General features: G+C 63.3%; 55 protein-coding genes, 3 tRNA genes and 2 pseudogenes (1 of these 60 only partly in view). 24 read left to right on the top strand and 36 right to left on the bottom strand.

Features of this window, described 5'->3' with window-relative positions:
- From AC0L3B_RS27565 to AC0L3B_RS27550, 4 genes are all read right to left on the bottom strand, one after another.
- On the bottom strand, nt 1-1,406 hold the 5' portion of the coding sequence (locus AC0L3B_RS27565; RefSeq protein WP_204511559.1) for an aspartate:alanine exchanger family transporter. It extends 295 nt beyond the left edge of the window; only the first 1,406 of its 1,701 coding nucleotides appear in the window; the start codon lies at nt 1,404-1,406; the stop codon falls past the left edge of the window.
- Between the two features lie 14 nt (nt 1,407-1,420).
- On the bottom strand, nt 1,421-4,174 hold the full coding sequence (locus AC0L3B_RS27560) for a decarboxylase (RefSeq protein ID WP_473381421.1): 2,754 nt from the start codon (nt 4,172-4,174) through the stop codon (nt 1,421-1,423).
- Between the two features lie 168 nt (nt 4,175-4,342).
- Nucleotides 4,343-6,076: a SulP family inorganic anion transporter gene (locus AC0L3B_RS27555; protein ID WP_204511561.1), complete on the bottom strand. Its 1,734-nt coding sequence runs from the start codon at nt 6,074-6,076 to the stop codon at nt 4,343-4,345.
- Nucleotides 6,076-6,750 carry a YoaK family protein gene (locus tag AC0L3B_RS27550; protein WP_473381420.1) on the bottom strand — a complete coding sequence of 225 codons (675 nt, stop codon included), beginning with the start codon at nt 6,748-6,750 and terminating at the stop codon, nt 6,076-6,078. Before AC0L3B_RS27550 ends, AC0L3B_RS27555 begins: the two co-directional genes overlap by 1 nt.
- Nucleotides 6,751-6,880: 130 nt before the next feature.
- Here AC0L3B_RS27550 and AC0L3B_RS27545 point away from each other — a divergent pair, with 130 nt between their 5' ends.
- The 3 genes from AC0L3B_RS27545 to AC0L3B_RS27535 are packed head-to-tail and all read left to right on the top strand — an operon-like array spanning nt 6,881 to nt 9,472.
- Nucleotides 6,881-8,569 (top strand): aspartate-alanine antiporter-like transporter, encoded by a 1,689-nt coding sequence (locus AC0L3B_RS27545; RefSeq protein ID WP_473381419.1) that lies wholly within the window; start codon nt 6,881-6,883, stop codon nt 8,567-8,569.
- Nucleotides 8,570-8,580: 11 nt separating this feature from the next.
- Nucleotides 8,581-8,832, top strand: coding sequence for a hypothetical protein (locus AC0L3B_RS27540; protein WP_473381418.1), 252 nt, complete (start codon nt 8,581-8,583; stop codon nt 8,830-8,832).
- Nucleotides 8,833-8,860: 28 nt separating this feature from the next.
- A complete protein-coding gene (locus AC0L3B_RS27535; RefSeq protein ID WP_473357334.1) occupies nt 8,861-9,472 on the top strand; it encodes an invasion associated locus B family protein in 612 nt (203 codons plus the stop codon).
- A 15-nt stretch (nt 9,473-9,487) separates the two neighbouring features.
- On the opposite strand, the gene AC0L3B_RS27530 is transcribed toward AC0L3B_RS27535, so the two are convergent.
- A complete protein-coding gene (locus tag AC0L3B_RS27530; protein ID WP_473381433.1) occupies nt 9,488-9,835 on the bottom strand; it encodes a response regulator transcription factor in 348 nt (115 codons plus the stop codon).
- Between the two features lie 214 nt (nt 9,836-10,049).
- Complete coding sequence (locus AC0L3B_RS27525) at nt 10,050-10,673, bottom strand: response regulator transcription factor (protein WP_166517723.1); 624 nt, start codon at nt 10,671-10,673, stop codon at nt 10,050-10,052.
- Nucleotides 10,674-11,047: 374 nt separating this feature from the next.
- Between AC0L3B_RS27525 and AC0L3B_RS27520 the strand changes: the two genes are divergently transcribed.
- Nucleotides 11,048-11,734 (top strand): helix-turn-helix domain-containing protein, encoded by a 687-nt coding sequence (locus tag AC0L3B_RS27520; RefSeq protein WP_247335777.1) that lies wholly within the window; start codon nt 11,048-11,050, stop codon nt 11,732-11,734.
- On the opposite strand, the gene AC0L3B_RS27515 is transcribed toward AC0L3B_RS27520, so the two are convergent.
- The 7 genes and pseudogenes from AC0L3B_RS27515 to AC0L3B_RS27485 form a co-directional block, all read right to left on the bottom strand.
- Complete coding sequence (locus tag AC0L3B_RS27515; protein WP_051113036.1) at nt 11,682-12,170, bottom strand: potassium channel family protein; 489 nt, start codon at nt 12,168-12,170, stop codon at nt 11,682-11,684. The two genes, AC0L3B_RS27520 and AC0L3B_RS27515, sit on opposite strands and share 53 nt — an antisense overlap.
- Nucleotides 12,171-12,317: 147 nt before the next feature.
- On the bottom strand, nt 12,318-13,430 hold the full coding sequence (locus tag AC0L3B_RS27510) for an acetate/propionate family kinase (protein WP_018458131.1): 1,113 nt from the start codon (nt 13,428-13,430) through the stop codon (nt 12,318-12,320).
- Nucleotides 13,431-13,575: 145 nt separating this feature from the next.
- The gene (locus AC0L3B_RS27505) at nt 13,576-14,691 is read right to left on the bottom strand and encodes an AI-2E family transporter (protein ID WP_085351222.1); all 1,116 of its coding nucleotides are present in this window, start codon (nt 14,689-14,691) and stop codon (nt 13,576-13,578) included.
- A gap of 83 nt (nt 14,692-14,774) precedes the next feature.
- Nucleotides 14,775-15,287: pseudogene (locus AC0L3B_RS27500) on the bottom strand (metal-dependent phosphohydrolase); the annotation flags it as partial.
- Between the two features lie 358 nt (nt 15,288-15,645).
- Nucleotides 15,646-16,401: an outer membrane protein gene (locus AC0L3B_RS27495; protein WP_473332641.1), complete on the bottom strand. Its 756-nt coding sequence runs from the start codon at nt 16,399-16,401 to the stop codon at nt 15,646-15,648.
- 175 nt (nt 16,402-16,576) lie between these two features.
- Nucleotides 16,577-16,852 carry a hypothetical protein gene (locus tag AC0L3B_RS27490; RefSeq protein WP_473332639.1) on the bottom strand — a complete coding sequence of 92 codons (276 nt, stop codon included), beginning with the start codon at nt 16,850-16,852 and terminating at the stop codon, nt 16,577-16,579.
- A 433-nt stretch (nt 16,853-17,285) separates the two neighbouring features.
- The gene (locus tag AC0L3B_RS27485) at nt 17,286-17,804 is read right to left on the bottom strand and encodes a hypothetical protein (RefSeq protein WP_473381417.1); all 519 of its coding nucleotides are present in this window, start codon (nt 17,802-17,804) and stop codon (nt 17,286-17,288) included.
- 872 nt (nt 17,805-18,676) lie between these two features.
- Here AC0L3B_RS27485 and AC0L3B_RS27480 point away from each other — a divergent pair.
- From AC0L3B_RS27480 to AC0L3B_RS27465, 4 genes are all read left to right on the top strand, one after another.
- Nucleotides 18,677-18,973, top strand: a complete 297-nt coding sequence (locus AC0L3B_RS27480; RefSeq protein WP_473381416.1) for a hypothetical protein — start codon at nt 18,677-18,679, stop codon at nt 18,971-18,973.
- Nucleotides 18,974-19,101: 128 nt separating this feature from the next.
- Complete coding sequence (locus AC0L3B_RS27475) at nt 19,102-19,275, top strand: hypothetical protein (RefSeq protein ID WP_162847287.1); 174 nt, start codon at nt 19,102-19,104, stop codon at nt 19,273-19,275.
- Nucleotides 19,276-19,443: 168 nt separating this feature from the next.
- Nucleotides 19,444-19,719, top strand: coding sequence for a hypothetical protein (locus AC0L3B_RS27470; protein ID WP_085351254.1), 276 nt, complete (start codon nt 19,444-19,446; stop codon nt 19,717-19,719).
- 251 nt (nt 19,720-19,970) lie between these two features.
- Nucleotides 19,971-20,633 carry a hypothetical protein gene (locus AC0L3B_RS27465; protein ID WP_473381415.1) on the top strand — a complete coding sequence of 221 codons (663 nt, stop codon included), beginning with the start codon at nt 19,971-19,973 and terminating at the stop codon, nt 20,631-20,633.
- Between the two features lie 425 nt (nt 20,634-21,058).
- Here the strand turns inward: AC0L3B_RS27465 and AC0L3B_RS27460 are convergent.
- Nucleotides 21,059-21,132: transfer RNA gene (locus tag AC0L3B_RS27460), tRNA-Gly, on the bottom strand.
- Between the two features lie 352 nt (nt 21,133-21,484).
- Nucleotides 21,485-23,896, bottom strand: a complete 2,412-nt coding sequence (locus AC0L3B_RS27455) for an ATP-binding protein (protein ID WP_473381414.1) — start codon at nt 23,894-23,896, stop codon at nt 21,485-21,487.
- 361 nt (nt 23,897-24,257) lie between these two features.
- On the opposite strand from AC0L3B_RS27455, the gene AC0L3B_RS27450 reads away from it, so the two are divergent.
- Complete coding sequence (locus AC0L3B_RS27450; RefSeq protein WP_473381413.1) at nt 24,258-24,971, top strand: substrate-binding periplasmic protein; 714 nt, start codon at nt 24,258-24,260, stop codon at nt 24,969-24,971.
- A 7-nt stretch (nt 24,972-24,978) separates the two neighbouring features.
- Here AC0L3B_RS27450 and AC0L3B_RS27445 read toward each other — a convergent pair.
- Nucleotides 24,979-25,181 (bottom strand): annotated as a pseudogene (locus AC0L3B_RS27445) (hypothetical protein).
- A gap of 29 nt (nt 25,182-25,210) precedes the next feature.
- A complete protein-coding gene (locus tag AC0L3B_RS27440) occupies nt 25,211-25,390 on the bottom strand; it encodes a hypothetical protein (RefSeq protein WP_446480727.1) in 180 nt (59 codons plus the stop codon).
- A 197-nt stretch (nt 25,391-25,587) separates the two neighbouring features.
- Here AC0L3B_RS27440 and AC0L3B_RS27435 point away from each other — a divergent pair, with 197 nt between their 5' ends.
- Complete coding sequence (locus tag AC0L3B_RS27435) at nt 25,588-25,974, top strand: YciI family protein (RefSeq protein WP_018458115.1); 387 nt, start codon at nt 25,588-25,590, stop codon at nt 25,972-25,974.
- 9 nt (nt 25,975-25,983) lie between these two features.
- Here AC0L3B_RS27435 and AC0L3B_RS27430 read toward each other — a convergent pair whose 3' ends face one another.
- Nucleotides 25,984-26,574 (bottom strand): TMEM175 family protein, encoded by a 591-nt coding sequence (locus AC0L3B_RS27430; RefSeq protein WP_473381412.1) that lies wholly within the window; start codon nt 26,572-26,574, stop codon nt 25,984-25,986.
- A 129-nt stretch (nt 26,575-26,703) separates the two neighbouring features.
- Here AC0L3B_RS27430 and AC0L3B_RS27425 point away from each other — a divergent pair, with 129 nt between their 5' ends.
- Both AC0L3B_RS27425 and AC0L3B_RS27420 read left to right on the top strand, forming a co-directional pair.
- On the top strand, nt 26,704-28,761 hold the full coding sequence (locus AC0L3B_RS27425; protein WP_247371718.1) for an ATP-dependent helicase: 2,058 nt from the start codon (nt 26,704-26,706) through the stop codon (nt 28,759-28,761).
- Nucleotides 28,762-28,817: 56 nt separating this feature from the next.
- Nucleotides 28,818-29,798: an NADPH:quinone oxidoreductase family protein gene (locus AC0L3B_RS27420; protein WP_473381411.1), complete on the top strand. Its 981-nt coding sequence runs from the start codon at nt 28,818-28,820 to the stop codon at nt 29,796-29,798.
- A gap of 2 nt (nt 29,799-29,800) precedes the next feature.
- On the opposite strand, the gene AC0L3B_RS27415 is transcribed toward AC0L3B_RS27420, so the two are convergent.
- From AC0L3B_RS27415 to AC0L3B_RS27405, 3 genes are read right to left on the bottom strand one after another with little or no spacing between them, the layout of a single operon-like run.
- Complete coding sequence (locus AC0L3B_RS27415; protein WP_473381410.1) at nt 29,801-31,054, bottom strand: metal-dependent hydrolase family protein; 1,254 nt, start codon at nt 31,052-31,054, stop codon at nt 29,801-29,803.
- A 17-nt stretch (nt 31,055-31,071) separates the two neighbouring features.
- Nucleotides 31,072-31,569, bottom strand: a complete 498-nt coding sequence (locus AC0L3B_RS27410) for a GAF domain-containing protein (protein WP_247335739.1) — start codon at nt 31,567-31,569, stop codon at nt 31,072-31,074.
- On the bottom strand, nt 31,566-32,924 hold the full coding sequence (locus tag AC0L3B_RS27405) for an MFS transporter (protein ID WP_085361851.1): 1,359 nt from the start codon (nt 32,922-32,924) through the stop codon (nt 31,566-31,568). The genes AC0L3B_RS27410 and AC0L3B_RS27405 overlap by 4 nt, the downstream gene beginning before the upstream one ends.
- A gap of 110 nt (nt 32,925-33,034) precedes the next feature.
- Between AC0L3B_RS27405 and AC0L3B_RS27400 the strand changes: the two genes are divergently transcribed.
- A complete protein-coding gene (locus AC0L3B_RS27400) occupies nt 33,035-33,961 on the top strand; it encodes a LysR family transcriptional regulator (RefSeq protein ID WP_018458109.1) in 927 nt (308 codons plus the stop codon).
- 156 nt (nt 33,962-34,117) lie between these two features.
- Complete coding sequence (locus AC0L3B_RS27395; protein WP_473381409.1) at nt 34,118-35,149, top strand: LLM class flavin-dependent oxidoreductase; 1,032 nt, start codon at nt 34,118-34,120, stop codon at nt 35,147-35,149.
- Between the two features lie 121 nt (nt 35,150-35,270).
- Here the strand turns inward: AC0L3B_RS27395 and AC0L3B_RS27390 are convergent.
- A tRNA-Tyr gene (locus AC0L3B_RS27390) sits at nt 35,271-35,356 on the bottom strand.
- Nucleotides 35,357-35,562: 206 nt separating this feature from the next.
- Between AC0L3B_RS27390 and rlmB the strand changes: the two genes are divergently transcribed.
- The gene (rlmB, locus tag AC0L3B_RS27385; RefSeq protein ID WP_018458107.1) at nt 35,563-36,393 is read left to right on the top strand and encodes a 23S rRNA (guanosine(2251)-2'-O)-methyltransferase RlmB; all 831 of its coding nucleotides are present in this window, start codon (nt 35,563-35,565) and stop codon (nt 36,391-36,393) included.
- A gap of 61 nt (nt 36,394-36,454) precedes the next feature.
- Here the strand turns inward: rlmB and AC0L3B_RS27380 are convergent, their stop codons facing one another.
- Nucleotides 36,455-36,982: a hypothetical protein gene (locus tag AC0L3B_RS27380; RefSeq protein WP_018458106.1), complete on the bottom strand. Its 528-nt coding sequence runs from the start codon at nt 36,980-36,982 to the stop codon at nt 36,455-36,457.
- A 41-nt stretch (nt 36,983-37,023) separates the two neighbouring features.
- Nucleotides 37,024-37,509: a hypothetical protein gene (locus AC0L3B_RS27375; RefSeq protein ID WP_018458105.1), complete on the bottom strand. Its 486-nt coding sequence runs from the start codon at nt 37,507-37,509 to the stop codon at nt 37,024-37,026.
- Between the two features lie 283 nt (nt 37,510-37,792).
- Here AC0L3B_RS27375 and AC0L3B_RS27370 point away from each other — a divergent pair, with 283 nt between their 5' ends.
- Complete coding sequence (locus AC0L3B_RS27370; RefSeq protein ID WP_085351207.1) at nt 37,793-38,293, top strand: hypothetical protein; 501 nt, start codon at nt 37,793-37,795, stop codon at nt 38,291-38,293.
- Nucleotides 38,294-38,460: 167 nt separating this feature from the next.
- A tRNA-Thr gene (locus tag AC0L3B_RS27365) sits at nt 38,461-38,535 on the top strand.
- 79 nt (nt 38,536-38,614) lie between these two features.
- Here the strand turns inward: AC0L3B_RS27365 and AC0L3B_RS27360 are convergent.
- The 7 genes from AC0L3B_RS27360 to AC0L3B_RS27330 form a co-directional block, all read right to left on the bottom strand.
- Nucleotides 38,615-38,842, bottom strand: a complete 228-nt coding sequence (locus AC0L3B_RS27360) for a DUF6894 family protein (protein WP_018455400.1) — start codon at nt 38,840-38,842, stop codon at nt 38,615-38,617.
- A gap of 3 nt (nt 38,843-38,845) precedes the next feature.
- Nucleotides 38,846-39,577: a Crp/Fnr family transcriptional regulator gene (locus AC0L3B_RS27355; RefSeq protein WP_018455399.1), complete on the bottom strand. Its 732-nt coding sequence runs from the start codon at nt 39,575-39,577 to the stop codon at nt 38,846-38,848.
- A gap of 175 nt (nt 39,578-39,752) precedes the next feature.
- A complete protein-coding gene (locus tag AC0L3B_RS27350; RefSeq protein WP_204511579.1) occupies nt 39,753-40,166 on the bottom strand; it encodes a GFA family protein in 414 nt (137 codons plus the stop codon).
- A gap of 74 nt (nt 40,167-40,240) precedes the next feature.
- A complete protein-coding gene (locus tag AC0L3B_RS27345) occupies nt 40,241-42,079 on the bottom strand; it encodes an outer membrane protein assembly factor BamB family protein (RefSeq protein WP_162496537.1) in 1,839 nt (612 codons plus the stop codon).
- A gap of 102 nt (nt 42,080-42,181) precedes the next feature.
- Complete coding sequence (locus AC0L3B_RS27340) at nt 42,182-42,895, bottom strand: class I SAM-dependent methyltransferase (RefSeq protein ID WP_204511581.1); 714 nt, start codon at nt 42,893-42,895, stop codon at nt 42,182-42,184.
- A 67-nt stretch (nt 42,896-42,962) separates the two neighbouring features.
- Nucleotides 42,963-43,682: a class I SAM-dependent methyltransferase gene (locus AC0L3B_RS27335; RefSeq protein ID WP_204511582.1), complete on the bottom strand. Its 720-nt coding sequence runs from the start codon at nt 43,680-43,682 to the stop codon at nt 42,963-42,965.
- Between the two features lie 825 nt (nt 43,683-44,507).
- Nucleotides 44,508-44,672: a hypothetical protein gene (locus AC0L3B_RS27330; protein ID WP_007602663.1), complete on the bottom strand. Its 165-nt coding sequence runs from the start codon at nt 44,670-44,672 to the stop codon at nt 44,508-44,510.
- Between the two features lie 102 nt (nt 44,673-44,774).
- Between AC0L3B_RS27330 and AC0L3B_RS27325 the strand changes: the two genes are divergently transcribed.
- Both AC0L3B_RS27325 and AC0L3B_RS27320 read left to right on the top strand, forming a co-directional pair.
- Nucleotides 44,775-45,149: a hypothetical protein gene (locus AC0L3B_RS27325; protein WP_018455392.1), complete on the top strand. Its 375-nt coding sequence runs from the start codon at nt 44,775-44,777 to the stop codon at nt 45,147-45,149.
- Nucleotides 45,150-45,453: 304 nt separating this feature from the next.
- On the top strand, nt 45,454-45,708 hold the full coding sequence (locus AC0L3B_RS27320) for a hypothetical protein (RefSeq protein ID WP_018455390.1): 255 nt from the start codon (nt 45,454-45,456) through the stop codon (nt 45,706-45,708).
- 39 nt (nt 45,709-45,747) lie between these two features.
- On the opposite strand, the gene AC0L3B_RS27315 is transcribed toward AC0L3B_RS27320, so the two are convergent.
- The 4 genes from AC0L3B_RS27315 to AC0L3B_RS27300 form a co-directional block, all read right to left on the bottom strand.
- Nucleotides 45,748-45,990 (bottom strand): hypothetical protein, encoded by a 243-nt coding sequence (locus tag AC0L3B_RS27315; protein WP_018455389.1) that lies wholly within the window; start codon nt 45,988-45,990, stop codon nt 45,748-45,750.
- 253 nt (nt 45,991-46,243) lie between these two features.
- Complete coding sequence (locus AC0L3B_RS27310; protein ID WP_085384994.1) at nt 46,244-46,951, bottom strand: outer membrane protein; 708 nt, start codon at nt 46,949-46,951, stop codon at nt 46,244-46,246.
- A gap of 286 nt (nt 46,952-47,237) precedes the next feature.
- On the bottom strand, nt 47,238-47,633 hold the full coding sequence (locus AC0L3B_RS27305) for a hypothetical protein (protein ID WP_085351156.1): 396 nt from the start codon (nt 47,631-47,633) through the stop codon (nt 47,238-47,240).
- A 389-nt stretch (nt 47,634-48,022) separates the two neighbouring features.
- Nucleotides 48,023-48,397 (bottom strand): His-rich protein BRANT, encoded by a 375-nt coding sequence (locus AC0L3B_RS27300; protein ID WP_473381408.1) that lies wholly within the window; start codon nt 48,395-48,397, stop codon nt 48,023-48,025.
- A 242-nt stretch (nt 48,398-48,639) separates the two neighbouring features.
- Here AC0L3B_RS27300 and AC0L3B_RS27295 point away from each other — a divergent pair, with 242 nt between their 5' ends.
- Nucleotides 48,640-49,182 carry a tetratricopeptide repeat protein gene (locus tag AC0L3B_RS27295; RefSeq protein WP_368507696.1) on the top strand — a complete coding sequence of 181 codons (543 nt, stop codon included), beginning with the start codon at nt 48,640-48,642 and terminating at the stop codon, nt 49,180-49,182.
- A 110-nt stretch (nt 49,183-49,292) separates the two neighbouring features.
- Entirely contained in the window at nt 49,293-50,681 is a 1,389-nt protein-coding gene (locus AC0L3B_RS27290) for a serine hydrolase domain-containing protein (RefSeq protein WP_473381407.1), read from the top strand.
- Here the strand turns inward: AC0L3B_RS27290 and AC0L3B_RS27285 are convergent.
- Nucleotides 50,668-52,233 (bottom strand): S10 family peptidase, encoded by a 1,566-nt coding sequence (locus AC0L3B_RS27285; protein WP_473381406.1) that lies wholly within the window; start codon nt 52,231-52,233, stop codon nt 50,668-50,670. The two genes, AC0L3B_RS27290 and AC0L3B_RS27285, sit on opposite strands and share 14 nt — an antisense overlap.
- A gap of 255 nt (nt 52,234-52,488) precedes the next feature.
- On the opposite strand from AC0L3B_RS27285, the gene AC0L3B_RS27280 reads away from it, so the two are divergent.
- The 3 genes from AC0L3B_RS27280 (at nt 52,489) to AC0L3B_RS27270 (ending at nt 54,511) form a co-directional block, all read left to right on the top strand.
- Nucleotides 52,489-53,268, top strand: a complete 780-nt coding sequence (locus tag AC0L3B_RS27280; RefSeq protein WP_085351151.1) for an NAD kinase — start codon at nt 52,489-52,491, stop codon at nt 53,266-53,268.
- Between the two features lie 87 nt (nt 53,269-53,355).
- A complete protein-coding gene (locus AC0L3B_RS27275) occupies nt 53,356-53,901 on the top strand; it encodes a response regulator (protein ID WP_007611745.1) in 546 nt (181 codons plus the stop codon).
- A gap of 31 nt (nt 53,902-53,932) precedes the next feature.
- Nucleotides 53,933-54,511, top strand: a complete 579-nt coding sequence (locus tag AC0L3B_RS27270; protein ID WP_018455380.1) for an Hpt domain-containing protein — start codon at nt 53,933-53,935, stop codon at nt 54,509-54,511.
- Nucleotides 54,512-54,609: the final 98 nt, after the last annotated feature.

Here is a 54,609-nt window from a genome sequence, read left to right as displayed (position 1 = left end):
GCGCCGGCATTGATGCCGACGATGGCGACGAAGACCACGAGACCGAGATCCTCCAGCACATTGCGCGCCGCGTTCGGTGTGTTGCCGAAGAAGCGCAGCCGGGAGACCAGCGAGGAGACGATCACGCCGGACAGCAACAATCCGCCAGCATTGCCGAGGCCGATCTTGGCACCGAAGGCCGGGAATTCGATCATCCCGATCAGGAAGCCGATGATCATGCCGGCGGCGAGCGTCAGCAGATCGGTCGAAGTGTTGGTCCGCGCAATGCGTCCCCACATCTCGCCGAGCTCGTTGACGGCCGACTTGATACCGACCACCGAGACGATGTCCATCCGCTGCAACTCCGTCTTGAGACCGGCCGGAATCTGCACGCCGCCACGTTCGACCTTGGTGACCTGCAACTGACCGGCAATGGCCGTCTCGCGGAAGGATTCAAAGGTCCGTCCGGCCATCTCCTTGTTGGTGACGAGGATGTCCGCCTGATCCATGGGAATGCCGAGCGCCTTGGCGTCGGCAACCTCGGGACCGATCAGGCCCATCTTGTCGGTGAGATGCTCGGTCGAGCCGCCGAGCGCGACGACGTCGCCCTTTTGCAGGACGAATTCGGGATCGGCGCCCTGCGGTTCTCCTCGGCGCGCCACATTGACGATGCGATATTCGGGATTCATCGTGCGGAATTTGGCAATGCTCATGCCGACCTGGGCCGGATTGTCTAGCCGGTAGGCACGGAGGCCGAACTGCCGGTAACCGGTCAGGCCACCACCCTCGAGGTCCTTGACGCCAAACTCCTGCTCGTACTGCTTGGCTGCGACCTTGGCGTCGACGCCCCACCAGCGCGGCAGATATTTGCAGATCAGGATGATGCCGACGGTGCCCCAGATATAAGTGATGCCGTAAGACAGCGCGATCATGCCCGACGCATCTTCGGGCTTCATGCCTTCAGGCAGCTTGACAACGCCGGAGGTGATGGCCTGCTCGGCCGAACCGATCGCGGCCGACATGGTCTGCGACCCCGCCAGCATGCCACCGGCAGCTCCGATCGGCAGTGCGAAAAGCTTTGCGCAGATGACGACGAGCGCCAGACCGAGCACGCTCGACACGAGGGCCAGGAGGCAGAATTTGAGCCCATCCCCCTTCAGGCTGTTGATAAAGGACGGGCCGACACGCAGGCCGACGCCATACATAAACAGGTAGTAGAACAGGCTCTTGGCAAAGTTGTTCAATTCGAGCTTCACGCCATAGATCGACGCCCACACGGATAGGCCAGCGCCCACCACGATGGCGCCGGCGACCATGCCGAGGCCGTAACCCTTGATGCTGGCCCGGCCGATCCAGACGGCGAGCCCGACGACGAAGAACAGCAACAGAAACGGGTTCTGCTGCAAGAACGTGAAAAACCCTTGCATGTCCGTCCCCTTTATTACGATGCCGCCTTCAGCTTCGGCGCGGCGCCGGGCTTGGGCCGGCCGATCTTCGCCAGGGCTTCGGCACGTACGAGCTTCAGCCCCTCCTTGGCGTCGTAGCCGTGGATTTCCTTCACATCGAGCTTGCGCATGAAGTCGATGGTTTCCTGGGTGATGACCTGCCCCGGCACCATGATCGGGAAGCCCGGCGGATACGGGATCACGAAACTGGCAGAGACGAGGTCGGGACCGGCCTTGAGGCGACGGTCGATCTCGGAATCGCCGAGCCGGATATATTCGCATCCCGCTGCGTCATAGGCCGAGTAGAAGCCGCTGCGGATGTCGCCCTCATTGGTCCTGGTGCCGGCATCGCCACGGAAACTGTCGTGAAACTGCGAGAAGTTCGGCAGGTCGGGCACATCGGTCATCAGACTCTTGACCCGCGCCTCGAAGGTCTTCGTCGCATTGGCGCCGCCCTGAACCAGCCCGCGGTCGACCTCGCCCGCAATCTCGGCCAGCACCCTCACCAGATGCGCAACATCGCTGCGGGTGTTGTTGATGTTGGACTGGAACAGCACCGAATTGCGCGAGGTCTTGTTGATCTGGATGTTGTACTCGTTTGCCAGGATTCCCTTGAACTGCGTACCGTCGTATCCGGCGGTGCCGCACACCAACGTCATGCGGGTCGGATCGAGGCAGAACTCGTCGTCGTCGAGGCTCTTCAGGACACTCGCCCAGTTTGTGCCGGTGGCCAGATAGTCGGTAAAGCCGCTCTGGCGGTAGTGCGCCGGCACCATCGCGTCCGCACCGAGAATCCGGAAGTATTTGGAGATCAGCGGATTGTTGTTGACCGCCCGACGGATCGCGAACGCGATTTCGATCGCGTTCGCCACCAGACCGTAGCCCTCGAGCTCCATCTGACGCCGCGAGACATCGAGGCTCGCGATGAGTTGCTGGTTCGGGCTGGTCGACGCGTGCGTGAATACCGCCTCCTTGAACTGCTGCTCGACGGTGTGGAATTCGACGTCCTTGACCGACAGCATCGAACCCTGCCGGATCGCCGACATCGACTTGTGGGTCGAGTTGGTCTGGTAGACGCGCAAGCGGATCTGGCGCGGGTCCGGGATCAGGCGAGTCTTCAGAAGCACCTCATCCGAGGGGGTCTTGCCGAGGTCGGCCTGCTGCTTCTCGTAAGCCGCGACCGATTTCGGGTCGTGCATCCAGGCCTCGATCTCGTTGGCGGCGCCCATCGCGGTCCGCCGCCGCAGGAACGGGGAGAAACGTGCAAAGCCGAACCAGGCTTCGTCCCACAGGAAGATCAGATCGGGCTTGATCGCGAGGCATTCCTCCATCACCCGCCGGGTGTTGTAGATGTGGCCGTCGAAGGTGCAGTTGGTCAGGTCGAGCATCTTGACGCGGTCCAGGCGGCCGTCGGCCCTCGCATTCAGTAGCGCCTGCTTGATGGTCTTCAGCGGCACCGCGCCGTACATCGAATACTCGGTCATCGGGAACGCTTCGACATAGATCGGCTGGGCGCCGGCCAGAACCATGCCGTAGTGGTGCGACTTGTGGCAGTTGCGATCCACGATCGCGATGTCGCCTGGCCCGAGCAGCGCCTGCACCGCCATCTTGTTGGAGGTCGAGGTGCCGTTGGTCACGAAGAACACGCGATCGGCGCCGAGCGCGCGTGCCGCCTTGTCCTGCGCTTTCTTGATGGTACCGGTCGGCTCCAGCAGGCTGTCGAGACCGCCGGTGGTCGCGCTGCTCTCCGCCAGGAACAGATTCAAGCCATAGAACTCGCCCATATCGCGGATCCAGTCCGACCTGAAGACAGATTTGCCGCGAGCGATCGGCAGCGCATGGAACGTTCCGATCGGGCGTTGTGCGTATTTCTTCAGGTTGTCGAAGAATGGCGTATCGAATCGATCCTGGATCCCTTCGAGGATGGAGAGATGGAGCTCGAGGAGTTCCTCGATGGAGTAGAATATCCGCCGAACCACATTGGCCTCGGGGTTCCCCGCCATTTCCTCGACGTCGCGATTCGACATCAGATAGATGTCGAGCTCGGGACGTAACCGCTTGATGACGTGGGCTAGCCGGAGCGCGGACGCGTCCGACTCGTGATTGATCCCCGCGGCGGCGGTCATGGTGCGCAATACCGGCGCGTCGTGACGCGAGCGCAGACCGAACCCCTCGTTGATGACGACGGCGGCGATATTGGGGTTGAGCATCGTCGCGCAGAAGGCGTCTTCCAGACTTCCGACGATCACCGGCTCATAGACGAACGAATCGACCGGACGGCGCAACTTGCGCCATTCGGCAGCGAGAGCTGGCCACTTCTCGGAGGAGACCCCGGTGACGACCAGCGTTTCGAAATAGGGTCGCCGAGCTGCATGCGATCCGAAAGTTGACGGCACAAGCTCGGGCGCATCACCGTCGCCGTCGTCCTTGGCATCCCAGTCGCCGGCAAGCTGGCGGAAGGATCTCGTCATCAATGCCTGCGTGATGCGCGTCGCGAGAGCAAGTGAACCCGCCGCATCCCCGGCCGAGGCGGCTTCCCGCAAAGCCGCCATCAACTGCAGCCCCGGATAGCCGTGAAACTCCTCTATCACGGAGAGATCGGCCAGGGCCGCGTCAAACATCGCACGGTCGCCGCCGCGCGCCCATACCTTGGCTGCTTCGACCATATCGCGCCAGTCGTCTGCCCGTCCGCCGGGCCCGGAAATGAACTGATCGATGCGCTTCTCTGCAGGCTTGGCGTCCTTGGACATGTCTCTCTCCGGATCTTTGCGAGGTCGCAGCCGGATCGTGATGCCCGCTCACCTCAGTTTATTGATCCAAGTCAACGGACGCGCATCTTGAAGAGACGCGAAGCACCTCGCGATGCAATATCGTCCGAGGTGGTTGCCCGATTCCGATTGCAGGCGAGAGAGATCGGATCAGAGCCGGGTGGCCAACACGCCGGCCGGATCCTCCGATCTGGGATCAGACGATTGCTTGCTTTCACCGAGCACGCTGTCGACCGAGCGAAGCCAGGTCGCACTGTCGGTCTTTTCCGCCAATCCCTCGGCCCGCAGCAGATCGCGCAATTGTGCATGTGCACCGACGATGCAGAAGGCGATATGGACCGAGGCGAGCTTGTCGTGAAGGTCGCGCAACATGCGCGCCCCAGCCAAATCAATGTAGGGCGAAGCGGAGAGATCGCAGACAACCAGCCTGATATCGGACGACTTCAGCAAGGCATCCGACACTGTCTCCAGGATTGTTTCGGCATTGATGTAAAGCAGCGAGGCTTCCGGTCGAAAGGCGATGATACCGACCAATGGCTCGACGCCTTCGTGCCTCGCACCATCGGAGTAGCGGCCGGTGCCCGGGAGCCGGCCGAGGAAGGCGACATTCGGACGTGAGGCTCGCGCCAGGAGCAGGACAATCGAGGCAATCGCCGCCAGCAGAACGCCTTGCAATATCCCCAGGAGCAGCACGGATACCAGCGCAATTGCCGCAGCGTAAAAGTCTATGCGGCTGACCTGCCACATCCGCAACAGCGCGCGGATGTCCACCAGCCTGTACACGGCAGCAAAGACAATCGCCGCCAGCACCGTCTTGGGTAGATTCGTCAGGGCTCCCGTGAAGAACAGCAGGCACAGCGCCAGTGTCGTCGAACAGATGACCAGCGCCAGCGGCGTGCGCGCTCCGGCATTATCGTTGACCGCAGATTGCGACAGCCCGCCGGCCACGGGATAGCCGTGGCCGAAGGCGGTGATGAGGTTGGCCGCGCCCAGCCCCAAAAACTCCTGGCGGACATCGAGGGCATAGCCATGCTTGGCAGCAAAGCTGCGCGCGGCGGAGACGCCTTCTATGTAGGCCAGCAGCACGCATCCCGCAGCCAGCGGGAAGAGCTCGTCGGGCTCCAACAATCCAAAACTCGGCAACCCGATAGCTGGCAATCCCTCTGGAATTTTCCCGGTGACTGGTACGCCAAGCGACGGAAGCCCAAGCAACGTCGCTACGACAATCGACAGCGCCACGATCGTGAGTCCGACCGGCCTTCCCGGCAGCCGCCGTTCTCCCACCAGCAGCAAGAAGAGCGCAATGGATCCAATCGCCAGAACCAGCCAATTGATGCCGCCGAGCTGACCCGCGAGCTTGATGGCGCGATCGAAAAAATTGTGACCGCCTCCGGCAACGCCGAACAGGCTCGGCAACTGGCTCATCATGATGGTAAGTCCCGCGCCGGCCTTGAAGCCGACCAGGATACTGTCGCTCACCAGGCGGACGAGAACGCTGAGCTTGAACAACCATGCGATCAGGCACAGCAACGCCACCGCGCAGGCGGCCAGGCTCGCGATCTGGGCGTATTTCGCCGCGTCTCCGCCGGCCAGCGCCCCGACGGTGGCCGCAATCATCAGAGAGATCGCAGAGGTCGGACCCACCGCAAGCTGGCGCGACGACCCGAGCAGCGCATAGCCGATGCCACCAAGCATGTAGCCGTAGATGCCGATCTGAGGCGGCAGGCCCGCCAGCGTCGCATAGGCAAGTGACACAGGGAGGGCGTACGCCGCGAGGGTGATTCCGGCGATCACGTCCGAACGGAGCCAAGCGCGGTGATAGTGCGCCAACCAGGTTGCAGGCGGAAACAAGAAGATCCAGCGCCATTTCCGCCCGGAAGACATCAGAGCCTGCCCTCGTCGCTAGAGACTTCGCAGAGCAAAAGCACGACCAGAAGCGCGATCACGGGGAGACCGAGCGCGAGATTCGGGATTTGCTTTGTCGCGAAGGCGCCCACAGCCGCTCCGAGACCGAAGGTTACACATAAGGTGGCGAAAATGCCGGGGGGACGGAGCGTCCCATCCCCGGAGGCCGCAGCGAACAGGCCTTCAATCGCCTGCCGCATGTTGCCCGTGATCATGACGGAGCTGTAGAGCACGCCCTCGACCTTCGTGAAGACGGCGCTCTGCACGGCGGCGACGAAGGAAATGCCAAGCGTTCCCGCAATATCCGGCAGGCGATTGTGCAGGATGGCGATAGTAACCAGCAGCAAGATTTCGATCAGCGTACCGATCGCGCTGGCGCGCGCTCCGGTTGCCCGTCGCAGCCATGCAGCGACCAGGATACCGGCGGCGAATGCAAGGATCGGCGGAACGAAGTGCAGCGCCTTCGTCCAATTTCCGATCGAGCCATAAACCCACAACAGCACAAGGTTTGCGGTCTGGGCATTGGCCATTACGCCGTGGATGATCCACGTAAAGGCGTCGATATAGCCCCCGGCGAAGGCAAGCAGCAGCGCAATCGGCACCGTTTCGTCGCAGCGTATCGACGAAGCAGCGGCAGTATCCATCGTGCTCATGTCCGAAGGTCGGCTTTGACTCTTGAGGCTCCACAAGGAGCGAGCTTGCCGCCGACCAGGATTGATCTGGATCAACTGTCGCCAGCTTTCGGCAACGAGATTGGCCCCTAACTACTGGAGGCAATGCGCCATGATTACCGTCAGGTGGATCATCTCTGCCGCGCCGGAAATCTTCCTGCTGCTGTCGGTCGCGCTCGGCACCATCCTTGGCCGCGTCCGTATTTTTGGATTTTCGATCGGCACCACCGCATGCACGCTCATCGTGGCGGTCCTGATCGGGCAGTTCGGCACCTTCACATTTCCAGCGCTACTGAGAGTCATCCTCTTCAGCCTGTTCGTATTCACGATCGGGTACCGGTCGGGGCCAGAGTTCTTTGCTTCTCTGAGCATCCGGACCTTGGCGCAGGTCGCCCTCGCGCTCGTGCTTGGCGGCACCGGGCTCGTCATCGTTCTCATATTTGCCAAGGCATTCGCACTCGGTCCCGGCACCGCTTCGGGGCTCGCTGCGGGAGCCCTGACGCAATCTTCGGTGATCGGCACCGCATCCGGCGCGCTGGCCCAACTCGGGCTCGCCAAGGACGTGCTGGAGCAGCAGGAGGCGAATATCGCCGCCGGATACGCGGTGACGTACGTCCTTGGTTACATCCTCACGCTTCTGTTCGTACCCTTCGTCGCGCCGAAATTGATGCGGATCGATTTGAAGGCGGAGGCTGCGAAGCTGGAAGCGGAGCTGTCGGGAGGAAACCCGCCGCAGACCGAAAATCTGCATTATCGAAAATTCCAGGCGCGCGCGTACCGGGTGTCGGCAGCGGCGGGACGCACGGTCGGCGCGCTCGAAGACGAGATCGGCAGCCGCAGCGTAATCGAGCGGATCGTGCGCGGGGGAGCTGACGTCGAGCCGCATCGCGACACGGTTCTTGAAGCGGCCGACGACATCGTCATCGCGGGTCGCACGGCGGCCATTGTCGCCGCAAAGCCGATTGTTGGCACCGAAATCGACGCCGACGAGATCCTGAAGGCTCTTCCAGGCAATGTGGTCGACGTCCTCGTCGACAATCGCAAGCTCCACGGCCGCTCCGTCAAGGACGTGGCCGACCGCGTCGGCGACGCCGCGCGCGGCGTGTTCCTGCGCACCTTGACGCGGATGGGACGCGAAGTCCCCTTGAGCGCGGACACTCGCGTCTATGTCGGTGACGTCATGACGCTTGTCGGCAGCACCCGCAACATCGAGCGCGCCGCCTCGCAGGTTGGACAGATCCTGAGCTCCGAAGATCGTACCGACATCGCATTCCTTGCCGCAGGCATTGCCATAGGTCTGCTTGCCGGTCTCGTGAGCGTCAAGATCGGGTCTGTGCCCCTGACGTTGGGAGGTGGCGGCGGCGCCCTGATTGCAGGGCTTTTCTGCGGCTGGCTGCGCTCTCGGCGGCCGACGATGGGTGCAATGCCCCCCGCAGCGCAGCAGACGCTGAGCGATCTCGGCCTTGGTGGCTTCATCGCTGCGATCGGGCTCGGGAACGGCCACGCGGCCTGGGTCGCAATCCAGTCGCATGGCATGTTGCTGGTCGGCATGGGCCTGGTCGTCACGCTGGTGCCGCTGATCGTGACCACCCTGTTTGCCCATCGCGTACTCCGCATGAACCCGGTCATCATTTGCGGAGCGCTGGCCGGCGCCATGACGGTCGACGCCGCCGTGACCGGCGCCTGCGAAGTAGCAGAAAGCCAAACCCCCGTGCTCGGGGTCGCCGTACCTTACGCTGTCGGCAATGTCGTCCTAACCGTGCTTGGACCGATCATCGTGGCCAGCACTTTCGCCGGTTGAAGGAGGCGCGCGTGAACCTGCGGCATGCTTCGACAGTGACCTACTTCGCCGCGGCATTGAGCATCCTGGCCTGCTTTCTAGCCCCGGGACGCGCCGACCACAATGTTCGTATCCAGGAAGAGGTCTGGGCCTTGCCACTGCCGCTACCTATGTTCGCCTATGTGGTTCGGCCCGTCAGCGACGGACATTTCGTCATCGGCTCGCCCGGCACGATTCCGATGTGGGCACCGCTCGTCGAACGATTCCTTGACGCGCAGAAATAGCCGCAGAGCTGGGGCCTGGAGGCAGAACATGATCGACGCAACTTCAGTGCTTTTGTCCGGGCGTGCGCTCGTCTGCGTGTCGATATTGTTCGCGGCGGCTGTTGCCCGACCAGCTTCAGCGCAGAATATAGCCGCACCAAAGCCGACCCCAGAGGTAAAGTCCGCCGAAATCGCACCTCGCGGGCAGCGCGAAGCCAACGACATCACCTATGGCGGCTGGACAAAGCTTTGCGTACGGCCTGCAGGAACGCCGATGCTGTGCCGAACCTCGATCACGGGGCGGTTTGCTACGGGTCAGATGGCAATCCGCGTGGACCTCATCGAGCGTGACGGCGACCCCATTGCGCGCCTACAAGTGTTCGTTCCCGTCGGCATGTATCTGCAGAAGCCGGTCAAGCTGACGATCGACGGGGCCAACGTCCAGTCATTGCCTTACACCTGGTGCCTGAGCAATACCTGCATTGCCGCCGACGCAGCCGATCCCAAGTTCATCAACGACATGGATGCCGGCACGGCTCTCGTCCTTGAGGTCACCGACTCCAACCTTCTGTCTCTGACGACGTCATTGCCGCTGGCACAGTTCGGCCCGGCTCACAAAGGCGCGCCTGCACAGATCCTGGAGCAGGACATCGAGGAGTGAGCAGGTGAGAACAACTCAAGCGCTCTTGGCGCAGGCGCGTTCAACCGTTGCGATCAGCTCGCTGGCCGCGAAGGGCTTGCTCAAATAGGCCGCACAGCCGGAATCGATCGCGGCCGCCTGATTTGCCGGGCTGTCGTTGCCCGTGATGTAGACGACAGGCACCTTAGCGCCGTCACTTGCCAGCTTGCGCCGCAGGGCGATACCCGACTCGCCGTTCAGATTGACGTCCAGCACGAGGCAGCACGCGTCTTCGAGGTGGCCATGACTAAGCAATGCACCGGCGGACTCGAAAACAACCGCGGTAAAGCCGTGGTTCCGCAGCAACCGCTCCATGCTTCGCCGCATCGATGAATCGTCATCCACAACGTATATTGACCTGCGTGCAAACAATGGGTGAGCTTTCTCATCGAACACTCTGCACCCGCCTCACAACGACGAGGCGCCGCAAATGTTCCTGCGCAAATCCAATGGCCAACTAGGCAGTCGTTGCCAGAATCTGTCAACAATATTTCGTATTGTCCTATCGTACAGGTCTGATCGCGAGATTGACGTCACCTACCGCAAACAGTCCGACGGTTCACGCCGGCTGCGAGCTCAGAAGTCCGAGCCGCTCGGCGACGGAGACCAGCTCGGCCAAGGACGGCACCTGCATCTTTGCCATCACCTGGTGCCGATGGGCCTTTACGGTGCGCTCGGTGGTTCCAAGCTCGTAAGCGATTTGCTTATTGATCTTCCCGCGCACGATGAGGTCGAAGACCTGTCGCTCGCGTCGCGTCAGAGACGTCAAACGAGCACGAAACGAATCCAGCTTGCCCTGTTGGCCGCGCACCACCTCTTGTCGAACCAGTGCGCGCTCGATCGCGCCGATCAACTGTTCCGAAGATACTGGTTTGGTCAGAAAGTCTTCCGCGCCGGCCTTGATCGCGCGAACAGTCGTTGCGGTATCAGCATGCCCTGTCAGGAATACGATCGGCAACGGCGAAGGTCGTTGGGCGAGGCACGCTTGCAACTCAGGGCCGCTCAGGCCCGGAATCTGCACGTCGAGCAGGATGCAGCCCGGATGTTCGGAGCCCGGGGGATCCTCGAGCAATTGTTGCGCCGACGCGTAGGTCACAACCTCATAGCCGGCAAGCTTGAGCCGACGCTGGATGGCGGTGCGAAACGATGGGTCGTCATCGACCACATAGACGAAGCCAGGCAATGTTTTCCTCCCGACCTGTTCTTGCAAGCAGAACACCCACCGCTCGCGCAAGCCTTAGAAGCAATTCAAGACGCCTCGCACCCCGAGGTCAACATCAATGAAAGCAGCCCGCCCGCAGTGGCACGACTTCAGGCGGAATGCGCGACGTAAGCCTAGGCCGCGCAATCCGACAGATGTTCTGACAGGTTTCTCATCCAGCGCACCATCGCCGTCCCTGTACTTTGGTACAATGCACCTACAGACAATGGTTGCAAAGCCGGCTTTTGGCTTAAACAACCTTTGCGGGAAGGGTGATTTATCGGCGGCTCCGTATTCCCGGTGATGGAAATAAGCTGCTCGCGGCTATCGCGTCAGCACCAGTTCGGGAGTTGGCCATGCTGGTTCGCAACGCTGCCGACGCTTCCTCGCGGCACCATTCACTCCGCGAGCTTGGCCTGAATACCAGTTCAAATCCGATCATCAGTTTAAACGAATTTACCTATAAAAAAGGCATCGAAATCTACGGCGAGAAAGAGCCGGCCGAATACGTCTATCAGGTCAAATCAGGCGCCGTGCGAAGCTACAAGCTCCTGTCAGACGGGCGTCGCCAGATCGGCGCCTTCCACCTGGTTGGCGACATCTTCGGGCTCGAAAACGGCAGCGAGCATAGATTCACAACGGAAGCGATCGTCGACACGACCGTACGCCTGGTTAAACGGCAGAGCCTCGAACTCGTCGCAGAAGGCGATGCCATGGTTGCCCGGAACCTGCTCAGCATGACTGCCAACAACCTTCAGCATGCGGAAGATCACATGCTGCTGCTCGGCCGCAAGACCTCGCTGGAGCGGGTGGCGGCCTTCCTGCTCGAGATGGATACGCGGCTAACGGCCGCAGGAATTCTGGCCCTGCCAATGTCCCGGCGCGACATCGCGGACTACCTCGGATTGACCCTGGAGACCGTGTCCCGCGCCCTGTCCCGCCTTCACGACCTCGGCATCCTCGGCTTCATCGGCAGCACCCAGCGGCAGATCATGCTCCTGGACCGGCATCAGCTCGCAGCTCTTGATGATCTCCAGAATTGAAGCCGGGCGCCGCGATTGCCGAGAGATGTTCAAGGGTCTTGCGTAACACCTCGAACAGGACTGCGGTCGACCAGCCGAACATCAGAATGCCGTTCATGGCAGTCATCGGCCCCGTCAGCCGCCATCCCTGCACTGGCGTGACATCGCCGTAGCCCAGCGTGGTGTAGTTCACGAAGGTGAAATACAGCAACTCGCTCCCCTCGGGCGCGGCACCAACCAGAGCGTAAGCCAGCGCCCAGACAAGAACCTCGACCGTGTGTGCAACCATCAAAATGACAGCTATCGTGACCATCACCGCCATCATGTGAGATCGGGGCCGCATTGTATGCTTCAATCCCGCGCTGCGGGCGATGTCGATCGCTGCGACGGTCACCAGCGCATGAATCATGATGTTGATCACGCTGATGAAAGTGCCGAGCAGAAATTGGACGACCATCGCGAGCTCCCCGACTGGTGCGGTTTGATTGGTCAGCACTGCCATCCGGCCCGCGGTACGATGCGGGCGTTTGATGCAGATCAACGTGCCGCGGGCGTGCACGCGCATTGCGCACACCCCGGCCACCAGGGAGCCCGATCATGACGCTCAGCTTGGCGCTCCCGGGCTACGGTTCATCAGCAGTGCCAGCGTGTGCCTGGCGATCATGATATCCTCGTCGGAGGGCACGACGTAGACCGGGATGCGGCTCGCTGGAGACGATATCAGCCGCGATTGCAGTGCGTTCTCTTTTGCATCGAGCTTGACACCGAGCCATGCGAGCTGCTCCGCCACGCGCGAACGGAGCAATGCGGAGTTGTCGCCGACCTCTGCCGTGAAGACGAACGCGTCAAGGCCCTGCAACGCAGCTGCGAGCATGCCCGCGTTGAGACCGATTCGATAAACGAAATGATCGATGGCGAACTTCGCGCTCGCGTCCTTACTTGCTTTGAGCTGACGCATATCACCGCGGACCGCGACTTTCGGATCGATTTGCCCCGCTCGCACCCCCATCGGCAATCCGTCGAGCGCGGTGAAGGCCATTGTGCTCTCTACGCTTAGTCCACCGCTGAGCGCGCACATCGATGCCTCGCTCCCGAGACGCGCGACTATCACCCGTCTCATCGCGATTTCCGGCGCAATCCTGGGCAAGGCCTTCGCAATATATTCGTAAGTGAGACCATGAGAGCCGTAGCGTCGTACGCCCTCGGCATAGAGCTGACGGGGAATGGCACAATCGTCGGCGACCGCGGCACGCGTTCGGTGAAATGCGGTGTCGAAGCAGGCGACCTGCGGGAGCGCCAGGAAATTTGCCAGGATCGAACGGATTGGCGCCAGATTATGCGGGAGGTCAAACGGCGCCAACGCGGTCAACCGCTCCAGGCACGCCAGGACTTCGTGATCGATGAGGACCGGCCGGTCATGCTCTGTACAACCGTGAATGACGCGGTGCCCGACTGCAATCGGATTTATATGAAGCTCGTCCCGCAACCAGGTGCTGGTGATGTCCATCGCAGCCGCAACATCCGGCACTGTTTCGACTGGATAAGCGCGATTGGCGAGCGGACCACCGCCAGCCTTGCTCGCCCGCAAGCGCGGACAGCGCCCGATGCCGTCCATTTGCCCCTTGAGCCGTTGCCGTAGCCTGCCGTCTCCTTCGACAGAGTAGATCTGGAATCGGAGATCAGAGGAGCCGGCATTGATGACAAGAATGGTGTCCATGGCACTCACACCGCAAATGTTGCAGCATGTCGACGCCCGGCATCGACGGTCAGAGCAACGTCAGCGGGTGAGCCAGGCATTTCCACCACCATCTCCGACCGGTCGTCGTATCTTCAGCCGAGAGCTTCCATCGAGCTCATGGAGGTCAACGCTCGATTGCCAGCTGTGCGGGCGCAGCCCGTTCGGCGCGGATCCAGGCGACTGTCAACTCCCAGACGACAGACAGAATGATCGGTCCGATGAAGAGGCCGATGATTCCATGGAAGAGAGTTCCGCCGATCACTCCGATCAGGATGACCAGCGCCGGCGTGGTCAGGCCGCGCCCCATGACGAGCGGTTTCAGGATATTGTCGAGCACCGACACGATCACGAGAAACACCGTCAGCAGGAGCGCGATCGGGAATTCCTTGTCGGTCCATATCCAGATGATGACCGGCAGGATGACGATGGTCCCGCCGATCTGCACGATCGACAGCAACAGCACCACGAAAGCAAGAAGGCCCGCGCTGGCGATGCCGGCGAGCTTGAAACCTATTCCCGCCAGCAAGGCTTGGATGATGGCAACGCCGATCACGCCTTGAGCCACCGCACGGATCGTGGCTCCTGCCAGGTCCAGAAAATGCTCGCTTTGGTCCGGCACGATGCGGGACAGAAAGCTGCGCCCTGCGGCCACGAGCTGAGGTCCATACGGAAACAGCACGCCGGCCACCGCCACCGACAGCAGAAACTTGACCGTTCCCACACCGGCATTGCCGGCAAACCCAAGCAAGGTGGTCGCGAATGGCTTCAAATAGGGCACGACCGCGCGCAAGAGCGACCGGAGGTTGGTCGTCGCCTGATCCCAGAGATCGAAGAGCTGAGGCCCGATGACTGGCCACTCCTTGAGCGACTGGGGCGGCGAAGGCACATGCAATTCACCGGCCGTCACCTGGGCGGCAAGATCGGTGATCCCGTCGACCGCGCCCATGCCCAGCCAGGTCGCCGGTCCGATCACCACAGCCAGGTTGACGAGCGTGAGGATCGTCGCCGCAAGCTTCGGCCGTCCGCCGAGAATGTCGCTGAGGCGCCGAAAAGCCGGGTTCAGCGCAGCAGCAAGCACGACACTCCAGGCCAAAATGGGGATGAATGGACGGACCAGCAGGAGCGCCCAGACGAGCAGCAGCCCCAGCAATCCGAGTCGGATCAGAAGCTGGATGATCTCGTCTCCGGAGAATATCTGACGGAGTGTTTTCACGGACGCGCCTTCAGCCATGCCGCGCATGCTGAGGCGAACTAGCCCCTGCTCTCACGCCGCACGCTTGATCCAGATCAAGCGTCGAGCCTCTTCTAGGGCTGTGGTCCGGTCTAGGGCTGTGGTCCGGACAGAGTCAGCTCGCGCTCGGCCCGAACTACGTTGCCGTAGAGACTCGCTATCCATTGCCGGCCTCGGGACGTCACGTTGAGATGACGTATCGCCGGCTGGATCTGGGGAGCTACGTTACTCCAAGAGAATGGCGGATATTTGTAAACGATATCCGCCGGCGTCGCGTAGCCCAGGGTCTTGTTGAGACCGATCTCCTCGAATTCGTAGAACAGCGCGTTGGACTTCTTCAGATAGTTGGGATTGCCGAGCTGACCGATGAGATCGGCGGCCCGTAACAGCAATCCCTCCTCTTCAATGAGGCTGTCATTCGAAGACATCGTGTAAGGAAACCGGGTGTATTCGATCGCCCGAGAGACCCGGTCAGCATCCACCTGCTCGACGGAATCCAGCCGCTCCAGCACGAACAGTTTTGAGCGATCGACATGGTATGGCGCGAGAGCCGCATCGGACGATCCTCGCGGCAGACGAACCGTTGTGCCGGTAACGTCCGCAACGCGCAGGCTTCCACTACGGCTCCAAAAACAGGAGGCCAAAAATGAAGCCATCCATCGCATTAGCAGTTGCATTGATGACGGTCGGGTTCGTCTTCACGAGTTCTGGGAGCGCCAACGCCGTCGCATACTGCCAATACGTTGGACTATCCCGCGCATTGCGTTCCAAGACCGGGCGTCGTCCTGGAGTGCGTCCCGTCGCGCGCGCTGCCGCACGAGAAGCAGTGCGGCCCGGCACTCCGACCAATCCCGGCGGTCCGGTCGATCGCGTGGTCGGGCGCTGAGGATAGGACGCGACAAAGCGCAAAAAAAGAGGGCCGGCGTTGCTGCCGGCCCCCTGAAGACATCCGATCGGGAGAGTTCAATACCTCGCGACGACCGGATTGCTGCCCCAGCCAAACCGGTAGTTGAAGCGCACGGTGAGCATATCCACGTCCTGGGTGATCCGATCGTTCACGAAAGCAGCAAGTCGCGGATCAGCGACCGTAAACGAATTATTCCGGTGCCCCATGAACAGATGGTCGTATTCGAGACCCACCGACCAGTTCGGCGTGAAGCCATACTCGAATCCGACACCGATAACACCACCCCAGCGGGTTGCGCTTTGCGCCGCGAGCTCGGCGCCGGTCGCAGTATCAAGTACGCTGAGGCGATTGTCTGTCACCGCAGCGCCGCCCTTCACGTAGAGCAGTGACGCATTCCAGGCGTAGCCAATCTGGCCGGTGAAGAGGCCGATAGCGCTCGTTTTGGCGCGCGTGGAGAGCGTTGGATCGAACAGGCTGACGCGCTGATTGCTCAAATCCGCCCAATCGCCCTGAGCTTCCAAACCAAACACCCACTGGCTGGCTTGCCAGCGATAACCAAGCTGGCCACCGATAACACCACCGGAACGATCGCGGCAGCCGGAAGCGACGGCGACGCCGGCCGCGTCAAGGAAATCGACACAGTTGTGGTTCTGCGCCCAGCCACCATTGCCGCCGATGTAGAGCCCCGTCCAATTGTAGATCGGAATAATCGGTGCCGGGGGCGGCGCCTTCACGGCCATATCGGCAGCCATGGCGGGTCCCATGGCCAGCGTCACCACGCCAATGGTTGTCAGCAGAAGTCTTTTCATCATGCTCTCTCCTTGCCGGCCGCTTTTTGGTTGCTCGAACGGCGACTTGTTGCACTGCGATCATCCCCCAACTTCCAGCTGAAACTCTACGGGCGAGGGCACAAACTCCACGTGCCATAATGGCAACACTCAAGACATTTCGAACGCGACATCGGCATGAAGCAACAAGACATGCTGCCTATTTCTCCGGGTCGCGCTTGTCATCGTGGCCGCCCACCTCGTCGCCTCGGTCTTGCTCTATCCAGGACGGAATGTCGCTCGAGGGGATCAGCCGTCGTGGCAAAAAGGGATTGAGCGTGCCTGCAAACACGATCAATCCCTCATTGAATTTCTCTCGCGCGAAAGCCCGCGCCTCGGCTTCGCTCTCGAATGTGCGTGTCTCCCGTGGACTTCGCCGCTTCGGCAAGGTCCCACGCTTGTGCACCTCGAATGTGACGTACCAGGTCTGCGGCATCCGCCAGCTTCCGGATCGCGATCAAGCAGACTTCTGCCGGCGAACGATGATCTGTGAGAGCATGTTGACGTCCTAGTTGCGCCGCTCTTCACGGCGCTCCGTGCGCCCTGTACGCCTTTCCTGGCGGCGTTCAGTCCGGCCCGTGCGCCGTTCCTGACGCCGTTCGTGGCGGGCTCCCCGCCTCTCCTGGCGTCGCTCCATGCCGATCGTCTGCGCCGACACTTCTGTTCCTAACAGCACCGTGCCGGATGCCGCCAATCCGAATACAGCGGCCCATCCGAGCAATGAAAGAGCCCCGCGACGATCGATGCCGTCAGACCTTGACGTTTCACTCATGCCAGTTACTCCCGATCTTAAAGGACGTTTGATTGGGCAATGCCTCGACGTGCACTCGTTGATAGTGTCGATGGCGGGCGCCCCCCTCCGAAGATGCTCACCAAACCTGGTTGCCAAACCAGCCGTACTGCGGCGGCCACGCGACGAGCCGGATATTTCTTTCGATGTGCCTCCTCGCACTTTTGTTTTGACGCTGCGGCTTCACATCAGCTTTTGTCGACGGACGCGCCGGCGGTCGTTCGGCATCGGCTGCTCCTAGCTGAGCGAAGGCCTCGCGAGCGCGCCTCTGTGAGAGGTCGGCGCCCGGCAGGGCACCAGGCTCGACCTTGGCGATGTCGGTTGCGACGATCGTCGGCAGGCTAGTGTCGAGAACGACCCGCTCGGGCAATTTCCAATCGGAATGGATGCGGATGGTCGCGGAGCGCGCAGCTCCACCGTGGATGGCAGGCCGATCCTGCACCAGGGCGTCCACAACGAAGAGCATCGCGAGCAACGCACCGCCGACATAGACCAGATATCGCGAGATGGGCATTGTCGGCGCCATTGCCGCCGCAGACCTTCGTCTGGCAAGCAACGGGCCACGGCGGCAGGATTGGCGAAGAAATGCGACCTGCATGGGCATGGCTGCCTAAATCGAGCCGCCGTTGCTTCCGCCGCGGCGCGCCCCTGGTGAAGCACTTGCTGATGCATCGGTGGCGCTTCACTGGTAAGCGCACGCACGCTGCAGCAGGCTAATGTTCACCGCGTTCGAATGCGGCGTCGCTTGAGCCAGATCAACAAACTGAATTTTCGCAACACCGCCTCGCGTAGTATCGCGCGGCTTGGTCAGTGGCTGTGACATGCCCCTTGGTACAATGACCGGAAGGTCAATTGCAGAGATGTGGCACGCAACGCAGAGTTCTCACCGCGTACATCGAGCTTCTGGCAGGGAGGGACGATGATGAGTCAATTCGAGCTGAGTTCGCGCGCAGCACTTTGTCGGCAGCTCGCAAGCGAGAATGCGGCAAACCGCACCGTCTGGATGGCTGAGGCAAGAAGCTGGTCGCTTATGGCGGCAGAGGCGCTTCGTGATGAGCGCGGATCGGACGAGGGTATCGTCGCCAGATTCTTCTTTGCGTTCAGCAAATTGGTCGCTGCGCGACAGGATCCTACGAACCGATCGGCAGAGATGATGAAGAGCAGATCCCGAACCGCGATGCCGTCTCCGAGCTCGTCCCCGACTGCCTGAAGCATTCTGGCGAAAAGCACTCGCACAATTGCATACTTGGCTCCAGTGCAGAGAGAGCCGGCGCTGCCACCGTGACAGCGAGCTTTCCGATGGCGGGCCGCACTTGTCGGGCTGGAGCGCTATCCTCCAGATCCGCATTATTTAATCCGAACTGATCCGGCGAATTCGAAGGAGAAGCAGATTCGATTTGTTTGATTCCCTTGATCTAACGCAAATCGCCGCCCTGTTGTGGCGTTGAAGTTCATTTTTTGAGAACGTCCATGAAGTCGATAAGCGCAAGGAAGATTGCCGTTGCCGTCGCCGCGCTCGTATGCGGCACGACGCTGTTCATTGGCTTGACCGACCGAGGCGGGATCTCGCTGCGACTCGACAACGCCCAAGCGGCCGCCCGATTGTACGTCACTCCTTATTATCGCGGTCACTACTACACGAATGACGGTTTGCCCTGGTACGCGGTGCGAGCCTATTACTTCGGCGGATCGTGGAGTTACGGCTATAGCGGCTGGCCGACTATGTGGCGCGCAATTGCACCGGATGCGTCCCAGGCTCGTTGGTGAAGGGCGGTGATGGCATCATGTATGTGTGCCAATAGAGCTTGATGATGGCGCGATGGGCGGCGCTCATTGAGCCGCCGCCTCTCGCGCCAATCTGCGCTCAGGAGATCGACGCCTAGGGGGAGGATACCATGACCTATGTTCTGGTCGTCATCAGCTGGCTTGGCGTCGCGAATGGCGCCGTCATATCGACACAAGAGTTTTCAAGCGCAGAGCGTTGCGAGGTAGCCCGGATGGCATTGATGGAATACGCGAAAGCGCGCAGCAGCGACGAGACGCTGAGACCGCTCTGCGTGCAGAAGTAAAGAGTCGGAGAAGCTGTCGCTCCCGCCCCCATTCTGCTGGAAGCGTCTTCGCGTGTCGCCCGCGCTTACCAGCTGCACCGTTTTCTTGCGATTCCTTGACCTTGATCAATGGTCCGAGCAGCGAACCATGGAGCGATCCAAATTCACTCTCACAGGACGGAGACCATCATGAAGCGTGGCATGCTCACAAGATTATCACTCGCAGGTGCCGTGATCGCCCTCGGAGTGTCCGGCTCAATCGACTGGTCGGCCGACGAAGGCCTGTCGCTCTCGCTAGGCCGGGCAGAAGCACGGGTCGGACGCCCCTTGACACCCGTGTCAGTGGCCGGCGTTGCACGGCGCACCACCAGGCGTGCGGTCGTAGGCGGCGCGGCAGTTGGTGCGGCTGCGGTGGGCACCGCCTGTGTCCGCGTTCTGGTTAACGGCAGCTACGTCTGCCGCTAACAGCTCTTGCTGGGCAGTACGTACACCGCATCCTGCAGGATGAGTTCTTGCAGGATGTGCTGTTCAGGTCGAGCTTCAGATAGCTGGCGCATGGGCGGCGAGGACGCAAAATCCGATTGGCATTGGCGTGGTCATCGGCACGGTAGATTGGATGTTTCATCTCTACCGTCAAACATGGTCCCCAGAAGACAGCTAAGCGACTTCAGCCTTTGAGCCCCGGTCAGTGCCGGGTTCATGAGACTGGCATCAAAATGATCGGTGAGTACATCTTGCAAGATGGCCGACGACTGGGGACGCGCCGGGTCGCAAGTATTGACACCGCTTTCGTCGATCAGCTCTTCGAAAGACTGCTCTTCAAAGAAGTGAAAGGCGAAAAGATCGAACGCCGTACGACGGTCAATCACGCGATGAAGACCGCACGTAGCGCATGGAACGCCATTTCCCGAGCACATCCGGGCTTGCTCCCGCCTCGGAATCCCTTCGAAAAGATGGGCCTGCAGTCCAGTTCGCGCGAAACGTCGCACGCGACCTTTGCGGAGCTTGCAGCTTTCCGGACGAAAGCGATCGAAATGGGTTATCCGTCGCTTGCCACCAGTGCACTGATCGGCTGGGAGTTGCTTCAGCGCGAGGCCCACATTTTCATTCGTTCCACGGCTGATCACTACCGCCCCCCGAGCCACGTCTACGTCATCAACTACAAGACCAGCACTGGATCTTGGGACCCCCTATTCAACGCCAAGGGGAAGGCACTTTACCCGCTGCTAATGGCAGAGCTCGACGCGATCAAGGAGCTGCGTCCGACAAGAGGTCTGATGTTGCGACGTGATGGGAGCAGTCTACCCTGGTTTGGCAAGGGCGAGACGCTGACTCAAGTCCAACGCATCACGAAGAAGATTATCTTGGCTGCAGGTTAATGGCCCGAGCTAACTTTTACCTCTTTCGGCCGCCACCGCGGCACGACCGAAGCAAGGCACATCCGGGCTCACGGAAACGCAGCTAATGAAGAAGGGTCAGTGGTCGTCGACGGCAGCTACGGCGCACTATCTGCACGACGACGATCAGGCAAAACGACGCGAGCTCAGTGACGAAGCATAATCAGCCGCGCAATCTTCTGATGTAAGCACACGAAGATCACTGCACTTCACGCAAACGCTTTGAAAACCGGGCGCTTCGGAATTTTATAATCGCAACTGCAGGCAAATTATTGTTTTCGCAATCGATTTAGAGTGCGCCCGAGGAGCGCCCTTAAAATATCGTGGACAGTCTGATTACGGACTCTTGACGACAGATTCACCCCATGCAACTCATTGAATCGTAAGTTATTTTCGAGATGGCGAATTGGAGCGGGTGAAGGGAATCGAACCCTCGTATTCAGCTTGGAAGGCTGCTGCTCTACCATTGAGCTACACCCGCGACAGGGGCTCCCTAACACGGCCGGGCGGCGGTCTCAACTGCCCAGGATCAACTGCCCAGATGGGGCTTCCAGCGCTTTCCCGGCCTTGCGAACAGCCGCTGGTTCCTCCGGACCCGCCTCCCCTTAACAATGGCGGAATTGCCGCCTATATTGAAATCTTCCGCAACCAACGAAAGGAGGTGATCCAGTGTCTTTTACCAAGCGCTGTCACCTCGCTGGGATCGCCCGCTAAGCCTTGAATAGAGGCTTGGCATCGGGGCGCTCTCAGCCCTGGACCAGCGAGCAAGAAATCGGGCGCGACGGGGGCCTTCCCCCGCCGCGCCTTTTTCGTTGGCATCGCGCGCCGGCTGCTCAGGCGGGCGGCTCGCCGGCGAGCACCTCGCGGATCCTCGATGACAGGTCCGCCTTCCGGTACGGCTTCCTCAGCAACGCAACGCCGGGACCGAGATGACCGTCGTGGTCGAGGGCGTTGTCGGTATAGCCGGACGTATAGAGCACCCTCATCCCCGGGCGGAGGCGGCGCACGGCCTCGGCCAGTTCCTGCCCGTTCATGCCGCCGGGCATGATGATGTCGGTGAACAGCAGATCGAATTGGGCGCCCTGCTGAACCAGCGCAAGCGCGGTTGCCCCGTCGCCGGCTGCGAGGGTGCGATAGCCGAGGCTGCCGAGCTGGGCGATGACATAGCCCTGCACCAGCGGATCGTCCTCGACGACGAGAATCGTCTCGTGCCCGCGTGCCGCCGCGGGCGCATGCAGCGACCCGGCCCTCGCCTGCGCTCCGCCCGCAGATCGCGGCAGAAACAGCCGAATCACGGTGCCGCGGCCTTCCTCACTCTCGATCGCAACGCTGCCGCCGCTCTGCTTGGCGAAGCCGTAGACCATGCTGAGGCCGAGCCCGGTGCCGCGACCGACCCCTTTGGTGGTAAAGAACGGCTCGAACACGCGGTCGCGGATGTCGGCGGGGATGCCATGGCCGGTGTCCGCCACCGCGACCATGATGAAGGCGCCGCGCGTGGCGTCGCCGTCACCGGCACCATCCGCGCCATCGAATTCGCGGTTCGCGGTCTCGAGCGTCAGCGTGCCGCCGCCAGGCATCGCATCCCGCGCATTGACGGCGAGATTGATGATCGCCGACGACAGCTGCGACGGATCGGCCATCGCCGGCCAGGCGTCGTCCGCGAGGTGGGTCACGATTTCGATGTTTCCGCCTAGGGTCGGCTTCAACAGCCTCGCCGTCTCGAGCACGAGGCCGTTGACGTCGATCTCGCGCGGCTCCAGCGGCTGGCGACGCGCAAAGGTCAAGAGCTGCGAGGTGATCTCCGCGCCTCGCGCCGCCGCATCGTCGATGAGCTGGGCGATCGCGGCGAGGTCGGGCTTGTCCGCCAGTCCCTCCCGGATGATCTCGATGGTGCCGGTGATGACAGTGAGCACGTTGTTGAAGTCATGCGCGACGCCACCGGTGAGCTGACCGATCGCATCCATCTTCTGCGACTGGCGAAGCCGCTCCTCCGTCTCGTGCTGCTCGGTCAGATCAGTAGCCGAACCACGATACCCCATGAAGCGTCCGTCGGCGCTGAACACCGGCTGGCCGTTAACGCTGAAATGGTGCGCGCGGCCAGCCGCATCGCGGCCGCGATACTCGAACTTCCGGAACGGCTCGTGGCGATCCAGCGTGGCCCAGTGACTGCGCCATTTCTGCGGCTCGGCATCGTGGTCGAAGGCGGCGTCTGAACGGCGCCGGCCGATCAGCGCCTTGGGGTCCATGCCGAAAGCACCGGCCCGATCTGAAATATAGGTGAACACGTGATCCGGGCCGGTCTCCCAGAACCAGTCGGATGCGGTCTCGGCATAATCACGAAAGCGCTGCTCGCTCGCGCGGGCGTTCTCCTCGGCGCGCTGCCGTATCTTCAGGTCACGCTCGAGATTCCCATTGGCCTCGCGCAGCTCGCCATAGGCATGTTCGAGGTTGGCGCACATGGCGTTGAAAGCAACGACGACCTTGTCCAGCTCGTCGGCATCGTCAGGCGACCGGCGCTCCAGGCGCAGCGGCGGCGGCGGCCGTCCGAGGCTGTACTTGCCGACGTACTCGGCGATGGCGACGAGATGCCGGGTCACCAGCAGATGAAACATGTAGATGATGAACAACGAGACGAGGAACGTCTTTGCCGCCTGGCTTGCCAGAATGACCAGGGCCCTGTTCAGCAATTGCTGATAGACGTCGGTCAGCGTCGCCTCGACCCGGAGCGTGCCGATGGCGCGCGAGGTCCCCTGCACCATCGTGCTCAGCGGAAAGTCCCGGGTCATGATCGAACGGGTGTTTCGCTCGCCGACCTCGACACGGATCGGATTGGGCCGATCGGCGATCTCGCGGACCTCCGCCGCACGGATGTCAGGCAGCCGCAGAATGCCATCGAGCTGGAGCTTGAGCTGGTTCTGGTCGAGATTCCACAGGCTCTCTCCGAGGCTGCCCGTGGTGCTGCGGCCGATCTCGTCGAGCCGCGTCTCGATCAGTCCGACCTCACGATTGTAATCCAGATAGAGCTGGAGCGCGGTCAGGGTCAGCGTCACGACCGATGAGAACAGCAGCACGGCGGCAAGCAGCCGAGGCCCGACGCCGCTGCGCGACCAGTTGAAGATCCGCGACAGGAGCGCCGCGAACATCGGAGGCGCGAGCGGGGCGCCGATGCCGGTCAAATCCTGCTTCGCAGCCGCCGGCGCAATGGCGCGGCCACGCTTGATATCATCGTCATCTGCGTCGCCCATGCACCATGTCCTCGAAAATGGCGGCACCTGCTCAGCTTACAGATCGCAGCCGCGAGCAGGTGAACGGTTGAGGCGCTGCCTCAGCACGCGATACACGTGGCGATCTTGTCGGCCGATGATCCTGTTGGCCCTTGGGCGGCTTGAGCTCGACGGGGTCATATCTTGCGCCCAGCAGCAGGATTCCCAGGCAAACTACCACCTCGCGTGCTAGAATGACATCGGTGAAAGTCCGGAGCCGCCATACAGCGGGAACGCGCTCTCAACGTTGCGGACCGGCGCAGCCGCCATCTCCGGTAGATCGCGGCACCGGAATCCGATGGTAGCAGGGCACGCCCAAGAGGCATGGCCAGGGAGATGCGTCATGAGGCGGATAGTCGTGGTCTGCCTGTTGCTGCTCGCGGCAGGCCCGTCGCAGGCGCAAGAGGTCATCAGGCTGGCGCGCATCGCCGATATCCCCGATCAATATGTCGGCGGCGAGATGCTCCGCGCGGTCTATGCCCGGCTGAACATCAAGCTCGAATTCGAGGATGTGCCCGGCAAGCGCGCGCTCGCGCTGTCGAGCATCGGCGAGGTCGACGGCGAGGTCCAGCGGATTGGAACGCTCTCTCGCGACTATCCGACGCTGATCCAGGTGACACCTGCGATCAATTACATCGAGCCTACTGTCTTCACCACGAAACTGCAGTTCGACGTCGCCGGCTGGAATTCAATCAGGGACTACAGCATCGGCATCGTACGCGGCGTCGGCTCGTCGGAAGCTGGTACGCGCGGCATGACCCGGGTCACGGCGACGACAAGCCTCGACAACATGGTCAAGATGCTCGACGCCGACCGCATCGACGTGATGGTCACCGACTTCTTCAGCGGGTTGGCTGCGGTGAGGAAGCTCAATCTCCAGGCCAGGATCCATCCGCTCTCACCACCCCTCGAGCGCATCAGCATCTACCACCATCTGCATGAACGGCATCGCGATCTCGTGCCGAAGGTCGGAAGGATGATCGAGCAGATGGAGGCGAGCGGCGAAATCGCCCGGTTGCGGGAAACCCTGATCAAGCAGGTGCTGAGCGGGATGTGACACGCGGTCAGGTCGTGCGAGTCCGCTCCCGCACCGCAACCGCCGCGATCAACAGCCCGACGCACCAGGCCATGGCCGCCCGCGCGGCTCGCTGCCGAGAAGCACGGTGAAGATGCCCGCCAGCAGGCTTGGCGCCATCGCCTTGCCGGACCTGCTCGCGAGCGAGAGCAGGAACGGCATCGCGGCGATCGATATCTGCACGACGTTCATGGTCGCAGGCTGTTTCGCAAGCATTGGGCCTAGAAGCCGCAAACGTTTATTGCGCGCGGGCGCTTGCCGCGCCGGCTTTCAACGATGCGCTCGCCGCCGCTCTCGGCCGAGCTGCCGTAATAGCGATGGTGGCCGCTCTGGTCGTGCAGATCCGCAAGCTCCGACTTTCCCGTCCGACGCGCGTCGCAGATGATCTTGATGGTCGACATGGCCGCCTCCGAAGTGCTCTTGGTGGCAATCAGTCGCGCCGATTTCGCGCGGCGTTCACACCTTTCGGCCGCAATCGGGTTTCGGGAAGGTTTCGTCGCCGCACCCCGCGGCGCAATATTTTCCGCAGCCCCATTGTCGGCTGCGACGGTGGTGATACGTCCTTTGGACGCGCGCAGCGAAAATCAACGAGGTGACGATGCTTTACGCCATCCTGGCCTATCACGTGGAAGACGAGATCTTGTCCTGGACGCCCGAGAAGGACGCCGCGGTCGTGGCAAAGGTCATCGAGGTTCAGGCTCCCCTCCGGGCAAGCGGGCATTTTGGCCCGGCCGCCCGCCTGGATGAGACCCGAAAGGCCCGCACCTTGCGCGGCCCCGGCGCGGGGGTCGTGCTGGACGGCCCATTTGCCGAGACCAAGGAGCAGCTTCTGGGCTTCCACCTCGTCGAGTACGACACGGAAGAGGAGGCGATCGCGGCGGCGCGAACGCTGCGCCAGGTCAATCCCTCAGCGGTCTACGAAATCCGCCCGGTCAAGCTTTACGTGCCGGCCGACGGGTTCGGCGCGACGCCCTCCGGCGAATGAACGGCAGGCCTAATTGTCCGTCCCGGTGGGCCCGACATAGAAGCGCTGGATCAGCAGCCCGCCGAAGGCGATGAACCACACGAACGGCGCGACTTGCGGCGCGAACGCCGCAACGACCGTGCCCGGGATGAACACCAGCAGCGGAAACAACGAGGCCATGATCTCCTGGCGCCAGCCGCCCAGGATCCTCCACCACAGCCAGGCATTGAGGCCGGCGATTGCAGTCAGGTGCAGGCCGTAGAGCACGGCGACCGCACTGCTCGTGGCGTAGTTGGTGTAGAGGCCGTTGGTCACCGGCAGCAGCACGATCGACAGCAGGAAGAACAAATTGAGGATCACCGCGCCGCGGCTGCCGACGGGCTGGCGCGCCAGCCGCCGGTGATGGCTGACCCAGAACACGCCGGCGATGATGAAGCTGAGCGCAAGACCCGCGAGCTTGCCGGAATAGACCCGGGCGAGATCGTTCCAGTCCGGCGCGCTGGTGAAGACCGCGGCCCTGGGCAGGTCGTAGGCGAGCAGCGTCATGGCGACGCCAAAGATGGTGTTGCTGAGCGATTCCAGCCGTCGCATCTCGAACTGGTCGGATTTGAGCTCGGTCATGCCGGGCGGCGCTTTTTTTGGAATGGAACCTTGGGCCGTCTTGTCCCTAGGTCTTAACATCGGTCCCGTCCAGACGCATTGCGATTCGCAGCGGGATCGCCGACTCTGGCTGTTTCACCGGGGCGATTCGTGGCGACATATCTGGACACGCTCAATGCGGAGCAACGCCGCGCCGTGGAGCATGGCGTGGCCGATGGTGCGACCGTGGGCGCGCCGCTGCTCGTCATCGCTGGCGCGGGCTCCGGCAAGACCAACACGCTGGCCCACCGCGTGGCACATCTGATCGTCGCGGGCAGCGATCCGCGCCGCATCCTCCTCATGACGTTTTCCCGCCGCGCCGCGGCCGAGATGGCCGGCCGGGTCGAGCGCATCGCCCGAAAAGTGCTCGGCGAGAACAATGCCGCGATCATGCGCGACGCGCTCAGCTGGGCCGGCACGTTCCACGGCATTGGCGCACGGTTGCTGCGCGAATATGCCGAGCGGATCGGCGTCGATCCTGCCTTCACCATCCACGACCGCGAGGATTCCGCCGACCTGATGAATCTGGTCCGGCACGAGCGCGGATTGTCGAAGACGGAGAGCCGCTTTCCCGCCAAAGGCACCTGCCTGTCGATCTACTCGCGCTGCGTCAATGCCGAGATGGAGATTGAGAAGGTGTTGGGGGCGCACTATCCCTGGTGCGCAGGCTGGGCGGCCGAGCTGAAGGGCCTGTTCGCGGCCTATGTCGAGGCCAAGCAGGCCCAGCACGTGCTGGATTACGACGACCTGCTGCTCTACTGGTCGCAGATGATGAGCGATGCGCTGATCGCGGAAGAAATCGGCGGCCGCTTCGATCACGTCTTGGTCGACGAATATCAGGACACCAACCGCCTGCAATCCTCGGTCCTGCTGGCGCTGAAGCCGGACGGACGCGGCCTCACCGTCGTCGGTGACGACGCGCAGTCGATCTATTCGTTCCGCGCCGCCACGGTCCGCAACATTCTGGATTTTCCGCAGAGCTTCTCGCCCCGCGCCGAGATGATCACGCTCGACCGCAATTACCGCTCGACGCAACCCGTGCTGGCGGCGGCGAACGGCGTCATCGGCCTGGCGCGCGAGCGCTTCACAAAAAACCTCTGGACCGACCGCAGCTCCGCGCAAAAGCCGCAGCTCGTCACCGTGCACGATGAGACCGACCAGGCCCGTTACATCGTCGAGGAAGTGCTGGCCAACCGCGAGCAAGGCGCGCTCCTGAAGCACCAGGCAGTGCTGTTCCGGACCTCCTCGCATTCGGGCCCGCTGGAGATCGAGCTGACCCGCCGCAACATCCCGTTCGTCAAGTTCGGCGGGCTGAAATTTCTCGATGCCGCGCATGTCAAGGACGTGCTCGCGCTGCTGCGCTTCACCGAAAATCCGCGCGACCGCGTCGCGGGATTTCGCATCCTGCATCTCTTGCCGGGCATCGGACCCGCGACGGCGCAGCGCGTGCTCGATCAAATGGCGGAGAGCTCCGATCCGCTCGCCGCGCTCGGCCAGCTCCCGGTGCCGCCGCGCACCGGCGCGGACTGGACCGACTTCGTCCGCACCATCGAAAATCTGCGCTATTCGGAATGGCCGGCCGATCTCGAACGCGTGCGGCTCTGGTACGAACCGCATCTCGATCGCCTCCACGAGGATTCGGAGACGCGACGCGCCGACCTGATGCAGCTCGAGCAGATCGCGAGTGGCTATGCCTCGCGCGAGAAATTCCTGACCGAGCTCACGCTCGACCCGCCGGATGCGGCCAGCGACAAATCCGGGCCGCCCTTGCGCGACGAGGACTATCTGATCCTCTCCACCATCCACTCCGCCAAGGGCCAGGAGTGGAAATCGGTATTCGTGCTCAATGTCGTCGACGGCTGCATGCCGTCGGATCTCGGCGCCGGCACCAGCGCCGAGCTCGAGGAGGAACGCCGCCTGCTCTATGTCGCGATGACGCGCGCCAAGGACGACCTGCACCTCGTGGTGCCGCAGCGCTTCTTCACCCACGGCCAGCAAGCCAAGGGCGACCGCCACGTCTACGCCTCGCGCACCCGCTTCATCCCGGAGCCGCTGGTCTATCTGTTCGAGCGCACCGCCTGGCCGAAGGCTGGGGCAAGCGCGGCCCGCACGGCGGCGCAGGGGCCGAAGGTCGACATCGGGGCGCGGATGCGCGGAATGTGGCGGTAAGACACAAGAGGCTGGTGTCGAGACCTGTCAGCATAACTGGACAACAGAGGTCCGACATGAAAGCCGTCGTCGTCGAGCAATACGCGCCGATCGATCAAATCGCCATGAAGGACGTTCCGTCTCCACACATCGGACCCGGACAGCTGCGTGTCCGGGTAGAGGCTGCAGGAATCGGATTTGTGGACGGTTTGAAGATGGAGGGGCGCTATCAGACCAAGGATCCCCTGCCCTTCATTCCCGGAACCGAATTCGCAGGCATCGTGGACGAAGCCCCCGGCGCACCGGGCGGCTATCAACCCGGGATGCGCGTAATGGGGATGACGCGCTCGGGCGCGCTTGCCGAAGAGATCGTCGTCACCCCCGAAGCGCTCTATCCCCTGCCGGACAGCGTCGCGGCGGAGGTCGCCGCTTCGTTTCGTGCCAATTACCTGACCGCCCTCTATGCGCTGAGTGCGCGCGCGTCGCTCGGCGCAGGCGAACAGCTTCTGGTGCTGGGCGCAGCGGGCGGCACGGGAATCGCGGCCGTCCAGATTGGCAGGCTGCTCGGCGCCCGTGTGATCGCAGCGGCATCGACACCAGACAAGCGCGCGTTCGCGCGACAGCACGGCGCCGACGCTGTGGTGGACTACACGCAGACCAACTGGCGCGACACGCTGAAGGAATTGACCGAAGGACACGGCGCCGACGTGATCTTCGACCCCGTCGGCGGCGAGATCTCGGTGCAGGCCTTTCGCTCCATCGCCTGGCGCGGCCGTCATCTCGTGGTCGGTTTTGCCGCCGGCGCGATCCCTGCATTGCCATTCAACCTGCCACTGCTGAAGGGCGGCGCCCTGCTCGGCGTCGACCTCGCGCAGCTTCCAATCCGCGAGCCCGAGGTGCAGAAGCGCCTGATGTCGGAGCTGACGGCCTGGTTGGTCGAGGGCCAGCTGAAGCCTGTGGTCGGTCGCATCTTCGCGCTGAATGATTTCCGGGAAGCGTTCAGGACGATGCAGACGCGCGGGGCGCTTGGCAAGATGGTCGTGCGCATCTCGAAATAGGATTAGTTGCGCGCCCCCAGCCGGTCGAACTGGACCTTGCCTGCCTTCATCACCATCGGGATGTGCTCGCCCTGGCCGAGTAGGCAGGCCACGTCGCGCAGCGGATTGCCATCGACCACGAGCAGGTCCGCAATGGCTTCGGGCATGATGCGGCCGAGCTTGCCCTCCATGCCGAGGACCTCGGCGCCGACCAATGTCGCGCTGGCGATGACGGCGCGCGGACCGAGAATCTCGGCGCGGATGCGGAATTCGTCGCTCTGCAGACGCTGCGACGGTCCGAGCAGGTCGCTGCCGAACCCGATCTTTACGCCGGCGTCGCGGTAGATCGTGAGCGAGCGCAGGCCCGCGTCGCGGACATCGGCGATCTTGGCAACGCTTTCGGGCGGCAGGCCATATTGGGCACCCTCGTTAGCCAGCGCCTCGTAGGTGACGAGCGTCGGCACCACATAGGCGCCCTTCTCGGCCATCAGCTGCGCGGTCGGAGCATCGACCAAATTGCCGTGCTCGATGGTGCGCACCCCGCAGCGCACCGCGCGTTCGATCGCGGCAGCGGTGTAAGCGTGGGCGAGCACATAGGTCTGACGCCCGCGCGCCTCCTCGACAATGGCGCGGATCTCGTCCTCGGAGTACCCGAAGGCGCCAACCGGATCGGTCGGTGAAGCGACGCCGCCGGAAGCCATGATCTTGATCTGGTCCGCCCCCATCTGGAGTTCCTCGCGCGCCGCCTTGCGCACGCCGTCGACACCATCGGCAACGCGCGCCAGCGCGCCGACACGCACGCAGCAGGGGCACGGTGCGTCGCTGGCAAGATAATCCGAGCGGGCCCGCATGTCGCCGTGCCCGCCGGTCTGGCTGAGCGCACGACCCGAGACGAACAGCCGCGGACCGTCGGTGAGACCGGTCTCGATCGCCTGCTTCAGCGCATGGCCGGCGCCGCCGGCGTCGCGCACGGTGGTGAAGCCCCGCCGCAGCATGCCGCGCAGCAGCAGCGTTGAGCGCAGCGTCACCAGCACGTTCGGCATGTGCACCTGCTGCGCCAGATTGAGCTCGACGGCGATCGCATGCACATGCAGGTCGATCAGGCCGGGCATCAGCGTCTTGCCCTTCAGATCGACGGTGCGGTCGGTTTCCACTTGGAGCGGCCGATCGGAGACCTCCTTGATCAGACCGTCCTCGACCAGCACGTGATGTCCCTCCAGGAGGTCCGGCTGAAGCGGATCGAGCAGAGCGGCGTTCTTGAAGAGCACACGGGACATGACGACTTCCTGTCTTATCAGGACTGGATGAGCAGCGCGGGCAAGGCGAGCTGGGCGAATGGAAGACACGCGGCGCTATCGTCCTCGACGTACCAGCCTGCCTCATGGAGCAGATTGAGCGAGCCGAGTGTGCGCCCGCGCCAGCGCACGGGCATGTTGAGCACGCTTTCGCAGCCGAGCGAAGCGATCAGCTCGTGATCGGAGAACACCTCGCGCAGATCGTCCCGGGTGCGGCCGATATAGGCCTCGCCGCGGTCGAGCACGGCCTCGGTCCACGGCCCCGGCGCCAGGCGTTTGCGGCCGCCCGCGGGGTAAGGTCCGGGCAGATTGGAATACACCCGCGCGGCTTCCCTCGTGTCGTCGTCATAGGTCAGGATCGTGAACAGCTTGTGCCCGATCGCCGACTTCAGGGCGCCGTCCAGCGCCGAGTACAGGGCATCCGGCTGATTCGCCCTGCCCTGCGCGGCCGCCACCGCGCAGAGCAGCGGATCGGATCGGTGTTTCGTATCCCTCATGCGACTTCGCCTGCCGCGATCTCTTCCAGCGAACGGCCGCGTGTCGGCACGCCCATCAGCACCACGGTGAGCGCGCCTAACAGCAGCACGCTCGTGGTGAGGCCGAACACGCCGGCGAAGCCGAAATTGGGATAGAGATAGCCGACCAGGATCGGCGAGACGATCGCACCGATGCGGCCGATCGCGGAGGCGAGCCCGGCGCCGGTGGTTCTGACGGCCGTCGGAAATACCTCGGCGGTATAGGCATAGACCCCCGCATAGGTGCCGTTCATGAAGAAGGACAGCAAGATTCCGGCGACCATGATGTGCTGATCGCTCTGCGCGAATGCAAGTCCAAGCGCGCTGGCGCCGCCGAGCACCATGTAGGAGGCAATCGTCGCCTGCCGGCCGATGCGCTCGTTGAAGTACGCAGCGCTGAAATAGCCGGGAATTTGCGCGCAATAGATCGCGATCGAATAGGCGAAGCTCTTGGTGATGCTCATGCCGTTCTGGACCAGAAGGCCGGGGATCCAGACGAAGAAGGAATAGTAGCTGAACGTGATCGTAAGCCACATGATCCAGGTCATGATGGTGATGCGCGCCTGGCGGCCGGCGAGGAGCGCGGCGAAATTGGCAAGCAGCGTACCACCAGTCACGGCAGGCGCCGTGATTTCGACGACCGGTTGCGGCAGGACATGGCCTTGGCTCGCAAATCCGGCCTCGATCCTGTCCAGCACGGCTGCGGCTTCCTTCTCCCGGCCCCGGCTTTCCAGCCAGCGCGGCGATTCCGGCAGCGCCCTGCGCCACCACAGCAGCATGACGACCGGCACCGCGGTGATCACCAGTACGATGCGCCAGCCGTTCTCAGAGGCGGGCACGATGAAATAGCCGAGCAAGGCCGCCGCGACGAAACCGAAGGAGAAGAATCCGGCCAGCGCGCCGGTAAAGCTGCCGCGGTAACGCCGTGCGACGAATTCCGCCAGATAGGGCGCAATGATCGCGCTCTCCGCGCCGGTGCCCATGCCCGCGACGACGCGGGCGGCGAAGAAGGACGACCAGTCGTTCACCGCAGCGCTGACGATGGATGCGACGCAATAGAGTGCCAGCGCCGACATCATCACCGCGCGACGGCCGATCAGGTCACCCAGCGTGCCCGCCAGCAGCGCGCCGAACAGGAAGCCGATATAGGTGCTGCTGCCGAGCACGCCGATCTGGACGCTCGACAGATTCCAGGTCGTGCGCAGCACCGGCAGGATGAACGCCAGCACGGCTGCGTCCATCGCGTCGAACATGTAGCCGAGCCCGCCCATCAGCAGCAGATGCCCGTGGAAGCGTGCGAACGGAAGGCGCTCGATCCGCGCCGAGATCATCGACATGAAAGTCCCCCTCTGTCTGGCGGCCCGGCACTCCGCTCGTTCCCGGGGGAACCATAGACAAGGAGCTATTATCGTCATAATTTATAATCATGATCTAGTACATCACTGGGGTGAATGTTCTGTCGTTTCGCTCGCTCGACCTCAACCTGCTGAAAGTGTTCGAGGCCCTGATGACCGAGGGCAGCGTCACGCGCGCCGCCAACGCGCTTCTGATGACGCAGCCGGCGGTCAGCAATGCGCTCGCACGCCTGCGGGACGCACTCGGCGATCCCCTGTTCGTCAGGTCCGGCACCGGCATCCGTCCGACCCAGCGCGCCGTGGTGCTGTGGGAGCCGATCGGCGAAGCGCTCGAAACCGTCCGTGGCGCGCTCGACGAGCAGGTGTTCGATCCGCACCGTGCGCAGACCGAGTTCAGCCTGTCGATGTCGGATTACGTCGCCTCGCTGGTGATGCCGAACCTGCTGAACCATTTCGGCAAGGTCGCGCCCAAGGCGCGAATCCATACAGTTCCCAACACCATTTTGGAGATCGCCGACCAGCTCGAGGACAATCGCGTTGATTGCGTCCTCAGCGTCTATGTCAACGAGGCGCAGCAGCCGGCCGCCATCCGCTCGCGCTCGCTGTGGACCGTCGACTACGCCTGCTTCATGCGGCGCAGCCATCCGCTCGCCGCGATGAAGCGGCTGAGCACGCGCAGCTTCCTCAACGCGGGGCATGTCGATGTGAGCCTCGCCGGCAAGACCTTGCCGTCCTACGACCTCTTCCTCGCCTCGCGCGGGCTGTCGCGCAACGTGGTCGCGACCGTCAATCACTATAGCGCCGCCTACGAAATCGTGCGCCAGTCCGACCTGATCGCCGTGCTGCCGAGCGATTTGCGCTCGCAATCCCGGCACGCGCCGTTCCTGCACGCGATGCCGCTTCCGCTCAAGGCGCCGCCGCGCATCGTCAGCCTGTTCTGGCACCAGCGCAACGACACCGTACCGGCGCAGCGCTGGCTGCGCGACACCCTGGTCGACATGTTCGCCAGGTCCGACTGAAGCCGCGGGCGGCGGGCCCCCCCGACACCATGAAAAAGGGAAACAATGGGTTTCTCGAAGCAGCATTGTGCATCAGACCCGGCTGCTTAGCTCCAACCAAGCCAATCCCCTCCCCCAGTGACAGGCGCGCAAGCCGCGCCCGCAGAGACCTCATCAATGACCGCACCGCTCGAATTCGGACTGGACACCTTTGGCGACGTCACCAGGGACGCCTCCGGCGCGATGCTTCCGCACGCACAGGTGATCCGCAACGTCGTCGACGAGGCGGTGCTGGCCGACGAGCTCGGCCTCGATTTCATCGGCCTCGGCGAGCATCACCGCGCCGACTTCGCGATCTCCTCCCCTGAGACCGTGCTGGCCGCCATCGCGTCGCGGACCAGGCGGATCCATCTCGGCTCGGCCGTGACGGTGCTGAGCTCGGACGATCCGATCCGCGTCTTCCAGCGCTTTGCCACGCTGGACGCGCTCTCGAACGGACGTGCGGAGGTGATCCTCGGCCGCGGCTCGTTCACCGAATCCTTCCCGCTGTTTGGCTTTGATTTGCGCAAGTACGAAGAACTGTTCGAGGAGAAGCTCGATCTGTTCGCAGCGCTGCTGTCGCAGGAGCCGGTGACCTGGGAAGGCAAGCTGCGTCCGCCGCTGAAGGGGCAGCTGGTCTATCCCCCGGTGGAGAACGGCACGCTCAAGACTTGGATCGGCGTCGGCGGCAGCCCGCAATCGGTGGTGCGCGCGGCGCATTACGATCTGCCCTTGATGCTCGCGATCATCGGCGGCGATCCCGCGCGCTTCGCGCCCTTCGTCGAGCTCTATCACCGCGCGTTCAGGGAGTTCGGCCGCCCGGCACAGCCGATCGGCGTGCACTCGCCAGGCTATGTCGCCGAGACCGACGAACAGGCGCGCGAGGAGCTGTGGCCCGACTACAAGGCGATGCGCGACCGCATCGGCAAGGAACGCGGCTGGCCGCCGATGGGCCGCGACGAGTTCGTGAACGAGGCCGAGCACGGCTCGCTCTATGTCGGCTCGCCCGAGACGGTCGCGCGCAAGATCGCCAAGACGGCAAAGGCGCTCGGCATTTCGCGGTTTCAGCTGAAGTATTCGGCGGGCCCGCTGCCGCATGGCAAGCTGATGAAGAGCATCGAGCGCTATGGGCGGAAGGTAGTGCCGATGGTGCGGGAGATGATGGGGTGACTTGCGCGCTTACCCAGTCCGCCTGCGCCCTCCGGGCTGCGGCGCGACAGCCTTCGCTCACTTCGCGCCATGACCATCGGTGCCGGCTTGCCGAGCCGTAGCTCGCGAAGCGAGCGAAGGCTGGTGGGGGAGGCAGGACTCGAACCTGCGAAGCCATAAGGCGGCTGATTTACAGTCAGCTCCCTTTGCCACTCGGGACACTCCCCCGCTCGACGGCAGCACAATCGGGCCGGACCTTGCCGGCGACCGAAGACGGCCATGGAACGTGAAGGCCGCGACAGCCCGGATGGGGGCGCGACCGGGCGCGGTTATCGGCGAAGCGATGGGGTAAAGTCAACCGAGGCGAACAGCTAAAATCGCCCCCGACACCACCCAAATTGCCATATTCCGGGACCCGTGACACAAGCGAGCCCATGAAGGATCGAAAATTCAACCCGAGGGGCCCCCGCGGCGGGTCTAAGCCCTTCAACAGGCCCGGAAAATCGGCCGGTCGCCCGGCCCGCCGCGATCGCGATTCGGACGCCGACGGGCTTGTCATCCTCTATGGCTGGCACACCGTCTCCATGGCGCTCGCCAACCCCCAGCGGCAGATCCGCAAGCTGACGCTGACCGAGAACGCCGCAAGGCGTCTGGCGGACGAGAACATCGCGATCCCGGTCACGCCCGAGATCGTCCGGCCCCAGGAGATCGACCGGCTGCTGTCGCCCGACGCCGTGCACCAGGGCCTGCTCGCCGAGGCCGATCCCCTGCCCTCGCCCGACATCGAGGATTTGGAGCAGGACGGCATGGTGCTGGTGCTCGACCAGATCACCGATCCGCACAATGTCGGCGCCATCCTGCGCTCGGCGGCCGCCTTTGCGGTGAAGGCGATCGTCACCACCGCGCGTCACAGTCCGGAAGCGACCGGCGTGCTGGCCAAGGCCGCCTCCGGCGCGCTGGAGCTGGTCCCGATGGTGACGGTGCAAAACCTCGCCCGCGCATTGACCACGATGAACGAGCTCGGCTTCCAGACTGTCGGGCTGGACAGTGAAGGCAGTGCGGATCTTTCCGAGGTCACCCTGCGCGAGCCGCTCGCGCTGGTGCTGGGCGCGGAAGGCAAGGGCCTGCGGCAATTGACACGCGAGACCTGCAGCGTCGTGGCGCGGCTCGACATGCCCGGAGAGATCAAGAGTCTCAACGTCTCGAATGCCGCCGTGCTCTCGCTCTATGTCGGCGCGAGCCGGCTCGGGCTGATGAAGCGGTAACAAAACAAAACGCCCGTCCGCATCGCGGACGGGCGTCTCGTTGGCTCAACCGATCAAGCGATCAGTAATAGCGGCGCAGCACACGGTGGCCGCCATAATACGGCGCATGGCGCGGGGCGTAGCCGTAGCGCGGACCGTAGCCGTAATGCGTGCGCGGCAGATAGCCGGCGCGCGGGCCGTAGCCGTAGCGATACGGACGGTAATACGGGCGGCGGTAGGGATAGGCGGCCGGCGCTTCGACCGCGGCGGCGCGATAGCCATAGCCGTGCCCATAGCCATAGCCACGGCCGTAGCCGTAATTGGCGGGCGCAACCACCGCGTCCTCACGGTAGGTCGGATACGGCGCGAAGGCGCCCGGGCCGGTGTAGGTCGGGCCCTGGTTGACGTGATAATATTGCGTGGTGGGCTCGGCGAGACGCTCATAGGCGCCGTAGCCGTACCCGGTCCCATAACCGCCGCAGCCGGTGTTACAGCCGGAATAGACCGGCGCGACCGGCTGGCACGGATCGAAGCCGCAGGCCGCGGCGGGCGCGGTGGCGGCGAACATCACGGCAGCCGCCGCGACCAGTCCCGAAATCATCTGACGCATTACTCTCTCCTGTTGATTTCCGTTTTTTGGATTGTCGTTTCTTAACCCGGCGGCTTGCCGGGCATCTCTGCACGCGGCCGCGGCCGAGGACGCCGCGGCTGGTCGTTGAACTCAGGCGCGAGGATCACCGGCGGCGGATTGACGGGCACGTCCATCTGCGGCGGCAGCGGCGCCGATTGGGCGCCCCAGCTCTGGTGATAGCTATCGGGCGGCTTGGGCAATTTGCGGTTCGCGGGCGGTTCGACCTCGAGCCGGCCATAGCCGGGCCGCAGGCCCAGCGTCGGGTAGTAGTGGCCGACGTCCGTGGGCTGGCGCTCGGCGACATAGCGTCCGCCATAGATCGTGGGCTGCACTTGGACGTTCTTCCCCAGGCCCCAGGTCCCCTCGATCACGGCATAGGACGCGTCGATGTTGTTGATGATGATGGGCACGCCGGGGCGACCGGGAACGACGATATCGAAGCCGCCGCCGGCAAACGCCGTCGCGGGCAGTCCGATCAGAAAGGCAGCGAGCGCCACAGCGCGCATGAGGGGACCCCATTTATTCGGCGACAACCTACCCGATGGCGGCGCAGAGAGGGTTAAGGCCCTCTCACCAATTGCCGGTAAGCCTAATGTGTAAGGATTGCGCGCCGCTCAAATGCGCCAAAGCGAACTAGCGAAGCATTAACGCCGCCGGATCCTGCAGTCCGGAACCGTCGCGCGTGCTCACTTCCGTTTGACTATGGCTGACGAAAATCCGGCGGTTTCAGCGGAACGTCCGGCGTCTTCCGCGTTTAGCCCCCGTCAACAAAACGGGAGCCAAACAATCATGAACGTCAAACTTCTCGGAGCCACGGCGATTGCGGCGACCCTGGTGGCAGGCTCTGCCATGGCGCAGGCCGTGATCACCAATCCCGGCCGTTGCGCGGCGCAATTCCCCAACGCCAACTGCCAGAACGTCGGACCGGGAAATCCGTACACCGACAGCGGCTATCGGCATCGTCGCGTGTCCTATCGCCAGACCAACAACGGCGATTGGAATAACGACTGGAACAGGAGCCGCACCGGCTTCTGGCCGACCGACGTCGCCGCCGGCGCGGTCGGAGCAGCCGCTGGCGTCGCCGGCGCAGCCATCGGGACTGCGGGCGCAATCGCAACCGCCCCGTTCCGCGCCACGAACGACGCCTACGCCTACGACAACAGTTGGGATAACCGCGGCTGGGACAATCGGGGGTGGGACACCCGCACCTACGCCCAGCGCAACGGCTTCGTCTGCACGCCCGGCACCTGGTTCAAGGGCGAAGACGGCCGCCGCCACATCTGCCAGTAAGGCGGTTTGAACCGAACGCGACAGATCGGGCGGCCCTCGTGGCCGCCTGATTCATGTCTGCATCGGGGCTCCCGGGTTCTGGCACTTTCCGGTCAAGTCTGGTATTGCGGCGCGCACGGGCGGACAGCCCCGGCATAGGCCGGGCCTGCCCCGCTTCTCCAGGCGTCGCCGGCTTAGCTCAGCGGTAGAGCAGCGGTTTTGTAAACCGAAGGTCGGGGGTTCAATCCCCTCAGCCGGCACCACCGATTTAGCCGACACCGCGGCCTGATAGATCGGGGCACTCCTCCGTCTAACGACAGCTAGAATCGATTTCCCACGCAATCACGTCAGAGCTTTCCGGGCGACCGTTACACTCAACTCGAGCAGCGGGTGCTTCTCGTTCCTGACTATAATGAGGACCTGCGCCCCCTTTGCCGACGCAACGTCTCTGGCAATCGAGGTCGCCATTGCGATCGCCTCTTTTTCGGCGGCTTCCGGGCCGGGCAAATCCACCCCATCCTCGTCGACCGCAGCGAAAAAGTCGTCCTTGATATCGAAGTAGAACTTCATGGCTCAGAGCGACGGATTGAGATGAAGGTAAAGCACGTCGAAGTCTGCTATTTCGCGCAACCTGGCTTCATCAAGGATCGATATTCTTCCCCGCTCCAGGTCCAACACGCGCTGAGCACGTAGCTGCTGAACGACCCGATTCATGTGGACCACACTCGTGCCGACGGCGTCGGCGAGGAGTGCCTGAGAGGCCGGAAAGTCGAAGGACAGGCCGTCCGCTCGACCGATCGCCTTCAATCTGGTGTAAAGCTCAAGCACGAGATGCGCCACGCGGCTTGTGGCTTCGCGTTGACCAACGTTGCAAATCCACTCCCGGAAGATCGCGGCGTCGGTCAGTGTATCGCGCCAAAGCGCTTCGGCCACGTTAGGCCGCTTTCTTATCAGTGAGCGCACCGCTGCATGCGGAATGAAGCCGAGAACGCTATCGCCAAGCGTGCTGACGTCATGGTCCATCACATGTAGAAAGAGACCCTGCAGATCGGGAATGTCGCCGGGTTGGTGAAAGGCCATGATTTGGCGGTGGCCATTGCCGACGATCTTTGATCTCAGGATAAAGCCATCAACGACAAGGCAGCACGCCGAAGGTCGATCTCCGAGAGAAACGACCGGCTGACCGCCAGCCATCCGTTTCACCGTGATTGGCAGATGACGGATAGCGGCCTCGTCCTCTTCATCAATTTCGGTGCTGACCCGCAACCGCCTCAAGAAAGGTTCGAAAATTTCCGCGTTATTCATCGTTAGCTCCGGTCGGCAAACGAATTTTTGTCACGTTCGTTCCAATCCGGACGGCTAGCTATTGCCTCACGCTAAGCAGAGGGACTGCCGCAATTCCAACCCTCGGCGGAACCCACAGGAACGGCGTCAATTCATCTTGCCGCGAAGCCTTGGAGCGAAATTTGACGCGCAACGCTCACTTCGAATGCTTCGGTGCGCTGCTTTGCTGGAAGTGCTCAGCGCCTGATATCTCCACCCAGGCATGTTTCGACTGTTCGAAAACCGAGCGGATGGGCGCCGGGTAGTTCGGAACCGCGATCGCGCCCACGGCAACGCCGATCATCGCAGGCAGATTGTCCGCTTTCCAATAGACCGTCGAACCGCACTCGGGGCAAAAATAGCTGCGGACCTTGCCGCCGCTTGCGGCTGTCCGGACGTACTCCTTCGACGTCCCTGAGATCGTGACGCCCTCCGCCGGATAGAACGCACCGACCCCGAACGGCGCGCCGGTTCGACGCTGGCAGTCAATGCAGTGGCAGGCGACGACGAGGCTGGAAGGTCCTGGAAGCGACAGCGCGAGAGCGCCGCACCTGCATTGGGCATCGATCATCGAAGCTCTTCCTCCTCAGTTGGCTGACAGGTTCTGTCGCTCGGCTGGAGCGCAGGGCAATCCAGGACTGACCCTCACTCCTTCGCAACCTCGAACGCCAGCAGTGCGTTGCCGGCGACGCCGCCCCACTGGCCGTAGCCGGAATTGGTGTAGAGCATTCCGCCGGCGATGATCGGCCCGGGGCCGTCGATCGCGCCGCCATGAGCAGGGGCGCCGTTCACCGTCGTATAGTCTCGCGCCGTGTCGTATTCCCACAACAGCTTTCCGTCGGCCGTCGCGTAGGCGCGCAGAAAGCCGCTGACGCCGCCGGAAAACACGACGCCGGGGATCAGGCTCACGGCAGCCGACAGCGCAGGGCTGCATTGGAGGCGATCGCCACAGGCGACAGGAGATACTTCCATCGCAATTTTCCCACTGGCGAGGTCGAGGCCGAACAGACCGCCGCCTTGGGTGGCATCGAGCCGCCGCGTACCATCGCGCAGGAACCGCACGTCGGAGTTCGCGACATAGATGCGATCCTGGTCGGCGGCCGAGCCCCACTCGCTGCCGCCGAGCGCACCGCCCTTCCCGATCCGCGTCTGCCACAGGATCTTGCCGCCATCATCAGGATCGAGCGCGTGCACGACGCCGGACTTCTGCGCGATGGCAAGAACGCGCCTGCCGTCACGCAAGGTCACGAGGATCGGCGACTGGCCAAAATCGTGGTCGGGCCCGTGATCTTCAGGACAATTGGTCTTGTCCGCGCCGAAGCACGCGACGATGAAGGCGTCGCTCGGCGTCGCCTGCTGCTTCCAGAGCAGCTTACCGGTCGCAAGCTCGAAAGCGAGGACCGCATCGGCGGTTGCGGCCGGTGGATTCGAATAGGAATTGCTGGTCGCGACGTAGACGGCGTTGCGTTTCGGATCAATCGTCGGTGCCGACCACACCGCCGCGCCGGACGGGCCGAACAGCTGCGTGCCTCTCGCATTCTTGCCGGTCGGATGCGCCACCTCAGGGATCGTGTAGGCCTGCCACACCGGCTTGCCGGTCACTGCCTCGAGCGCGACCACGCTGCCGCGGAAAGTACAGCATTCGTAACTGGCCTGCGAACCGGCGGCCTCCTCGAGCGAGGAGACCGGGATATAGAGCACGCCGGAATGCAGCGTCGGCGCTCCGGTGATGCGAGCTGCCGGGTGCTCCTCGACCTTGGTCTTCCAGATCAGCGCACCAGTCAGTGCGTTCACCGCATAGGCATTGGCGCGCAGGTCACCGAAGAAGATCGCGAACTGATCGGTGCCGGGAAGCGGCCCGAAGCTGATCGCCGCGCGAACCGCGGCATCGGTCGGCAGCGTCCACCTCGTGCAGCCGCTTCGCGCGTCGAGCGCGTGCACCTTGCGGTCAGTGCCGCCGATAAACAGCAGACCGCCCACGATGGTCGGCGGCGCAAACGACACCGAGGCGCCGGGAAAGGCATAAGCCCATTTCAACCGCAGGCGCGGTACCTCTTCCCCGGTCAGGCCGGCCATTTCGGTCGACTGGAAGCGGCTGTTGGCAGCGTCGACGCCCCATCCATTCCAGCGCGGACCATCGAGCGGCTGCGGAAAGAAATTGACCTGCTGCGTGCAGCGTCCCTCCGCATCGACTGCATTGTCGCCCACCGCGGCCTTGCCGGTGACGAAGGCGGCAATCGCGCGCCGTTCCGAGTCGCTGCGGTCCTTCGCCATTGCCGCCATGCTTCCAGAAGTCAGCGTTCCCAGCACATGATCGAACGACATCGCCTGCATGGCACCGCGGCCTGGCACACGGCTCTGGCCATCACCGCCATCGTGACATTGCGCGCAGTGGCTTGCGTAGAGCGCAGCGCCGTCCTGCTGCGCCAACGCGGGCGCGCAGCACCAGACCAGCATGGCGACGGCGACAACACTCGGTCTCATGGCGTGCTCCAACATCGTCACCGCAATGCGAGACGGCATCATGCAACCCAAAATATAGCGCGAGGGCAATCACTCACGCAACGGACGTTCCGCCCGCGTCCGTCATATCCCCCGGGCAGTGAGGACACGATCGGGCAGTTCATCGAGCCGCCACAGCCCGAGGCTCTTGTCGCGCCAGCCGCCACTGCCCTCTTCGCAACGCTCGTTGATCAGCACGCGCGGCGCCGGCCAGTCGAACGGCGCCTTCTCCATGTTCAGCGCCCGCCAGTCGCCGTCCTCGCAATCGCGATTGTCGTCCCATTCGGGAAACGTCGTGACCAGCAGGAAACGTGCGCCGCTGGCGCGAAAGTTCGCGACGGCGCGGACGATGTTGTCGAAACTCAAATGCACCAGGCAGTCCCGGCACAGCACCACATCGGCGCGCGGCAGTGCATCGCGCGTGATGTCGGCAACGAGAAACCGGCCTGACAACTCACCGCCAGCCACGCGCTTGCGATTGGCCGCGATCAGCGACGGCACGATGTCGATGCCGGTGTAGTCGAGATGCAGCTTCAGGCGGCCGATCCACCCCGCGTCGCCGCAGGGCGCATCGAGCAGCGAGCGCGCGCCGAGCCGTTGCAGCAGTGCAGGAAGCATCTCGCGGACCGCGACGGTCGCGGGATCCTCCGAGCCGAGGCCCGACACCGAACTGGCCGCGCCCCACAGGTTGGTCCGCTCGATCCGCTCGAACCGCGCGGCCAGATCGAGGCCGACAAAATTCTCGCGGTCGGCGGTGAACCGCTCATGGGCGAGCACGGGTGGGCGCTTGGAGATCATCGTCCGGACCTTAAGATTACGTTGTGAACACTGTGGTCATGCGTTCCATCCGAATCTCATCCCATCCTCAAACCGGTTTCTGCCACTCCATGATGTGGAAGTAAGGCACCCGGCGATGAAAGGCATTCCTGTCGGGGTCGCCGCCGCTGGGCTGCGGCTCGACGAAAAGGCGCAACAGGAGCCCCTGATCGAGTAGCAGCGTCATGTAGGTGCTGAGCGGACGATGCCAGTTCAGAATTCGGATGCCGCGCCAAGTCACCCAAGTCGGCCGCTCCTCCATGTAATGATCGATGTTGAAGCGCAAGGCGCCGTCGCCGTCACGCGTCCAGCCGTCGGGCGGACCCGCGGTGTTGAAGCTGGTCAGATTGGCAATCAGCAGCGTACCGCCCGGCCGCAGCGCTGCCACGATCTTCCCGATCGCCGCACCGAGATGGGGCATGTCGACCAGGCTGAGATAGCTGACGACCAGATCAAATGGCGCTTCGATCTCCATTGTTTCAGCTCGGCCAAGCCGGTAGTCGCCCTGCGGGTCCAATTCCATGGCACGCGCGAGCAGCGCTTCGGTCGGGTCGATGCCGGTGGTGCGGATGCCGGCGCGCTGCATGATGCGACAGAAGCGCCCCTCGCCGCAGCCAACGTCGAGCGCATTGCGGAAGCCGCGCCCTTCGATCCGCGCTCGCATCGGCGCGTCCAGCACGAAGCGGCGACCATAGTCGCCGTCTTCACCCTGCTCGACGATCCAAGCAGCCGCGGACGCGGTCCAGCCGTCGCTGATATCCTCGTTCATGGATCGACCTTCGGGAATGGACGTTGGCCGCACGCATTTCGGGCGCGGCTACTGACCACAGATTGGATCAGAGTTCAACATGAGGTAGCATGCGCATCCCATGCGTCCCTATACCAGCCGAGAGATCGCCAAGATCACCGCGGGTGCTGTCGCGGCGATCGTCGCAACGGGCTTCCTGTTCGCGATCGCGATGTCCCTCTTGCTGCCGCAATAAATCAGCTGCTTGCCGGGGGCCGTGCCGCCGGAGTTTGTGCCACCCAGCCGGTTGCTGTCGCTCACCAGCATCTTGGCCGTGGAAAGCACTTGGCCAGCGTCGAGGACGACGCTTCAAGCTCGGTGGACGCCGCGCCCACCGTCTTGATCTCGCCGGCTGCGCGCTCAAAGCCGTCGGCAAGGTTGACCATATCGCGCTTGCGCTGATGGGCGGCTTGCTTCTCAACCTCGATCTGCGCTGCCGTGAGACGACCTCGATCCGTGGTTTTTGAAGATTTGTCTTTGCAGATTTGTCCTGGCCATGTCCCGATCGCGTCCCGCCGGCAGTTTGGGGAGCGATCCGGGCATGGTCAGGCGGAACCCGTCAAGGGCGTCGGCCGTTGTCGACCCATGCGGATCAGGGAAGAAAATCGAAACATGTTTCTGCTGGCCACGGTGACGCTGTGCTGTAGCGCCTTGGCCGGGGCTGTTGCGCTGTTCGAACAGGCTCCCTGGCCGGCTCCGGCAAAGCAGCGGGCTGAAACGGTAGCAATAGACGGGACCACGCCGACGCCGGTTCGGGTGGTCGGGGCGCCGTTCGAGCCCAACCTCAATCCGCGGGAGCGCTAGCGCTCACCCCGGCGAGACGTCGGCGCCCTCCTCCGGACGGCGTTTGGCGCGGGCCAACTCCTCAACGAACGCGATCACCTCCGCCCGTTTGTCGGGCGGCAGCGATAGGAACGCGCGGACGAGCCTCAAGCCCTCGGCTTCGGCTGAATGGTCTGCTTTGGCATCCATTCCCCACTGTCGGGCGGCCGGGAAAAATATGCAATCCCCCACCCAACACCTTCTTGATTCGGCCGGCCAGCTTTGCTGGAATGGCGCCAACAGGGGTGCACCATGAAGTGGATCGCGGAACGCGACGCGCTGATCGCGCAGACAATGGCTTTCGTCCAATCGGTAACCGGCAAAAAGGATGACTTGCATCCACCGGAGATCCCGACGGCGACAGTGGCCGCGTCGGTGCAGATCGCCCCCGTCAACACCATCATCGGGACCGAGCCACTTAAGGCCGCTCCGCCGCAGCCGTTACCTCTCCCGTCGCCCCGGGTGGCGAGCCACGACGTCCGCACCGAAATACAGGCCCGCATCGCCAATTTCCGCAAGCATCAGGAGCGGTTCGAGCGGGAGCGCGAGGAATATTGCGCGGCCACCCTGACCAAATTGCGGGCCGCCATCCGCGAGCCCTCCTCCCGTCCACCGGCTGACAAGTAAAGCCGGATCTCCCGTCGCTGGCCTAAAGCCAGGACCACACTAGCCAGAGATTGGCCGCGCAGGCGCCGAACAGGGCCAGCGTGAGGGGCAGCAGCATGTGCCCGCAAGAGGTTTTCAGGTCCGTCGTCATGACCGAAAACATCCGCTGATTCCGCCAAATGAGTCCCGTGGATTCTTTTTTTCGGGATTCAGGACTCGTTAAGGACTCAGGACCCGGCGGCCCTGATCACGGCCGCGTGATCGACCGGCGAGCGGAACCCCTACCCCGTCAAATTCGTTAATGCGCTTTCCAGGAGCGGGAACAATGCCCTACGCCCTGTTCTGCAACGATGCCCAGATCAGCAAGGCCTATCCTGACGAGTCCGACGTCTGGAGGCTCGCGCAGCGAAGTGGCCTCGTCGTGGACGTAACTGCGGATGACAACCGTCCCGGGCCACGCCGGGTGCTCGACAACGATTACGAGATCAAGCCGTGCCGGGCCGCACAGGGCGAGGACCCGGCCCGGAACAAGGCCGAGGCTGATCGCCAAGCGAGGATGGAGCTTGAGCTGAATTCCTAAAGAGGAATCGAAGCTGGGAAGCCAGAGCTCAGGAAAAGCTTAGGGGGTCGCGGTGGCCAGTGACGCCTGCTCGCCCGCCAGAGCCACGCAGGCCTTCCGGCGATGCAGCCCACGGATCGCGCCGGTGACCTTCAGCACCTTACCGGAGGAGCACGAGGCGTCCTTGACGAAGGCCACCTCGTAGGGTGCCAGCATCAGAGGCTCGGATTTGAGGATTGTTTGGGCAGCGCACGGCAAACTGACGAAGCACGAGAGCACCACAGCCGACACCAAGATACGCATGTCCGTCGTCCCACCAGCCCGGTAATTGTCATATAACGCGTTCCGGCGCGCGAGTTCCGTAAGCTGCAAAAATTATTTTTGCTTTACCCGAGCTCCATGACGCGCGTGAGAAAGCGCCCGCCAGAACGTTTGCCTGCAAATGACGCGCCAGATGGTTGACGCGATGCAAACAAAGGACTTGCGAACGAGGGCTGGGCAAACGAAAGGCCGGCGAGAGCCGGCCTTTGTCAGGTCGTGGGTCGCTGGTGGCGCGTCAGTAGCGCGAGGCTGCCGGACCGCCCCAGCCGAAGCGGTAATTCACGCCGACCTTGACGGTATGCTCGTCCTCCCGGCCGCGGACGCCGACGACGTCAGCCGGACCGGAGGTGATCGTCGTGTTGCCGAAGTTGTAATATTGGTACTCGGCCTTGGCCGACCAGTTCGGCGCGAACATGTATTCGAGGCCAGCGCCAACGGTATAGCCGTCCTTGCTGTTGCCGGTGGCGGTGAAGGGCTGCGGGACGCCGGCGACATTGACGCCAAGACCGCCATTGCGCCAGGCATAACCGCCCTTCGCGTAAAGCAGCGCCGGTCCCCAGGTGTAGCCGATGCGACCGGTCACCGAGCCGAGCTGGTCGGTATTGGAGGTCACCTGCGTGCCCAGCGGGAACGTAGCGCCGCCGTTGTTGGTCGGCAGCCAGGAATACTGGGCCTCGACACCCATGACCCAATTGGGCGCGAACTGGTAGTCGAAGCCGCCCTGAACACCGCCGAGGAAGCGCGCGTCGCTCGACTGGAAGCTGCTGTCGCCGGCAAAGGCGCCGCCGACATGGCCACCGATGTAGAAGCCGGTCCAGTTGTAGATCACCTGCGGCGGCGTGTAGGCCGGAGCCTTGGTGTAGGTGCGCGCCTGCATGTCGGCTGCGGCAGCCGGCGCAGCCAGCGCGAGCAGGGCAACCGCGCCCAGCAAAATCCTCTTCATGATTATCCCCGTTCTTTCAATTCGACACTCAGGAAACAACGTGGCGTGAATTGGGTTGCTTCGAGGCGATGCCGGAACGTTGATCGTTCGTTACTGTGACGGAGCGGCAACAACGCGATTTTGTTCCGTCCGACAGGCGCGTGCCGACGGTTTTTTCCGTCGGAAACAAAACCTTCCGTAACGATTAGTCGCAACGCGAAACCACCCCGTTCAAAGCTCCCCGAAATGTGATCCGGCAGCTCCGGCGGGCTTTGTCTATCACCAAGCGATGAAGGTGGGCTTTGCGCTACCGCGTCATCTTTTCAAGTTCCGGAAAGGGTACGTAAACCGCGCCCGCGCACAGCTCGCTGGCGCGATCGACGACGCGGTCCGCCCGGCCGTTGACGAAGATCACGGCGCGCTCCCTCGTGGCCTTGTAGGTGCCGTCGGTCTCGCGTGGGATGAAGTGCAGGCAACTGACGTAGAACTGGCGGCCTCCGACCTCGCGCTGCGCCGGCTCGGCCATGCTGGCGTCACGCACGCCGACGGGATTGTTCAGATAGCTGCGCATCAAGGCCAGCGTGTCGCCACGGAAATTATCCGGGAACGGTTGTGGACCTCCGGCCTGGGTCCCCTCCATCAGGGTTGGACGGTCACCATCGCTGCCGAAACATCCCGTGAGCGCCAGCGGCAGTGCCAGCATCAACGCCAAGCTCACTGCGCGTTCCGCTAGTCGCCGCACCGCTTACGCTCTCCGCTCGATCAGTCTCGGAGACGTTCCAGCCCCAAGGTTGCAATGATGCATGTCTACAGGTGTTTTGCCCGACGAGTCAAACAGATTCGTAAAATCCGCAAATACGCCACCCCTTAAACCATTGATTTATCTACGACCCGCTACTGTGCATGGGGTTGTTTTCGAGGTTTTGTTTGCGGCCGCCAAATCTGGGACGTTGCTCGCGGGCTTCAGCATGGTCATACCGGCCCGCCGCCAGCACCTCGAGCTTTCGCGCAAGGCGTGACGAACGGGCCGGGCCTGAATTCCTCACGCGGCGGCCGGGGCAATGCTAGGACGCCGCCGCGCAGGCTCAGTCGTTAGCTGCGCTTCTCCATCGTCGCCGGCTTGGTCACGTCCGGCTGCGTCTTCAGCGACTTCTTCGCTGACAGATGCTTGTGGTGGTGGCGATGCTTGCGCACGGTCTTGTGCTCGTCCGGTGTGACGGCGGCGTTGGCGTTCATCGCCTTCGACTTGGTGTCCACCTTGGCATCGGCCTTGACGTCCGAAGCCTTGACGTCCGAAGCCTTGGCGTGGGCCTTGAGGCCGGCATCGGGTTTCGCGGCGGTGGTCGACACCTTGGTCTGGCTCTGGTCTGCCTTGATCACCGGCGTGGTCGTGGTGGTCTCGGCTGCGAAGGCCGGGGCTGCGATCACGGAGGCTGCGAGCAAGGCTGCGGAAATGGTCTTCAACATGGTTGGTCTCCTCTTGGAAGGATCTTGAGGCGGGCGCCCTCTCGCCAACCCTTTGATCGTAGGTTGGAGCCTAGGAGGCTCGCACTGAACCCAATCTGAAGCCCACAGCAGGCTCCCGTTCATCTGGATGACAAGTTTGTCATCCGCCCTAGGCCAGGATGCCGGGAATGTTTTTGCCTGATGGGTGTTCCGGTCTTTGGGCAATCGTGTAGGATCGCCACGTTCCATACCGGAGAACTTATATGCGCAAACTCTCAATGCTTCTTGTGCCGGGACTTGTCGCCGTGTCGTTGGCAGCGGCTCCGGTGCTGACCAGCGCCTATGCCGCCGGCAGCGATGAGCCCTCCTCGCCACCGAAATCCGACACCTCGACCAAGAAGGGCAAGAAGAAGAGCTCCTCGGTCAGCGATCCGAAATTCCTTGCTGCCTATCGCACCGCCTACACCACGATCTTTGACAATCACGACTACACCGGCGCGATCGGCCAGCTGAAGTCGCTCAAGCGCGACGACGTCGCCGACGTCGCCAATCTGATCGGCTACTCCTATCGCAAGCTCGGCGACTACCAGTCGTCGAAGGTCTATTACGAGCTCGCGCTGAAGGACGATCCGAACCACGTCCGCACCTGGCAGTATTATGGCCTCTGGCAGCTCGAGCAGGGCAACCGCGAGCAGGCGCAGTATCACCTGAACAAGCTCGCCTCGCTCGCCGGCACCGACAGCTCCGAATATCGCTCGCTCGCCGCCGCGCTCGACAAGCCGACCGGAGCGACCCTCGTCTATTAAGAACATCGCATCTCCGAATGGGACGAACGGGCACAACCTCAGGGTTGTGCCCGTTCTGCGTTCTCGGTTAGCCTCTCGCATCAAACACTCTCTTGGTAAATCGGTGCGCAATGGACAAGTGGCTGCGATCCGCGATCGACTACATCGGCTCCTGGATCGAATTCCAGCACACCACAATCCAGCAGCCGGGCGTCATGGTCGCCTTCGTCCATCGCGGCGAGGTGGTTGCCGAGCATGCGTTCGGCCTCGCCAATCTCGACACCGGCGAGAAGCTCACCCCGCGCCATCGCTTCCGCATCGCCTCGCACTCGAAGAGCTTCACCTCGGCCGGCGTCATGAAGCTGCGCGAGCAGCGCAAGCTCCGGCTCGACGATTCCATCGGCCAACATGTCGCCGGCCTGCATCCGCGCGTCGCCGAAACGACGATTGCGCAAGTGCTCTCGCACACCGCGGGACTGACGCGCGACGGCGCCGATTCCGGCCAGTTCATCGACAGCCGTCCCTATCTCGACGCGAACGAGCTGCTCGCGGAATTGAAGCGGCCGACCGTAATCGAGCCGGGCACACGCTTCAAATATTCCAATCACGGCTTTGGGCTGATCGGTCTCGTCATCGAGGCCGTGACGAAGGAGCCCTACCCGGTCTGGATCAAGCGCGAGATCATCGAACCTGCGGGCCTGCGCGAGACCGAGCCGGACGCGCCGCTTCCCAAGGGCGCGTCGTTCGCGCGCGGCCACACTCGCAAGCTGCCGTACGGAGAGCGATGCGTGATCCCCGGCGACAATCCCGCGCACGCGATGGCCTCCGCCGCCGGCTTCATCGCGACCGCCGCCGATACCGCCCGCTTCTACGCGCAGCTCGCGCCCAATGCGAAAAAGAGCGTGCTATCGGTCGCAAGCCGCCGCGAGATGACGCGAAACCATTGGCGCGTGCCGCAAAGCTTCGAGGCCTATTACGGCCTCGGCGTCAACGCCGGCAAAACCGACGGCTGGGATTGGTTGGGCCATGGCGGCGGCTTTCAAGGTTACATCTCCAGGACCTGCTCCATCCCCGCTTGCGAGCTCGCGATCAGCATCCTCAGCAACTCCATCGACGGCGCGGCCCCGTTCTGGATGGACGGCGCGATGCAGATCCTGCGCGTCTTCCAGTCCCGTGGTGCACCCGACCGCCGCGTGCGCGACTGGACCGGCCGTTGGTGGACGATCTGGGGCGCGAACGACCTCGTGCCGGTCGGCAACCGCGTGCTGGTCGCCAATCCCCAGTTCAACAACCCGTTCATGGACGCCGCCGAGATCGAGGTCACCGGCCGCGACACCGGCAAGCTCGCCTGGGCCGCCGGTTACTCCAGCCACGGCGAGCCGGTGCGCCGCGTCCGCGACAAGCGCGGCAAGGTCAGTGACGTCTGGATCGCGGGCGCCAATATCAAGCCTGCGGCCGTCGTAGCCCGCGAGATCGCGCGGCGATACAAGCCGCGCAAGCGACGGGCTACTCCCGAATGAGAGTCTCGACTTCGCTCCGAAGAGCCTGCCGCGAGCCGTCGCGCGAATAGAACATGTGGCCGCCGGGATAGACCACGAACTTGACCCGCTGCGTTGCGAAGGCCGGCAACTGGTCGAGCACCCGCTTCGATCCGAAATAGGGGGTGGCGAGATCGAACAGGCCGTGCGCGACCAGCACGTTCAGCTTCGCATCCGTGGCGAGGATCTGGCGCAGCTCGGAGACCGACTGCGGCGGGTTGATGCCGCGGCCGAAATCCCAGTGGCCTTCGACGGCGCCGTTCAACACCTCGTAGGAGCCGTCGGGCCGCCAGTTGAGCTTGTGTGTCAACAGGTCAACCGCCGCACTCGTCAGCGGCGCCTGCAGCGCATCGCCGGAGGGATCACCGAACCGCGAGCTGCTCGAATCCGGATAGGGATCAAGGCCGCGTACCGAGCCATCGTAGCGCCCCGTCACCTTGCCGTTCTTGCGGTCGAATTCGCGGCGGAATTCGCCGACGTCGAAGCGGCCGGCAAGCCGACGGCTCACCGCCTGGTCGATGCCGGTGAGCTCGGCGACCTTGTCGGCAAGACGATTGGTGGCCTCCTTGTCCGCCTCGCCCTTGACGAGGTCGGCCAGGAATTCGCCGCGCGCGTAAGCCTCGACGTCGGCGAGATCGGCGCGCTTGACCGGGCCTTTCGCCTCGCGCGCCACCGCCACATAGCTCGGCAGCGTCGCGACATATTGCAGGAGGCTGGTGCCGGTGAATTCGCGGAAGTCCAGGAGCGGCGACACCAGGATCAATCCCCTGACGCCGACGCCGTGCTGGAGCTGCAACTGGCGCACCACCTTCGGCCCGCGAATGCCGCCATAGCTTTCGCCGGCGACGTATTTCGGCGAGGTCAGCCGGTCGTGCTTCTCGAGCCAGCGGCGGATCACCAACGCGATCGAATTGACGTCGCCGTCGACGGAGTAGAACGATTTGCGCGCGTCATCGCCGGTCGCGACGAAGCGGCTGTAGCCGGTGCTGACGGGGTCGATGAAGACGAGATCGGTGAAACCGAGCCAGGTCTCCGCGTTCGGCTTCACCTCGGGCGAGGCGGACGGCGACAGCGCTTCGCCATCGAGCGGCAGCCGCCACGGCCCGGCCGCGCCGAACTGGAGCCATGCCGACGACGCACCGGGCCCGCCGTTGAACAGGAACGTCACGGGACGCGTCGCACGGTCTGCGCCGTCGAGCTCATAGGATGTATAGGCGATGTCGGCCACCGGCTCACCCTTGCCGTCGAACACGCGGATCGAACCAGCGGTCGCTGCGAAATTGAGGCTGCGGCCGGGAAGATCGAGTGTCTGCTTCGTGGTCGAATCCGACGGAAGACGGTGCGGCTCGGCGGATGGCGATGCATTCTGCGACGCGCTTTGTGCGCCGCCGCGCCCGCCCTTCTGTCCGGCTGGCGCTGCCGCCTCGGCGCGCGGCTGCGGCGGATCGTCGGCGCGCGCCAATCCTGCGAGCGCGAATGCCGATACCGCCAGCACCAGGGTCGCACGGCGGAGCACCGGCATTTTCATATTCATGGTCGTTCTCCCTGCCCGGCGACGACCACCGGTGCGGACCGCAAGGCTAGCGCGGAATTGCGACGGTTTGGGGGACCATGGCTCCGGCGGCGCCTGAAGAGCCCGGTGGGCCACAAATCGACCCGGTTTCATCCTCAAATCGGAATGGGCAGTTGCCGGACTGCTGTGAAGGGTGGTCATCCTCGACAATCGGGGTCGAGATCGTTAGACGAGCCCGGCGGAACTTTCTCGAGCCAGCGGCCCTGCCCGGAAACCATGACCAAGCCAGCGCGATACGACCGGATCGCCTTCGTCGCCAGCCCGAGCAGCGAGGCGCAAGCCGCCTTCGGCCAGCTCACCAGGGACTTCGGCAATTGCGATCCGAAGGACGCCGACATCGTGGTCGCACTCGGCGGCGACGGGCTCATGCTTCAGACGCTGCATCAGCACATGCATACGGGCAAGCCGATCTACGGCATGCACCGCGGCACCGTCGGCTTCCTGATGAACGAGTACTCGACCGTCGATCTTCGAGCCCGCCTCGAGGCCGCGCAGGAATCAGAAATCCACCCCCTCCTGATGCGCGCGACCGATGCCAACGACCGCGTCCACCTGCATCACGCCATCAACGAGGTCGCCCTGTTCCGGCAGACCTACCAGGCCGCGCGCCTGCGGATCCTGATCGACGAGCGCGAGCGCATGTCCGAGCTGATCGCCGACGGCATCATGGTGGCAACGCCAGCCGGCTCGACCGCCTACAATCTGTCCGCCCAAGGACCGATCCTGCCGATCAACGCCGCGCTGCTGGCGCTGACGCCGATCAGCGCCTTCCGCCCACGACGCTGGCGCGGCGCGCTGCTGCCGAACACGGCTTATGTCGTGATTGAGGTGCTGGAGGGCGACAAGCGCCCCGTGGCGGCGGTCGCCGACCACGACGAGGTGCGCGATGTTCGCCGCGTCGAGGTGCTGTCCGACAAGACCATCTCGATGCGCATGCTGTTCGACCCCGGTCACAGCCTGGAAGAGCGCATTCTGCGCGAACAGTTCGGCTCCTGAGCCGCCCGCCGGACTGCCGATCGCAACCCTTCATTAACCCCCGGCGAGATATGGTTAACGAAAGTTGACCACTTCGGCCCGGGCTCCATGTTCCGCATCGATTTCAACAAGCTGCGTTTCCTCGTCTGCGACGACAATCCGCACATGCGTCGCATCCTGCGGACGCTGCTGCATTCCTTTGGCGCGCGTGAAGTCTACGAGGCCGAGGACGGGGCCACGGCGCTGGAAATGTACAGCCATTACGTGCCCGACATCGTCATCACCGACTGGGCGATGCCGATCTTCGATGGGCTCGAGCTGGCGCAGATGATCCGGCAGCCGGAATCCAAGGGCAATCCCTACGCGCCGATCATCATGCTGACCGGCCATTCCGAGAAGCGCCGCGTCACGGTGGCGCGCGATGCCGGCGTCACCGAATTTCTGGCCAAGCCGATCTCGGCCAAGGGGCTCTACCAGCGCATCCTCAACGTGGTCGCCAGTCCCCGCCCCTTCATCAAGACCAAGACCTATTTCGGCCCGGACCGCCGCCGCAACATCAACTCAGCCTATATGGGCCCCGAGCGCCGCGTCGGCGAAAAGCACGAGGTGCTGCAGCAGCCCTCGCTGCTCGACAAGGCCCGCTCCTCCATCTAGCGCAACGTCTCTCACGATCGAGGCCGATATCATGGCGAAGAACAGCGCAAGAGACATCGAGATCACGGCCTTCGCCACGCATCAAATCATCACGCAGCCCAACCCGCTGAGGTCGGTCCTGCGCCGCGTCGAAGACAAAGACATGGACGATCCGATCGGCCGCGCCGAACAGGCGCTCGCGGGCCTTGCTGGCGAGTTCAAGGACTGGATGGCGACCGAGATCAACCGGCTGTCGGCCGCCTACGTCGCCATCCGGCACGACGGCTTCAGCAAGGACAGGCGCGACGAGTTGTTTCGCGCCGCGCACGACATCAAGGGCGATGCCGCGACTTTCGGCTATCCGGCGGCGGCGGGCGTAGCCGAGAGCCTGTGCCGCGTCATCGAGCACGCGCCCGATCTCGAAAAGGTACCGGCCGAGCTGTTCACGCACCACATCAACGCCATCCTTGCCATCGTGCACGAGAACACCAAGCTCGACAGCATCAGCGTCTCCGCCGAACTCAGCCGGCGCCTGCGCAAGGTCGCCGATGACTATCTCGCCGACGCCAACCGCGATCGCCCCGAGCATCTCGAGGTGATCCTGGCACCGAGTATCGCGCCGGCGGGGTAGCTTCGCCGTTCGCGAGGTGTTGTAGCAACCATTAAAGGCTAGGCGGCTTTTTCGATCCAGGGCGTGCCCCGTTGCACGACAGTATTGGCGTAGATCAG

Source organism: Bradyrhizobium sp. Kon56, from assembly GCF_055807635.1.
Note: the sequence above shows the minus strand (reverse complement) of the source record. Positions and strands in the feature narration are given on the sequence as shown.

Excerpts from the sequence above, each read along its gene's own strand:
- AC0L3B_RS27560 (WP_473381421.1), bottom strand. The coding sequence starts at position 4,174 with ATGTCCAAGGACGCCAAGCCTGCAGAGAAGCGCATCGATCAGTTCATT.
- AC0L3B_RS27555 (WP_204511561.1), bottom strand. The coding sequence starts at position 6,076 with ATGTCTTCCGGGCGGAAATGGCGCTGGATCTTCTTGTTTCCGCCTGCA.
- AC0L3B_RS27550 (WP_473381420.1), bottom strand. The coding sequence starts at position 6,750 with ATGAGCACGATGGATACTGCCGCTGCTTCGTCGATACGCTGCGACGAA.
- AC0L3B_RS27545 (WP_473381419.1), top strand. The coding sequence starts at position 6,881 with ATGATTACCGTCAGGTGGATCATCTCTGCCGCGCCGGAAATCTTCCTG.
- AC0L3B_RS27535 (WP_473357334.1), top strand. The coding sequence starts at position 8,861 with ATGATCGACGCAACTTCAGTGCTTTTGTCCGGGCGTGCGCTCGTCTGC.
- AC0L3B_RS27520 (WP_247335777.1), top strand. The coding sequence starts at position 11,048 with ATGCTGGTTCGCAACGCTGCCGACGCTTCCTCGCGGCACCATTCACTC.
- AC0L3B_RS27515 (WP_051113036.1), bottom strand. The coding sequence starts at position 12,170 with ATGGTCGTCCAATTTCTGCTCGGCACTTTCATCAGCGTGATCAACATC.
- AC0L3B_RS27510 (WP_018458131.1), bottom strand. The coding sequence starts at position 13,430 with ATGGACACCATTCTTGTCATCAATGCCGGCTCCTCTGATCTCCGATTC.
- AC0L3B_RS27505 (WP_085351222.1), bottom strand. The coding sequence starts at position 14,691 with ATGCGCGGCATGGCTGAAGGCGCGTCCGTGAAAACACTCCGTCAGATA.
- AC0L3B_RS27495 (WP_473332641.1), bottom strand. The coding sequence starts at position 16,401 with ATGATGAAAAGACTTCTGCTGACAACCATTGGCGTGGTGACGCTGGCC.
- AC0L3B_RS27490 (WP_473332639.1), bottom strand. The coding sequence starts at position 16,852 with ATGCCGCAGACCTGGTACGTCACATTCGAGGTGCACAAGCGTGGGACC.
- AC0L3B_RS27485 (WP_473381417.1), bottom strand. The coding sequence starts at position 17,804 with ATGCAGGTCGCATTTCTTCGCCAATCCTGCCGCCGTGGCCCGTTGCTT.
- AC0L3B_RS27480 (WP_473381416.1), top strand. The coding sequence starts at position 18,677 with ATGAAGTCGATAAGCGCAAGGAAGATTGCCGTTGCCGTCGCCGCGCTC.
- AC0L3B_RS27475 (WP_162847287.1), top strand. The coding sequence starts at position 19,102 with ATGACCTATGTTCTGGTCGTCATCAGCTGGCTTGGCGTCGCGAATGGC.
- AC0L3B_RS27470 (WP_085351254.1), top strand. The coding sequence starts at position 19,444 with ATGAAGCGTGGCATGCTCACAAGATTATCACTCGCAGGTGCCGTGATC.
- AC0L3B_RS27465 (WP_473381415.1), top strand. The coding sequence starts at position 19,971 with ATGATCGGTGAGTACATCTTGCAAGATGGCCGACGACTGGGGACGCGC.
- AC0L3B_RS27455 (WP_473381414.1), bottom strand. The coding sequence starts at position 23,896 with ATGGGCGACGCAGATGACGATGATATCAAGCGTGGCCGCGCCATTGCG.
- AC0L3B_RS27450 (WP_473381413.1), top strand. The coding sequence starts at position 24,258 with ATGAGGCGGATAGTCGTGGTCTGCCTGTTGCTGCTCGCGGCAGGCCCG.
- AC0L3B_RS27440 (WP_446480727.1), bottom strand. The coding sequence starts at position 25,390 with ATGTCGACCATCAAGATCATCTGCGACGCGCGTCGGACGGGAAAGTCG.
- AC0L3B_RS27435 (WP_018458115.1), top strand. The coding sequence starts at position 25,588 with ATGCTTTACGCCATCCTGGCCTATCACGTGGAAGACGAGATCTTGTCC.
- AC0L3B_RS27430 (WP_473381412.1), bottom strand. The coding sequence starts at position 26,574 with ATGACCGAGCTCAAATCCGACCAGTTCGAGATGCGACGGCTGGAATCG.
- AC0L3B_RS27420 (WP_473381411.1), top strand. The coding sequence starts at position 28,818 with ATGAAAGCCGTCGTCGTCGAGCAATACGCGCCGATCGATCAAATCGCC.
- AC0L3B_RS27415 (WP_473381410.1), bottom strand. The coding sequence starts at position 31,054 with ATGTCCCGTGTGCTCTTCAAGAACGCCGCTCTGCTCGATCCGCTTCAG.
- AC0L3B_RS27410 (WP_247335739.1), bottom strand. The coding sequence starts at position 31,569 with ATGAGGGATACGAAACACCGATCCGATCCGCTGCTCTGCGCGGTGGCG.
- AC0L3B_RS27405 (WP_085361851.1), bottom strand. The coding sequence starts at position 32,924 with ATGTCGATGATCTCGGCGCGGATCGAGCGCCTTCCGTTCGCACGCTTC.
- AC0L3B_RS27395 (WP_473381409.1), top strand. The coding sequence starts at position 34,118 with ATGACCGCACCGCTCGAATTCGGACTGGACACCTTTGGCGACGTCACC.
- rlmB (WP_018458107.1), top strand. The coding sequence starts at position 35,563 with ATGAAGGATCGAAAATTCAACCCGAGGGGCCCCCGCGGCGGGTCTAAG.
- AC0L3B_RS27380 (WP_018458106.1), bottom strand. The coding sequence starts at position 36,982 with ATGCGTCAGATGATTTCGGGACTGGTCGCGGCGGCTGCCGTGATGTTC.
- AC0L3B_RS27375 (WP_018458105.1), bottom strand. The coding sequence starts at position 37,509 with ATGCGCGCTGTGGCGCTCGCTGCCTTTCTGATCGGACTGCCCGCGACG.
- AC0L3B_RS27370 (WP_085351207.1), top strand. The coding sequence starts at position 37,793 with ATGAACGTCAAACTTCTCGGAGCCACGGCGATTGCGGCGACCCTGGTG.
- AC0L3B_RS27360 (WP_018455400.1), bottom strand. The coding sequence starts at position 38,842 with ATGAAGTTCTACTTCGATATCAAGGACGACTTTTTCGCTGCGGTCGAC.
- AC0L3B_RS27355 (WP_018455399.1), bottom strand. The coding sequence starts at position 39,577 with ATGAATAACGCGGAAATTTTCGAACCTTTCTTGAGGCGGTTGCGGGTC.
- AC0L3B_RS27350 (WP_204511579.1), bottom strand. The coding sequence starts at position 40,166 with ATGATCGATGCCCAATGCAGGTGCGGCGCTCTCGCGCTGTCGCTTCCA.
- AC0L3B_RS27345 (WP_162496537.1), bottom strand. The coding sequence starts at position 42,079 with ATGAGACCGAGTGTTGTCGCCGTCGCCATGCTGGTCTGGTGCTGCGCG.
- AC0L3B_RS27340 (WP_204511581.1), bottom strand. The coding sequence starts at position 42,895 with ATGATCTCCAAGCGCCCACCCGTGCTCGCCCATGAGCGGTTCACCGCC.
- AC0L3B_RS27335 (WP_204511582.1), bottom strand. The coding sequence starts at position 43,682 with ATGAACGAGGATATCAGCGACGGCTGGACCGCGTCCGCGGCTGCTTGG.
- AC0L3B_RS27330 (WP_007602663.1), bottom strand. The coding sequence starts at position 44,672 with ATGGATGCCAAAGCAGACCATTCAGCCGAAGCCGAGGGCTTGAGGCTC.
- AC0L3B_RS27325 (WP_018455392.1), top strand. The coding sequence starts at position 44,775 with ATGAAGTGGATCGCGGAACGCGACGCGCTGATCGCGCAGACAATGGCT.
- AC0L3B_RS27320 (WP_018455390.1), top strand. The coding sequence starts at position 45,454 with ATGCCCTACGCCCTGTTCTGCAACGATGCCCAGATCAGCAAGGCCTAT.
- AC0L3B_RS27315 (WP_018455389.1), bottom strand. The coding sequence starts at position 45,990 with ATGCGTATCTTGGTGTCGGCTGTGGTGCTCTCGTGCTTCGTCAGTTTG.
- AC0L3B_RS27310 (WP_085384994.1), bottom strand. The coding sequence starts at position 46,951 with ATGAAGAGGATTTTGCTGGGCGCGGTTGCCCTGCTCGCGCTGGCTGCG.
- AC0L3B_RS27305 (WP_085351156.1), bottom strand. The coding sequence starts at position 47,633 with ATGCTGGCACTGCCGCTGGCGCTCACGGGATGTTTCGGCAGCGATGGT.
- AC0L3B_RS27300 (WP_473381408.1), bottom strand. The coding sequence starts at position 48,397 with ATGTTGAAGACCATTTCCGCAGCCTTGCTCGCAGCCTCCGTGATCGCA.
- AC0L3B_RS27295 (WP_368507696.1), top strand. The coding sequence starts at position 48,640 with ATGCGCAAACTCTCAATGCTTCTTGTGCCGGGACTTGTCGCCGTGTCG.
- AC0L3B_RS27290 (WP_473381407.1), top strand. The coding sequence starts at position 49,293 with ATGGACAAGTGGCTGCGATCCGCGATCGACTACATCGGCTCCTGGATC.
- AC0L3B_RS27285 (WP_473381406.1), bottom strand. The coding sequence starts at position 52,233 with ATGAATATGAAAATGCCGGTGCTCCGCCGTGCGACCCTGGTGCTGGCG.
- AC0L3B_RS27280 (WP_085351151.1), top strand. The coding sequence starts at position 52,489 with ATGACCAAGCCAGCGCGATACGACCGGATCGCCTTCGTCGCCAGCCCG.
- AC0L3B_RS27275 (WP_007611745.1), top strand. The coding sequence starts at position 53,356 with ATGTTCCGCATCGATTTCAACAAGCTGCGTTTCCTCGTCTGCGACGAC.
- AC0L3B_RS27270 (WP_018455380.1), top strand. The coding sequence starts at position 53,933 with ATGGCGAAGAACAGCGCAAGAGACATCGAGATCACGGCCTTCGCCACG.